This is a genomic window from Kribbella sp. NPDC048915 (assembly GCF_040649595.1).
Taxonomy (GTDB): domain Bacteria; phylum Actinomycetota; class Actinomycetes; order Propionibacteriales; family Kribbellaceae; genus Kribbella.
This window is the reverse complement of the sequence record NZ_JBEZFT010000005.1, coordinates 115344-171975: the sequence shown is the minus strand read 5'-3', so window position 1 is coordinate 171975 and position 56632 is coordinate 115344. Positions and strand designations below refer to the sequence as shown.

Here is a 56632-nt window from a genome sequence, read left to right as displayed (position 1 = left end):
TGCTCGCAGCAGTCGGTGGTGAATCTGTCGTCGTCAGGCAATCCCCGCGGTTTGGTGCGATCCAAGGGACCATCGGCGCCACGGCACGACACCACCAGTCCACGGAGCAACCCACCACATGACGGCCAGCATCGAGGCTCCCCTCGACCCCGCAGTGCGCAACACCCCGCAGGTAGCGGTCAATGACATCGGGTCGGAGGAAGACTTCCTCGCGGCGATCGATCAGACCATCAAGTACTTCAACGACGGCGACATCGTCGAGGGCACCATCGTCAAGGTCGACCGGGACGAGGTCCTGCTCGACATCGGTTACAAGACCGAAGGCGTGATTCCCTCCCGCGAGCTGTCGATCAAGCACGACGTCGACCCGAACGAGGTCGTCAACGTCGGCGATCACGTCGAGGCCCTGGTTCTCCAGAAGGAGGACAAGGAAGGCCGCCTGATCCTCTCGAAGAAGCGTGCCCAGTACGAGAAGGCCTGGGGCACGATCGAGAAGATCAAGGAAGAGGACGGCGTCGTCACCGGTACCGTCATCGAGGTCGTCAAGGGTGGTCTCATCCTGGACATCGGCCTGCGCGGCTTCCTGCCCGCGTCGCTCGTCGAGATGCGCCGGGTCCGCGACCTCCAGCCGTACGTCGGCCAGGAGATCGAGGCCAAGATCATCGAGCTGGACAAGAACCGCAACAACGTGGTCCTGTCCCGCCGGGCGTGGCTGGAGCAGACGCAGTCCGAGGTGCGGATGAACTTCCTCACCCAGCTGCAGAAGGGCCAGATCCGCAAGGGTGTCGTCTCCTCGATCGTCAACTTCGGTGCGTTCGTGGACCTCGGCGGCGTCGACGGTCTGGTGCACGTGTCGGAGCTGTCCTGGAAGCACATCGACCACCCGACCGAGGTCGTCGAGGTCGGCCAGGAGGTCACCGTCGAGGTGCTGGACGTCGACATGGACCGCGAGCGCGTCTCGCTGTCGCTGAAGGCGACCCAGGAAGACCCGTGGCAGCAGTTCGCCCGGACCCACCAGATGGGCCAGATCGTGCCCGGCAAGGTCACCAAGCTGGTTCCGTTCGGTGCGTTCGTCCGCGTGGAGGAGGGCATCGAGGGTCTGGTGCACATCTCCGAGCTGGCCGAGCGGCACGTCGAGATCCCGGAGCAGGTCGTCCAGGTCAACGACGACGTCCTGGTCAAGATCATCGACATCGATCTGGAGCGGCGCCGGATCTCGCTGTCGCTCAAGCAGGCCAACGAGGGTGTCGACCCGGTCTCGGACGACTTCGACCCGACGCTCTACGGCATGACGGCGACGTACGACGACCAGGGCAACTACATCTACCCGGAGGGCTTCGACCCGGAGACGGGCGAGTGGCTCGAGGGCTTCGAGAAGCAGCGTGAGGAGTGGGAGCGGCAGTACGCCGAGGCCCACGCGCGCTGGGAGGCCCACAAGAAGCAGATCGAGGAGTCCCGCTCCGCGGACGTCGAGGCCGGCGAGGCGTCGTCGTACTCCTCGGCCGCTGCCCCGAAGGACGACGCGCCCGTCGAGGGTGCGCTCGCTTCCGACGAGGCCCTGCAGGCGCTCCGCGAGAAGCTGACCGGCCAGGGCTGATCACCCTGACCCGGTAGCCATCCGGTAGTACTCCGAGGCCCCCGCACCCAGTTCAGGGTGCGGGGGCCTCGCTTGTCCTCAGTCTGTGAGCAGCCTCTGCAGCGTCCCTGGGTTGACGCGCTCCGAGCCCGGCATTCCGGTCTGCTCGAGGATGTCGAGCGCCTGTCGCCAGCGCGTGCGGGCGGTCGCGACGTCGCCGCGGGCCTGCAATGCCTGGCCGAGGTTGGTCAGGGCGCAGACCTCCGACCAGCGGTCGTCCAGGTCCCGGCTGAGTTCCAGTGCTTCACCGGCGATCCTGGTCGCCGCGTCGTGGTCGCCGCACCCCGCCAGCGCGACGGCGAGCGTGTTGAGGTCGAACGCCTCCGCCCGCCGCTCACCGGTGACCCGGATCAGCGAGAGCGCTGCGCGGGCCGCCTCGACGGCTTCGGGGTAGCGCTCGGCCAGCAGGTACGCATCGGCAAGGTTCGAGTGGTTCCGAGCGATCTCGACCGTGTCGTCCAGGCGGCCCAGCACCTCGATGGCCGCCCGGTGGTGGCGGACGGCCGCCTCGATGTCGCCCCAGCGCCGGTGCAGGCGGCCCAGGTCCGTCAGCGCCGAGCCGCGGCCGCGGTCGTCGCCGAGCAACTCGAACATCCGCAGGGCCTCGTCCAGGTGTTTGCAGGCCCGGTCGAGGTCGTGCCGGAACAGGTACGCGCGCCCGACGGCGTGGGTCGTCACTGCCTCGGCGCCGTCGTGCCCGGTACGGCGCGCCGCGTCCAGCGCGAGGCACTGGATCTCGAACAGCTCATCGAGGGCGCGCACGTACATGAAGTACGGCCAGAGCGCATGTCCGAGCCGGTACGCCGCCCTGTCGTGCCCGTGTGCCACAGCGGACCGCATCGCGGCCACCAGGGCCTGTCGCTCCGCACCGAACCAGTCGACCGCCTCCCGCGCACTGGGGAACGACAGTGGCTCCACGCCGGCGGCCGGTTCTCCGAAATCGAGCAGTGGCTGCGACTTCTCCAGGGCCACCTTGCCCGCGAGCGCTGTGTGCGCGTACCAGTCCAGCAGGCGCGTCCGGGCCGCAGCGCGTTCAGTGTCGTCCTCCACCTCCTGGACGAGCCGGGCGGCGTACTCGGCCAGCAGATCGTGCAGCTGGTACCGCTGCCCGGGCTGCTCGAGCAGATGCGCACCCACTAGCTGTCCGAGCGCGTGGCCGGCTTGACTCGGTGGTGCCGCGAGCAGTGCTCCGACGGCCTCCTGGCTCACGTCCGGCCCGGCATGCAGTCCGAGCAGCCGGAACGCGCGGGCCGGTTGCGCGTCGAGGACGTCGTACGACCAGCTGAAGACAGCGCGCAGCGCTCCGTCCTCGTCCTCGCCGACGTCCAGCAACGCGAGCCTGTCCGGGTGGCGTGCCAGCTCGACCGACAGCGCGCGTACGTCGGCTGCCGGCTCCCGGGTGAGACGCTCCGCGGCGATGGCCAGCGCGAGCGGCAGCTGACCGCACAGCCGCGTCAGCTCGGTCAACGCGATGGTGTCCTGCCGCCCGCTGAGTGAATGGGAGAGGTACGCCGTCGCGTCGTCGAGGCTGAAGGGCTCGACCGGCACCCGCTGCGCGCCTTCCCGGGCGGCGAGCGACCGGAGCTGGCTGCGACTCGTGACCAGCACCAGGCCGCCCGCCCCCGGCATCAGTGGACGTACCTGCTCGGCGTCGCGGGCGTTGTCGAGCACGATCAGCACCTCGCGGCAGGCGAGGAGGCTGCGGAACAGAGCAGTTCGCGCCTGCCGACCCTGGGGGATCTGCGCGCCGGACACACCGAGGCCGCGCAGCAGCAGGTCCAGCGCGGTGTCGGGCACCAACGGCCTGTCCGGCCCGTAGCCTTGCAGGTTCAGGTACAGCTGGCCGCCGGGGAAGCGGTCCGCCCTCCGTTGCGCCCAGTAGAGGGCCACGGCCGTCTTGCCGACGCCGCCTGGTCCGTGCAACGCGATGATCGTCGGTGTGCCGGACTGGGACGCCGTACTGAGCCGGTCGAGCTCCTTCAGCGTGGCCGCGCGTCCGGTGAACCGGGCCGGAGCTGGAGGGAGCTGCCGAGGGACGACGCCGGGCTGGGCGGGTGCCGCGGGCTGCGGCTGGGTCGCCCTGAGTAACTCGGCGTGCAGTGCACGCAGCTGCGCATCCGGGTCGGCTCCCAGCCCGTCGGCCAGCCGAGCCCGCAGCTGCTCGTAGAGCGTCAGGGCCTCCGCCGGGCGGCCGCACCTGTTCAGTACCGTCAGCAGGCGCAGCCACAGCGACTCCCGGAGCGGGTGGGCCGCTGCGAGTGCACGTAGCTCCGGCAGCGCATCGTCGTACCGACCCGCGGCCAGGTCCAAGTCGGTCCGGCGTTCCACCGCGGAAAGGTACGTCTCGACCAGCGCGGGTGCTTGGAAGTGCTCGAGCCACTCGGAGTCCACGCCGCCGAACGGCTCACCGCGCCAGAGGGCGAGCGCACTACTGAGCCGGTCCCGCTGGGCGGTGGGGTCGTCAAGGTTCGTGGCGGTGTCGATGAGCTGCCGGAACCGGAGGACGTCCACCCGATCGGGGGCGATCCGCAAGGCGTAACTGCTGCTGATGTAGTCGACGGCCGCGTCCGGGCCGAGCAGCCGGCGGAGGCGGAACACCAGCGACTGCACACTCGGCCGGAGGTTGTCCGGCGGATCGTCACCCCAGATCCGGCGGCCGATGGTCTCCACCGGGACGGGATCCGGCGCGGCCAGCGCGAGCACGGCCAGCAGGCTGCGAAGGCGACCACTCAGCCCGGAGACGGGCGCGCCGTCCCTGCTCACGTCGACCGGGCCCAGCAACCGGATCTCCACGCAGTGCTCCCTTTGTCGCCTGCCTCTCATTGTCCGATCCAGTGGGCTCACCGGCCTGTCCGAGCCACTCGGTAGGCTGCTCCGGTGCTGAGAGTGGGACTGACCGGTGGAATCGGGGCCGGCAAGAGCGCGGTGTCGTCGCGGCTGGCCGCGCGCGGCGCCGTCGTGATCGACTCCGACGTCCTCGCCCGCGAAGTGGTCGCTCGGGGGACCGAGGGTCTCGCGGAAGTCGTCGCGGCGTTCGGATCCGACGTACTGACCGCCGACGGCGAGCTGGACCGCCCGGCGCTCGGGAAGATCGTGTTCGGCGACGAGGCGGCCCGGCGGAAGCTGGAGTCGATCATCCACCCGCGGGTCCGGGCCCGAGCCGCCGAGATCGAGGCCGCTGCGGCGGCGGACGCGATCGTGGTGCACGACATCCCGCTGCTGGTCGAGACCGGTCAGGCGGGCGGGTTCGACGTCGTGCTCGTAGTCGACGTACCGGTTGAGGTGCAGGTGGAGCGGCTCACCACCCAGCGCGGCATGCCTGACGAGGAAGCGAAACGGCGGATCGCCAGCCAGGCGTCGCGGGACGACCGGCTGGCGGTCGCGGACGTTGTCGTCGGCAACGCCGGTACGCTCGCGGACCTGGATCGCCGCGTGGACGAGGTGTGGTCCGAGCTCGAGCAGCGGGCCCGCGCACGGTGATGTCCAGCCCGGCGCACCCGGTCGTGAGCGCCAGGAAGGGCACGGTCCGGACACGAAAAGGTGACCCCTGCGCGGGAAATGATGCTTCCGGGACCGGCTGTACAAGAATCTGTCCCGGTTCGGCCCGGGTAGGTTCGGGGCCGGCCACCGACGGGCGCGCCCCGCGCCGGTCCGGACGTCCGAGGTAGGGAGGATGGCGTGGTTTGTCCGCGCTGCAGCTCTGACGTCCCCGAGGTGTCGCACTTCTGCCACCACTGTGGCAACGACGTGCGAACCGGGGATGCCGAGCGCAAGAAGGCGTACGCCGCCAGGCCGGATGAGCCGGTGGCGTCGTTCAAATTGGTCTCGACGATCATGCCGCAGGGATCCGGCAAGCAGCCGTACACCTACAAGGTGGCGCTCGGCATCGCTCTGCTGCTGACCGTGGTCACGGCCGCGCTCGGCGCGCTGCCGGTGGCGATCATGATCGCGGCTTTCGCCATCCCGATCGTCTACATCATCTACCTGTACGACGTGAACCTCTGGGAGGACGAGCCGATCCCGGTGGTCGCCGCGGCCTTCGTGCTGACCGGTGTCCTGGCGGCCGTCTTCACCTGGCTGTGGAAGGACCAGATCGGGCTCACGCTGGACACGATCGGCGCCAACAGCGCCGGGCCGTCGCTGCGCGACCTGCTGATCCTCCTGCTGCTGGTGCCGGTGGTGTCGGAGCTGATCCGTCAGATCGGCCCGCTCTACCTCGCCTCGCGGCCACGGTACGACGACCTCATGGACGGCTTCACCTTCGGTGTGGTCGCCGGTGTCGGGTACGCCTGCTTCGAGACCCTGGTGCTGCACTGGGGCTGGATCAGCGGCGGTTTCGCCGGCCCGGGCAGCAGCGCCGGTACCTGGATCTCGATCGTGCTGCTACACGGCTTCATCAAGCCGCTCGTGTACGGTTCGGCGACCGGTCTGGCCGGTGCGGAGTTCTCCGGCCTCGGCGAGGGGTACGACGGGTTCACGCCGCGCTGGGCGGCCGCGCTGCTGCAGGCGATGGTGGTGAACGCGCTGTTCCACGGCGGTGTCTACCTGCTCGGTTTCGTCGGCGGTCAGGGCTCGACGATCGGCGCCGTCCTCGGCGTGCTCTGGGGCCTGGTGCTGCTCGGCGCGCTGATCATCCGGGTCCGCACCGTGCTGCACAAGGGTCTGCTCGAGGCGGCGCTGGAGTCGGCCGCCCGCGGCGGATCGAACCACGCGTCGGGCGACCTGGCGTTCTGCTCGCGCTGTGAGATGCCGCTGCTGCCGCACTCGGACTTCTGTTCGGCCTGCGGTACGTCGGTGCGGTCCGTACCGAAGTCCGCGCGTGGAGTCGCAGCACCGATCGGCGCCAGTGGGCACGAAGCGACGACTGGGGAGACGCAGGCATGAGCAACCAGCAGCCGCCCTACGGCGGCGGACAGCAGCCCTGGGGTGGCCAGCCGGGTCAGCCGGGTCAGCCGGGTCAGCCGGGTCAGCAGCCCGGGTACGGACAGCAGCCCGGTCAGCCCGGTCAGCCCGGTCAGCCCGGTCAGCAGCCGGGGTACGGCCAGCAGGCGCCGTACCAGCAGCCGCCTCAGCAGGGCTACCCCGGTCAGCAGCCGGGTCAGCCGGGTCAGCAGCCGGGTCAGGCGCCGTACCAGCAGCCGCCGCAGGGCTATCCGGGCCAGCAGTACGGCGGTCCGCCGCAGCAGGGGTACCCGGGCCAGCCGCAGTACGGCGGCGGTCAGCCGGGGTACCAGCACAGCCAGCCGCCGCGGAAGGGTGGCGGTGGCAACAAGACGCTGCTGATCGCCGGTGGTGCGTTCGCGCTGGTGGCCGTCATCGGTGTAGTGCTGGCGCTCATCTTCAACGGCGGCGACGAGACGGCCGGGCCCGACCCGACACCGACCACGTCGGAGCCGACCAACGAGCCCACCACGGAGCCGACGAACGAGCCCACCACCGAGCCGACGGGCGAGCCGACCAGCGAGCCGACGAAGGAACCGACCAAGGAGCCGTCGAACGGCGACGAGGGCATCGCGGTCGCCGAAGGCGTCTACGTCAAGCCGGCGCCGGGTTACATCCGCAAGAGCGTCGACGGCTTCAGCGGCGTGTACCTGCTCAAGCAGGGCGAGGCGTACTTCATGGTGAACGCCTGGAAGGCGGGCGCCGGCGAGAACACCGGGAGCATCCTGCCGAAGCTGCTCGCCGCGGAGACCAAGTCACTGTCGTCGGTGCAGAAGAACGCCCCGAAGGCCGCCCGGCCGGGGGCCAACGACAACACCCCGATCAAGGTCGTCACCACACAGACCTTCCAGGGCGTCGCGAGCACCCAGAGCGGCAGCCTGCCGGTGATCGGATTCGTCGGCGTGGTCGAGCGCAACGACGGCGTGATCACGATCATTCGCGTGTACGGCCGCAAGGACAAGCTGTCCTCGATCGACACCGACTCGACGGCCATGCTGCGGTCGGTGGTCAAGAGTCAGTGAGCGGGAAGCGTGACAAGGGTTCCGGCAACCCTTGGGTGAACGAGCCGGCGCCGGAGGTGCCCGACGAGCAGGAGCAGCAGCTCCCGCCGTCGCCGTGGGACCTCCCGGTGCCGCCCCCGCCGTCGCCGTGGGGCGACGCCGGGGCGCCCGGAGCGGGTCCGGGACCGGGGGAGCACTCCGGTCCCGGAGCCGGTGCTGGACCTGGTGCTGGTCCGGCGACGCACTCGTCGTCGGCGTGGGGCGACAAGGTCGGTCCGCCGTCCTTGCGCCGTCCGCCGCCGCCGAAGAAGCGGTTCTCGGTGCCGCCGCTGCTGATCCCAATCGGTGCCGGCCTGCTCGTGGTCGCGCTGGTCGCGGTCGTGCTCGTCGCGCTGTCAGGGGGTGCCGACAAGGCCGGCCAGGAGCCGTCGCCGACTCCGCCGCCCACCACGCCGACGGGCACGCAGTCGTCGTACCAGCCCCCGGCGAACGCCCTTCCGGTCGGCTTCGGCGTCTCGCTCGTCCCGGTCCCGGGGTGGGTCGTGGTCACCAAGGAGACGGCCGGCAAGCAGGTCGCGACGTACCCGCCGAACGACGCCGAGAACGCGCGCGCGTTCTTCTGGGTCCGGCAGAAGCAGAACGTGACCGCGAATGCGTACCTGCTCGGCATCGTCGAAGGTGAGACCGAGCACGACGTCGCGCAGCTGGGCAACGTACGGAACCTGCCGTGCCCGAAGGACGTCTTGGTGGAGTGCGTCGCGATCGACTACACCTCCACCGTCAAGATGGGCGGCGAGGACGTCCAGGTGAAGGGTTCCGTCGAGGTGTACCGGCGCAAGGACAACGTGGTCACGGCGCTGGACTTCCGGACCCGGGCCGACTTCGCCGTGAAGGCGGAGGCGGACGCCGCGACGATGAAGAAGTCCGTGATCGACAGCCTGTGACGGATCCGCAGCCCGTGCCGGATCCGCAGAACTACCGCGAGGAACAACCATGAGTCAGCAGTACGGACCGCCGCCCGGCCCGCCGCCGGCCCCTGCTCCGGGCGGCTGGGGTCCCGGGCCCGCGCGGCCGACCCGTCCGGCGAAGCAGAGCAAGACGCCGTGGATCATCATGTCCGGCGCGATCGTGGCGGTGCTGCTGGTCGCGTTCGGCGTCGTGCTGCTGGTGAACGGCGGCGACGACGAGCAGCCGCCGGTTGCGGAGCCGTCCTCCGGGATCGGCCGGACGATGTACACCCCGTCGCCGACGCCCACCCCGGACGACTCCAAGGGCCCGAACGACGTCGGCGTCGAGGTCGGCTGGGGGATCTGGTTCACGCCGTCCAAGGGCTGGCTGCCGGACTGGGACAAGTCCAAGTCCGGAAAGAACTACATCCTGCAGCAGTTCAGCGCGCGCGGCCTGATCGACGGGTACTACTGGGTCCGGCAGACCGAGCTGTTCGACGCGAAGGGGTTCGCCGAGCACCTGGTCGACGTCGAGTCCAACGGCATGGAGGGGGTCCGGATCAGCAAGGGCACCGAGTGCAAGCCGAACAACCCGAACATCAAGGCGTGCTACGCGGTCACGTACACCGGGATGTGGGTCGCGAAGAACGGCAAGAAGATCCCGTTCCAGGGCTTCGTCACCGCGTACCAGGACAAGTTCGACCGGGTCACCGCCAGCGACGCGGGCCTCGAGACCCGGGTGTACGCGCGCCGGGTGAACGAGCTCGTGTACATGAACAACACCCTGATCAAGAGCTTCTGAGCCGCGCTGCCGAGGGTGCGGCCAGGGCCTGATCCCGGCCCTGACCTGCGGTTTTTAGAAACTGTCGGCGGGCGGTCGTACGGTGGAGGGCATGAGACAGGTGTCTGAACTCCAGCGGATGGTCGCCCCGCTGAAGGTGGTGTCGGATTTCGAGCCGGCGGGTGACCAGCCCGAGGCGATCGACGATCTGGAGCGGCGCATCAACGCCGGCGAGCAGGACGTCGTCCTGCTCGGTGCCACCGGTACCGGTAAGACCGCCACCATCGCCTGGCTGGCCGAGCGGGTGCAGCGCCCGATGCTGATCCTGCAGCCGAACAAGACCCTCGCCGCCCAGTTCGCGAACGAGTTGCGCCACTTCTTCCCGGACAACGCCGTCGAGTACTTCGTCTCGTACTACGACTACTACCAGCCCGAGGCGTATGTCCCGCAGACCGACACCTACATCGAGAAGGACTCCTCGATCAACGAGGAGGTCGAGCGGCTGCGGCACTCCGCGACCTGGTCGCTGCTGACCCGCCGGGACGTGATCGTGGTCGCGACCGTGTCCTGCATCTACGGACTGGGCTCCGCCGACGAGTACCTGAACCGCATGATCCACGTGAAGGTCGGCACCGAGATGGACCGCGACGGGCTGCTCCGCAAGCTCGTCGGCGTGCAGTACGCGCGCAACGACCTGGCCGGCACCCGCGGTACGTTCCGGGTCCGCGGCGACACGCTCGAGGTGTTCCCGGTCTACCAGGAACTCGCCGTCCGGGTGGAGTTCTTCGGTGACGAGATCGAGCGCGTGATGACGCTGCACCCGATCACCGGCGAGGTGCTGAGCGAGGAGGACGAGGTCTACATCGGCGCCGCCACGCACTACGTGACCGCGCCGGAGAAGATGGAGCGGGCGATCGCCTCGATCGAGGCCGAGCTCGAGGAGCGGCTGGCCGAGCTGGAGCGCAACGGGCAGTTGCTCGAGGCGCAACGGTTGCGGATGCGCACGACGTACGACATCGAGATGATGCGCCAGATCGGCACCTGCTCCGGTATCGAGAACTACTCGCGGCACACCGACGGTCGCGAGCCCGGCTCCGCGCCGCACTGTCTGCTGGACTACTTCCCCGAGGACTTCCTGCTGGTCATCGACGAGTCGCACGTGACCGTCCCGCAGATCGGCGGGATGTACGAGGGCGACATGTCCCGCAAGCGGACCCTGGTCGAGCACGGCTTCCGGCTGCCGTCGGCGATGGACAACCGGCCGCTGCGCTGGGAGGAGTTCCTGGAGCGGATCGGGCAGACCGTCTACCTGTCCGCGACCCCGGGACAGTACGAGCAGGACAAGTCCGACGGGTTCGTCGAGCAGATCATCCGGCCGACCGGTCTGGTCGACCCCGAGGTGATCGTGAAGCCGACCAAGGGCCAGATCGACGACCTGATCCACGAGATCCGGCTCCGGGTCGAGCGCGACGAGCGGGTCCTGGTCACCACCCTGACCAAGAAGATGTCCGAGGACCTCACCGACTATCTGCTCGAGATGGGTATCCGGACCAGGTATCTGCACAGCGAGGTCGACACGCTCCGCCGGGTCGAGCTGCTGCGCGAGCTGCGGATGGGGGAGTACGATGTCCTCGTCGGCATCAACCTGCTCCGCGAGGGCCTCGACCTGCCGGAGGTGTCGCTGGTCGCGATCCTGGACGCCGACAAGGAAGGCTTCCTGCGGTCCGGACGGTCGCTGATCCAGACCATCGGCCGTGCCGCGCGTAACGTGTCCGGTCAGGTGTTCATGTACGCCGACAAGATCACGCCGTCGATGGAGCAGGCCATCGACGAGACCAACCGGCGCCGCGCGAAGCAGATCGCGTACAACACCGAGCACGGCGTCGACCCGCAGCCGCTGCGCAAGCGGATCGCCGACATCACCGACATGCTGGCCCGCGAGGACGCGGACACCGCCGAGCTGCTCGGCTCCGGCCGCACCCAGTCCCGTGGCAAGGCCCCGGTCCCCGGTGGCGGCAAGAAGGCCGGCGAGAAGGCGAAGGAACTGGCCGGCGGCCTCCCGTCCTCCGACCTCGCCGACCTGATCCAGCAGCTCACCGACCAGATGCACAACGCTGCCGCCGAACTCCAGTTCGAAGTCGCCGCCCGCTACCGAGACGAAATCTCCGAACTCAAGAAGGAACTCCGCCAAATGACCAACGCCGGCGCCAAGTAGCCCCATCCACCCGGCTGTTCGCGCCCCCACACCACCAGGTCACCTTCCACAGACACGGTCGACCTCCCCCAAACCAAGGCGACCTCCCACAGGCAATGCCCTGTGCAAGGTCACCCCCGCCTGCGCAAGGTCACCGCCGCGGGTGCGAAGTCACCGTTGTCTGCGCAAGGTCACCGCCGCGTGTGCAAGGTCATCGTTGTCCGTGCAAGGTCACCTTTCACACCGCGGGTCGCCCCTCCACACCACCTGGTCACCTTCCACCGGCGCGGTCGACCTGCACCAGGCCGAGGTGACCTTCCACAGGCAATGCCCTGTGCAGGGTCAACCCCGCCTGTGCAAGCTCACCGGCGCGGGTGCGAAGTCACCGTTGTCTGCGCAAGGTCACCGCCGCGTGTGCAAGGTCACCGCCGCGTGTGCAAGGTCACCGCCGCGTGTGCAAGGTCACCGCTGTCCGTGCAAGGTCACCTTTCACACCGCGGGTCGCCCCTCCACACCACCTGGTCACCTTCCACAGACACGGTCGACCTGCACCAGGCCGAGGTGACCTTCCACAGGCAATGCCCTGTGCAAGGTCACCCCCGCCGGTGCAAGGTCACCGCCGCGTGTGCGAAGTCACCGTTGTCTGCGCAAGGTCACCGCCGCGTGTGCAAGGTCACCGCCGCGGCCGCGGCGGCGCGCGCCCTGACCTTCCTGCGCCACGTCGGCGGGCTGGCGTGTCCTGAGCTCCTGCACTGCACAGGCCGGACGTCCATCACTCAGTAACTGCCCGATTGCGCCGGTTGGCCGGGTCGGCTGAGCGTGGAGCCGGCGTGGACGGCCCGCTTGGTGAGTGACGCAGGTCCGCTCCCGCGTGCACAGGCCGGTGAGCGTGGCGGCGTTCGCGGGCGGAACTGGCGCCCGGCGGTCGTGTGTCAGGGGTGGCGGGTGACGGTCTGGCGGGGAGACTCGTCGACCGTGAGTGTGAAGATGTCGGGGCGGGCGTAGTGGCCGACGGAGTCGAAGTCGAAGTAGCCGCGGTCCAGGTCGTCAAGGTCGAGTTCCGCGAGCAGGATGCCCTCGGTTCCGCGCAGAGGTCCGGCGAGGATTTCACCTAGGGGCGAGATGATCGTGCTCCCGCCGTTGATCAACACCTTCCCGCCGCTCGTCTCCGGGTCGCCGGCTGCGTCGGCTGCGTCGGCTGTCGTGAAGTACTGGTTGGCGCTGATGACGAAGCAGCGGCCTTCGAGGGCGATGTGGCGCATGGTGGACTGCCACTGGTCGCGGTCGTCGACGGTGGGAGCGCACCAGAGCTGAACGCCCTTGGCGTACATCGTCTGGCGGAAGAGGGGCATGTAGTTCTCCCAGCAGATCGCGGCGCCCAAGACCCCGAAGTTCGTTCGTACGGCGGGCATCGTGGAGCCGTCACCTTGACCCCAGAGGTACCGCTCGGCGGCGGTCGGCATGAGCTTGCGGTGGCGTGCGATCAGTCCGTCGAGGGGGTCGAGGAAGACGGCAGTGCAATACAGGGTGCCACCGTCGCGTTCGATGACGCCTGCGACCAGGTGTACGTCGAGTTCGGCGGCGAGTGTGGCCAGACGCGCGATCTCTGGTCCGTTCAGTTCGACGGCGGCGGCTCGGTAGCGGCGGAAGAGTTCGCGGCCCTCGGGTGAGCGCGAGCCGACGGTGATGCCGAAGTCGAAGCCCTTCGGATAGCCCCCGAGGAACGCCTCCGGAAGCACCACCAGCCGCGCCCCACTCGAGGCCGCCTCCCGGATCAAGCGCTCTGCCTTCTCCAACGTCGCCGGCGTGTCGAACAGGACGGACCCGGCCTGAACAGCAGCCACCATCACAGAACCCATGCCGAGCAGCGTAATTCGCCCGACCGCGCCGACACCCGGACCACGGCAGGTCGCGGGAAAGCACGGCGGGTGGGAGACACTGGGTGAGATGGGGGTGGGTTGCCCGGGGTGGGATTAGGGTCGTCGGTATGGCGCGGTTGAGTGCGGACGATTTGCTCGAGTACTGCCTGGGCAAGCCGGGGGCTTGGCAGGACGAGCCTTGGGACGGGGACGTGGTGGCCAAGGTGGGGGCGAAGATCTTCGCGTTTCTCGGCAGCGACGCGGTGGGGCTGAAGTGCGGTGCCAATCGGGAAGAGGCCGACGAGCTCGTCGAGACGTATCCCGACGACGTCAGCAAGATGGCGTACATCGGTCGGGCCGGCTGGAACACGGTGCGGCTCCAGGGGGCGATGCCGGACGACGAGATTCTGGAGCTCGTCGACGCCTCCTACGACACCATCGTCGCCAAACTTCCCAAGCGCGACCGCCCCCACCACAACAGGCTGACAGCCGACCGAAGCAGCAATCATCGGACGCCAATAGATTACGGAGTGCAACTATTCCCTGGGCATAGTGTGACGATGCCGACATGCGGGACGCGGCGGGTGGGATTTGGTGTCTTGGGTGCGCAGCCGCCACAATGGATCCGGAGAAGGGGAGTATTCCTTTCGCGGCGGCATCGTCATCACGGTCAAGGTTCGTCCCCGACCCGGTGCCTCCGGCGTCACACGCAGTACGGCGGGCATCCCGCAGCGTGACGCGGAAGAGACCTTCGGAGTCATTTTTCGTCTGACCTCCGGAGGACTCTGTGCACGTTGCTGACTATGTCTGGTACATCACCGTCGGGGTGCTGCTGGCTTTGCTGGCGTTCGACGTCTTCATCATCGGCCGCCGGCCGCACGAGCCAACGACGAAGGAATCGGCGACCGCGATCGCGTTCTACGTCGGCCTGGCGGTGATCTTCGGCCTCGGCGTGTGGGTGTTCTCCGGCGGGCAGTACGCCGGGGAGTTCTTCGCCGGCTGGCTCACCGAGTACAGCCTGAGCGTCGACAACCTGTTCATCTTCTTGATCATCATGGCCAGGTTCGGCGTCCCGAGGAAGTACCAGCAAACCGCCCTGCTGATCGGCATCATCCTCGCGCTGGTGTTCCGCGGCGTCTTCATCGCCGTCGGCGCCGCCGCGATCAACCAGTTCTCGTGGATCTTTTACCTGTTCGGCGCGTTCCTGGTGTACACCGCGATCCACCTGGCCCGGGAGGGCGAGAACGACGACGACGACTTCAAGGAGAACGCGGTCATCCGGTTCGCGAAGCGCCGGCTGAACGCGACCGACGAGTACAACGGCGTCAAGCTGACCGTGAAGAAGAACGGCAAGCGCTTCGTCACGCCGATGATGATCGTGATCATCGCGCTCGGGACCACCGACCTGCTGTTCGCGCTCGACTCGATCCCCGCGATCTACGGCCTGACCCAGGAGCCGTTCCTGGTCTTCACCGCGAACGTGTTCGCGCTGATGGGTCTGCGGCAGCTGTACTTCCTGCTCGGCGACCTGCTGCGTCGCCTGGTGTACCTGTCGATCGGGCTGTCCGTGGTGCTTGCGTTCATCGGCGTGAAGCTGGTGCTGCACGCGATGCACGTCAACGAGTTGCCGTTCATCAACGGCGGTCACCACATCGAGTGGGCGCCGGAGATCCCGATCTGGTTCTCGCTCGGGTTCATCATCATCACGCTCGGCATCACGACGGTCCTCAGCCTGCGCAAGTCCCGCACGCTGAAGGCGGAGGAGCCGGCGCAGGCGGTCGAGGACGGCCTGGAGCGTCCTCAGGACGCCGTCCGCGACGAGCAGACCGAAGACGCGGCACCCCCGGTGCACCGCAACTCCTGACCCGCCCAGCACGACCCGCCCAGCACGACCCGCCCAGCACGACCCGCCCAGCACGACCCAGACAGCACGATCGCCCCAGGCCCGCCGATAGGTACGACGGGCCCGGGGCGATCGTCAGCCCAGCGACATCTCAGAACCGCACACCTCAGAACCGTGCGGCCCGGACCAGGGTCGCGCGCCGTTCGTCGGTCAGTGCCTCGTTCTCGAGCCGCTTCCCGGTCTCCGATGCATGCAGCATCCCGGCCGCGGACACGAAGCCCACGTGATGCACCGGCTTCTGGTCGCGGGCGAAGAAGTACAGGTCGCCCGGCCGCGCCTCGTCGATCGGGATGTTCGGCAGCGTGTCGGCCTGGTCGTGCGCGTCCCGCGGCGTCCGCAGACCGAGCACCCGGCTGACGGTGTGGATCAGGCCGGAGCAGTCCAGCCCGTGCGCCGACGTACCGCCCCACAGGTACTCGAGACCCAGGAAGAGCGAGCCCAGCCGCAGCCGGTCGCCCGGACTCGACGGCTCGGAGACGGACCGCAGTACGGCGTCCGCCAGCCAGCCGTTGCCGCCGTCGGGCGTCGCCACTCGCGTGTGCCCGTCCGAGCGCTCGTCGGAGGCCAGAACGGTGCCGAACGACAGCGTGGCGACGGGCTGCCCACCGGGCGCGTCGAGCAGCGCGGCGGTCGGTACGGCGACCGCGACCGGGTTCTCGGCGCTCCGCGGCAGCTCGCCCAGGTGGCTCGACGGGATCCAGCCCGGGTACCCGAGCTCGTCTTGTGACGAGGGCTGCCATGGCGCGACGATCTCGGACCAGCCGTCGCGTTCGGAGCGCACCAGGACGGGCTCGGCGAACAGCAGTTGGGTCAGGGTCCGGCCGTGCAGGCCGAGCCGGGTCTCGGTGTCCATCGACTGCGCCCAGGCGGCGACGTCGGGTCGGGCGGCGGTGGCCGGGGCGTCGATGTCGCGGGGCGCATCCGGCGCGGTCCAGACCGTGCTGATCGGGACCTTGGTAGCGGCTAACTTCATGCGCTCAAGCCTGTCACGCCGAGTCCAGGAGCAGAAGGCAGGTGGATCTGGGAGCCCTCGTACCGGATTCCGCCGGTGACCGGTGCCGCGCGCAACCACCAGGCCGCGTCGAGATCGTTGACCGCCGTCGTCGGGTACGCCGAGACCAATGCGGCCGCCGCGCCGACGCCGACGTGGCTCTCCATCATGCAGCCGACGATCGCGCCGAGTCCGTGCGCGCGGGCCAGTTCGAGCAGGGTCCGCGCCGGCGCCAGGCCGCCGCATTTGGCCAGCTTCACGTTCACCAGGTCGGCCGCGCCGCGGCGGATCACGTCGACCAGGTCGCGGACGCCGTACACGGACTCGTCGGCGAGGATCGGCGTACTGACCCGGTCGGTCACCCAGGCCATACCGTCCAGGTCGGCCGCGGCGACGGGTTGCTCGACGAGCTCGATCGCGCAGCCGGCGTCCTCGAGCGCGCGGATCACGGTGACGGCGTCGCGGCGCGTCCAGCCCTGGTTGGCGTCCAGCCGCAGTCGCGGGTCCGGGCCGATGGCGGACCGGACCCGGCGGACGCGTTCGATGTCGCCGGCGGCATCGGTGCCGACCTTGATCTTGAGCACGTCGAATCCGTCTGCGACCCGGGCCGCGCCGGCCTCGGCCAGCGCGTCCGCATCGCCGACGGACAGCGTCACGTCGGTGCGGACCACGTCTGTCGTCGACCCGAGGAACCCGTGCAGCGTCTGACCGTGCCGCCGCGCCGCCAGGTCGTGCAGCGCGACGTCGACGGCGTCCTTGGCCCCGAAGTTGCCGACCGCCGCACCCTGTACGCGCCGCAGCGCCTCGGTGAGGTCGTCCGGGCTCAGCCCGTCCAACGCGGCGCTCAAAGGACCTTCGATGAAGGCCTGGGACCCGGCGAGCGAGTCGCCCGTCACCTTCCAGACCTGCGGCGCCTCGCCCCAGCCGCTGTGCGAACCGTCGCTGATCTCGACCAGCAGCGACTCGACATGGGTCGCGGTCCGTAGCGCGGTGACGAACGGGGTGTGCAGCGGCGCCGACACCAGATGCGTCGTGATCTTCACCGCACGGCCTCCAGGTCGTGCCGGTGGTTCCAGGCCTCGAGCGCGATCGAGGCGATCAGCTGCTGCGCGTCGGTGTCCGGCAGGTCGGACGTCGTACACACCGCCAGGACGAACGGGTCCGCGTCCGGGGGGCGGACGATGCCACCGTCGTGCCGGATCCGGGTGTCCCAGCCGTTCTTGTGCTCGACGCGGGTGCCCGTCGGCAGCAACGCGGGGATCTCGCCGTTCCACTGGTTGCCGGCCAGCAGCTCGCGCAGGTACGTGCCGGATTCGCCCTGCTGGTTGCCGACCGCAACCAGCACACCGGCCAGACCGGCCGGACTCATCAGGTTGCTGATCCCGGCCCGGGCGGCCGGCCCGTCGTCGATTCCGCGCTGGATCCTGGACTGCGGTTCTGGCGAGCTGGGCAGCGTGGCCGCGACCAGCAGTTCGTGCGCGGCGGCGATCCCGACCTGCTCGAGGACCAGGTTGGTTGCGAGATTGCTGGACAGCGTGATCATCTCGGTGGCCAGCCAGTTCAGGGGCACCTTCTTGCCGAGCCGTTCCCAGGTCTTGGGCGCCTCGTCCTCGTCCGGGTTGACGCCGAACCGGCCGCCGGCCGCGGACTCGAAGTCGTTGTGCACGGCGATCGGCTCGAACAGCGACAGGTCACCGGCGTCGACCTTGTGCATCATCGCCATCGCGACCGGCAGCTTCATCGTGCTCGCCGCGTAGTGCGGCCGCTCCGCCTCGTGCACGAACACCGGCGTGCCGTCCAACCGGCCCAGCCAGACCCCGAAGTCCCCGCTCCCGTCCACCTGCTCGAGCAGTTGCGCGATTCCCATGCCGCTCACCCAATCACAGCGCCGGACCTGGCAGACTGCCGAGGGTGTCCCGGGCAATCGGCATCCTCCTCGGCTTCGCGGCCGACCGCCTGATCGGCGATCCCCGCCGCTTCCACCCGGTCGCCGGCTTCGGCCGTACGGCGGCCAAGGTCGAGCAGCAGCTGTACGCCGATACGCGCCCGGCCGGGGCCGCCTACGCCGCAGTCCTCGTCGGCGCACCGACCCTCCTGGGCATCGCGGCCGAACGGCTGACGCGCAACCACCCGATCCTGCACACCGCCGTCACCGCCGCGGCGACCTGGACCGTGCTCGGCGCCCGGAGCCTCGACCGCGAGGCCGAGGCGATGGCCGAGCTCCTGGAGGACAAGGACATCGACGGTGCGCGCGCCCGGCTCAGCCACCTGTGCGCACGCGACGCCAGCGACCTCGAGGCCGACGAGCTGGCCCGCGCCACGGTCGAGTCGGTCGCCGAGAACACGTCGGACGCCTGCGTCGCGCCGCTGCTGTGGGGCGGCGTCCTCGGTGTGCCCGGTCTGCTCGGCTACCGCGCGGCGAACACCCTCGACGCGATGGTCGGCTACAAGTCGCCGAAGTACCGCCGCTTCGGGTGGGCGTCGGCGCGGCTGGACGACGTCGCCAACCTGCTACCGGCCCGGGCATGCGCGGTCCTCGCCGCGGTCACGAGCGGCCGGTTCCAGGAGACCGTCCGGGTCTGGCGGCGCGATGCCGCGAAGCACCCGAGCCCGAACGCCGGTCCGGTCGAAGCCGCGTTCGCCGGTGCACTCGAGCTGACCCTCGGCGGTACGAACAGCTACGGCAGCTACCAGGAGGACCGCGGCACACTGGGCGACGGTCCGGCGCCGACGGTCGCCGACGTTCGGCGTACGGCCGGCCTCGCCCGCCGAGTAGGCCTGGCGGCGGCGGTCCTCGGAGCGGTCGTCGCACTCGGGAAGGGGAAGCGATGGACCTGAGCCACCGGCCGTTGCGGATCGCACTGATCCGGCACGGTGAGTCCGAGGCCAACCTGGACAAGACCGTCTACGAGCGCACCCCGGACCACGCCGTCCCGTTGACCCCGCACGGGCACGAGCAGGCCGCCAAGGCGGGACGTGGGCTGCGCGAGCTGTTCGACAACCAGCCGGTCCGCGTGTACGTGTCGCCGTACCTGCGGACCCGGCAGACGCTGGACTCGCTCGGGCTGGACGACCTGATCGAGACGGCGCGGGAGGAGCCGCGGCTGCGCGAACAGGACTGGGCCAACCTGCAGGACACCGAGGACATCGAGCGGCAGGAGCAACTCCGGAACTCCTACGGGCACTTCTTCTACCGGTTCACGCACGGCGAGTCGGGGTCGGACGTGTACGACCGGGTGTCGACGTTCCTGGAGACGATGCACCGCGACTTCTCGAACCCGGAGGCGCCGCGCAACGTGCTGCTGGTCTCCCATGGACTGACGATGCGGTTGTTCTGCATGCGGTGGTTCCATTGGTCTGTCCGCTTCTTCGAGTCGCTGCGCAACCCGGGGAACGGCGAAACACGCGTCCTGCTGCGGCAGCCGGACTTCCGGTACAAGCTGGATCGGCCGTTCGAGCAGTGGACGCCCTACCAACCGACCCCGCGGGAGCGCTCAGCATGGTTGTAGCCCAGACGCAGGACGCCGTCCTCGACCTGCTGGCGAGTTTGTCGCCCGAGCAGCTCGAGAAGGTCAAGGCTCCGTTCGGTACGCCGGACCACCAGGCGTGGACGTACCTGCCGGGAGACCGCCCCGGACTGCCGCTGGCCGAGCTGACGCCCGCGCAGCAGCAGCTCGCGCAGCGGATCGTCGAGCTCGGCTGCAGCCAACGCGGCGCGGCCGACGCGTGGGCGGTGCTGGACGCGGAGGTGATCCTGCGCGGCATCCCGGCGCTGCCGGAGTCCGGTGACTGGGAGGGCTCGGTGCTCGGCGGCCGGTACTTCCTCCGGGTGCTCGGCGATCCGGCCGGACCGGAACCGTGGGCGTGGCGGTTGAACGGGCATCACCTCGCGCTGCACGTGACGGTGGTGGCCGGCGCGGTCGCGTTCACACCGCAGTTCATCGGGTCGAACCCGGCCCAGGTGCTGAGCGGGCCGGAGACCGGACGACGCTTCCTCGCCGCGGAGCAGGACCTGGGCTTCGAGTTGCTGCACGCGCTTGAGCCGGGACAGCTGGAGGTGGCGCTGGTCTCACCGGAGGCGCCCGACGACATCCTGACCCGCCACGACCCGGTTGCCGACCCGTCGCTCCTCCACCGCGGCCTCGCCTACGGCGACATGACCGAGGCACAGCGCCAGATTTTGAGCCTGCTGATCGGACAGTACGTCGGACGCGCCGCCGGCCCGATCGGTCTGCAGACGTGGAACGACATCACCGAGCAAGGCATCGAGCGCTTGACGTTCGCGTGGGCGGGCGAGACCCAGCCGGGCGTCGGCAACCGGCACTACTACTCGATCGCCGGGCCCACGTTCCTCGCCGAGTACGACAACACGCAGGACAACGCCAACCACATCCACTCGGTGTGGCGGGACATCCGCAACGACTGGGGTACCGACCTGCTGGCCAACCACTACGCCGCGCACCGCTAGAGTCGGCGCGTCAACTCGACGGCATCAGCAGGAACCCGGTGTGAATCCGGGACGGTCCCGCCACTGTGACCCGACCAGGGAAGTCAGGAACTGCCGCCGTCGTCCCTGGATTCGGGGCGCGGACACCCCGGGAAGGACCACCTGCGCATGCCTGCGAAGCTGTTGTTGCTGTCCACTGCCGACACCGATCTGCTGGCGGCCGCCGCAGCTGATGCGGGGTGGAACGTCGCGAATCCGGCCCGGCTCGAGTTGTCCGCGCTGGGCGCGTTGCTCGACGACGCGGAGGTGGTCGTCGTCCGGTTGCTCGGCGGCCGCCGCGCGTGGGAGGACGGTCTGGACGCGGTCCTGGCGTCGGGCAAGCCGACGGTCGTCGTCAGCGGTGAGGCTGCCCCGGACGCCGAGCTGATGTCGCTGTCGACCGTCCCAGCCGGCGCGGTCACCGAGGCGCTGTCGTACCTGCGTGATGGCGGCGCGGACAACCTGCGGAACCTGGCCGGCTTCCTGCGCGACACGCTGCTGCTGACCGGTGACGCATTCGATCCGCCCCGCGCGCTCCCGACGTACGGCGTCCGCGGGACGTACGTCGAGGACGGACGTCCGGTCGTGGGCATCGTGTACTACCGCGCGCACGAGATCTCCGGGAACACCGCCTTCGTCGACGCACTGGCGACCGCGGTCGAGGCGGCCGGTGCGCAGGCCTTGCCGGTGTACTGCGGGACGCTGCGTGGACTCGACCCGGGCAGCGAGGAGAACGCCGGGCTGTTCGAACTGCTGCGCAAATGCGACGTACTGGTCACGACGCTACTGGCTGCGGGCGGCTCGGTGGCGGCGAATGCGAGTGCAGGTGGCGCGGACGACGCCTGGGACGCGGGCGCGCTGGCCGCTCTCGACATCCCGTTGATCCAGGGCCTCGCGCTGACGTCGACCCGCGAGCAGTGGGTCGCCAGCGACGCGGCCATCAGCCCGCTGGACGCGGCGACGCAGGTGGCGATCCCGGAGTTCGACGGGCGGCTGATCACGGTGCCGTTCTCGTTCAAGTCGTACGACGCCGACGGGCTGGCGCGGTACATGCCGGACCCGGAGCGGTGCGCCCGGCTGGCCGGCATCGCGGTCGCTCACGCGCGGCTGCGGCACACCGCGCCGGCCGAGAAGCGGATCGCGCTGGTGCTGTCGTCGTACCCGACCAAGCACGCGCGGATCGGGAACGCCGTCGGACTCGACACACCGGCGTCCGCGGTCGTGCTGCTGCGGCGGCTGAAGGACGCCGGGTACGACCTCGGCGACCTGGACGTCGACGCGCTGGACGGCGACGGGCTGATCCACCGGCTGATCGCGGCCGGCGGTCACGACACCGACTGGCTGAGCGACGAGCAGCTGGCGAACGCGGTCGCCAAGGTCCCGCTGTCCATGTACACCACCTGGTTCCAGCAGCTCCCGGAGTCGTTGCGGATGGCAATGACCGAGGCGTGGGGCGAGGCGCCGGGCGAGCTGTACGTCGACACGTCCGCCGACGAGCCCGCGATCGCGCTGGCCGCCTTGCGGTTCGGGAACGTGGTGCTGATGATCCAGCCGCCGCGCGGATTCGGCGAGAACCCGGTGGCGATCTACCACGACCCGGACATGGCGCCGTCGCACCACTACCTCGCGGCGTACCGCTGGCTGGAGGCCGCGCCCGACGCAGGTGGGTTCGGCGCGCAGGCCGTCGTACACCTGGGCAAGCACGGGACGCTGGAATGGCTGCCGGGCAAGGGGATCGGACTCGCGGCGGACTGTGCGCCCGACGCCGTCCTCGGGAACCTGCCGATGATTTACCCGTTCATCGTCAACGACCCCGGTGAGGGTACGCAGGCGAAGCGCCGGGCGCACGCGACGATCGTCGACCACCTGGTGCCGCCGATGGCGCGGGCCGAGACGTACGGCGACATGGCCAAGCTGGAGTACCTCCTCGACGAGTACGCGACGGTGCAGGCGCTCGACCCCGAGAAGGTGCCGACGCTGCGCACCCAGATCTGGACGCTGATCCAGGCGGCGCAGTTGCACCACGACCTGCACACGTCCGAGAAGCCGGACGACGAGGAGTTCGACGAGTTCGTCCTGCACCTGGACGGGTATCTGTGCGAGATCAAGGACGTGCAGATTCGCGACGGGCTGCATGTGCTGGGCGGTGTGCCGGCCGGTGCGGCGCGGGTGAACCTGGTGCTCGCCGTCCTGCGGGCGCGCCAACTGTGGGGCGGTTCGTACTCGATCCCGGGGTTGCGGGCGGCGCTCGGCGAGGCGTTCGGGGTCGACGAGGCCGCGATGCTTGCCGACCCGGGTCGTGCGGTGCCGGAGCTGGCCGACCTGGCGACGCTCGCCGACCTTCCCGCGGTCACCGGTGCGGACGGCGTCGATCTGCTGGAGGCCCTGGCGCGCAGGCTCGTCGACGGCATGGAGACCGCCGGCTGGGACGCGGCCAAGGTCCCGGTGGTGGTCGGTGAGGTGCTCGGCCGGGAGGCTTGCGGTGTCGTGGAGTCGTTGACGTTCGCGGCCCAGGAGGTGGTCCCGAGGCTGGAGCGGACCGGTGACGAGATCACCAGCGTGCTGCGGGCCCTGGACGGACGGTTCGTCGCGGCCGGTCCGTCCGGGTCGCCGACGCGCGGCCTGGTCAACGTACTGCCGACCGGCCGCAACTTCTACGCGGTGGACCCGAAGGCGATCCCGAGCCGCAACGCGTGGGACGTGGGCGTCGCGCTGGCCGACTCGCTGCTGACGCGGCACCAGACCGAGACAGGGGAGTGGCCGCGTTCCGTCGGCCTCACGGTCTGGGGTACGTCGGCGATGCGCACGCAGGGCGACGACCTCGCCGAGGTGCTCTGGCTGCTGGGCTGCCGGCCGGTCTGGGACGACGCGTCGCGACGGGTCACCGGGTTCGAGGTGGTCGACGTCGCGGAGCTGGGGCGGCCGCGGATCGACGTGACGATCCGTATCTCCGGGTTCTTCCGGGACGCGTTCCCGCACGTGGTCGCGTTGCTCGACGAGGCGGTCCGCACGGTGGCCGAGCTGGACGAGCCGGCGGAGGACAATTACCTGCGCGCGCACGTGCAGCAGGACGTTGCGGCAGGCAACGACGTACGGCAGGCGACGGCGCGCGTGTTCGGGTCCAAGCCCGGTTCGTACGGCGCCGGTCTGCTGCCGCTCGTCGATGCGCGGAACTGGCGCACCGACGCGGAGCTCGCCGAGGTGTACGCGGTGTGGGGCGGGTACGCGTACGGCAAGGACCTGGACGGCGCCGAGGCACGGGCGTCGATGGAGCGTGCGTATGCGCGGATCCAGGTGGCGGCCAAGAACGCGGACACCCGTGAGCACGACATCATGGACTCCGACGACTACTTCCAGTACCACGGCGGCATGATCGCGATGGTGCGCCACCTGACCGGATCCAATCCGAAGGCGTACGTCGGCGATTCCGCGGTGCCCGCGCAGGTGAAGACGCGCACGCTCGAGGAGGAGGCGAAGCGGGTCTTCCGGGCGCGCGTGGTGAACCCGCGGTGGATGGCCGCGATGCGGCGGCACGGGTACAAAGGCGCGTTCGAGATGGCCGCGACCGTGGACTACCTGTTCGGGTACGACGCGACGGCGGGCGTGGTCGACGACTGGATGTACGAGTCGCTGACCGAGCAGTACGTCGCGGACCCGGAGACGGCCGAGTTCTTCCGCCGGTCGAACCCGTGGGCGCGGCACGGGATCGCGGAGCGGTTGCTCGAGGCCGCGCAGCGCGGGCTGTGGGCAGAGCCGTCGGCCGCGGCGCTGCAGACGTTGCGGGACGCAGTCCTTGAGACGGAGGGTGACATCGAGGATCGCGGCTGATTGGGTAGACGCATGCCCTCGAGACAGCCGCGCGTCCTGATCACCAACGACGACGGGTACCGGGCGCCGGGGATCCGGGCGCTCGCGCCGGTCATCGCAGCCCTTGGGTACGACGTGCTCGTGGTGGCACCGTTGGTGGACGAGAGCGGCGTCGGCTCCGCACGGGCGGGGATGGTCGGGCGGCCGATCCGGACCGTGTCCGACGTCGAGCAGGGCGTGACGTTCATCGGCATCGACGGCACGCCGGCCCAGGCGGTGACGATGGCGCAGGCCGGTGCGTTCGGTCCGGTGCCGGACCTGGTGCTGTCGGGGATCAACCGCGGCCTGAACATCGGGGTGCCGATCTTCCACTCCGGCACCGTCGCGGCGGCGCTCACCGCGGCCGAGACCGGGATCTCGGCGGTTGCGGTCAGCCTCGACTCCGACGACCCGGACCACTGGCCGACCGCGGCGCGGGTGGCCGGCGAAGCCCTCGGCTGGATCGCCGCCGAACCGGGCGGGACGGTGCTCACGATCAACGTTCCGGACCGCCCCCTGGACCAGTTGGCCGGCGTCCGGCACGCGGCGCTGTCCGTACCCCGCCGTACCCGCCTGATCGCCGTGACGGCTCCGACGGGCGAGCCGATGATCACCGTCGAACGCCTCCAGGCCACCGCCGTTCCCGGCACCGACGAAGCCCTCCTCGCCGAAGGCTTCGTCACCGTCACGCCCATCGTCGGCATCCGCGAAGTACCCGACGACACCGCTGCCACAGCCCTGGCCAAGCGCCTGACGCAATAGGCCCTCCGGACCGGACGTGGTGACGGACACGGAGGTTCGGTGGGTTGCCGGGTGGGTGGGTGTGCCATGATCTGGCGGACGGTTGTGGAGGAACACCGGTGACCAGCGGATGCTGGGAGTCCGGGGCGGTCCCGCCACTGTGACCGGGTGCAGGCCCGGAAGCCAGGACATCTGCTCCCGTCCGCCGCCGCGGTCTCGCGGACGGCGTACCAGTGCCGTCGCGGGCGTGGACACCCGCACGACGAAAGGGACACCGCCGATGCGGGCTGCGCCGACCAGGGCCGCTGCGCCTTCGTTCCCGTTCACCGCGATCGTCGGGATGGACGATCTGCAGCTCGCGCTGATCCTGGCCGCGATCTCGCCGGGCATCGGTGGAGTGTTGATCCGCGGCGAGAAGGGGACGGCGAAGTCGACCGCGGTCCGTGCACTCACCGAGATCCTGCCGGCGGTGGACGTGGTCTCCGGTTGCCGGTTCTCGTGCGACCCCGACCGCCCGGATCCCGCCTGTCCGGACGGGCCGCATGTGAGCGAGCGGGCGGTGCGCCCGGCGCGGCTGGTCGAGTTGCCGGTCGGTGCCACCGAGGACCGGGTGCTCGGATCACTGCACCTGGAGAAGGCACTGGCCGAAGGCGTCACGGCGTACGAACCCGGGCTGCTCGCCGCAGCGCACCGCGGGCTGCTGTACGTCGACGAGGTCAACCTGCTGCACGACCACCTGGTCGACGTCCTGCTCGACGCGGCCGCGATGGGACGGGCGACCGTGGAGCGCGACGGCGTCTCGGTCACGCATCCGGCGCGGTTCGTGCTCGTCGGCACGATGAACCCGGAGGAGGGCGAGCTCCGGCCGCAACTCCTCGACCGGTTCGGCCTGACCGTCGACGTGGTCGCCAGCCGCGATCCCGCCGTCCGCGTGGAGGTGCTGCGCGCGCGGCTCGGGTACGAGGCGGATCCGGCCGGGTTCACGGCCCGGTACGGCGGTTCGCAACGCGAACTCGCCGAACGCATCGTGAAGGCGCGCGACCTGCTGTCCGAGGTGGTCCTGACCGACGCCGCGCTCCGCCAGATCGCCGAGATCTGCGCGTCCTTCGACGTCGACGGGATGCGCGCCGACCTGGTCACCGCGCGCACCGCTGTCGCTCATGCCGCCTGGTCGGGCCGCACGGTCGTCGAGGTCGAGGACATTCGCGCGGCCGCCAAACTGGCGCTTCCGCATCGCCGCCGCCGCAACCCCTTCGACGCGCCCGGGCTGGACGAGCAGCAGCTTGAGGACGCGATCAACAACAGCACGCCGCCAGAAGACGACTCAGAAGACGACCCGGACGACGACCCGCCCAGCCCCGATGGCCGCGGCGGATCGGACGGCACTCCGGACCAGGGCAGCGAGAGCGACCCGATGGACGCGCGCCGATCCGCCGAATCAGCCGGCGAAGAATCAGCCGGCGAAGAAGCAGCCGGTCAAGAAGCAGCCGGTCGAGCAACAGCCGGTCCGGCGCCGACAGGCGAGGTCGCCGGGAGCGCAGCGCCGTACAAAGCCCGCCTGCTCAGTGTGCAGGCGCCGGGAGCGGGCGTCGCAGGCCGCCGGTCCCGGGCGATCACCGAGGTCGGGCGCGTCGTGGGGGAACGCGCCCGCCTCGGCCGCGAGAACGGTCGCCCACATCTCCTCGGCACGCTGCGCACCGCCGCGCCGCACCAGCAGACGCGCGGCCGCACCGGACCCGGGCTGGTCGTCCGTCCGGCCGACGTCCGCCTCGCCGTCCGCGAAGGCCGCGAGGGCAACCTCGTCCTGTTCTGTGTCGACGCGTCCGGCTCGATGGGGACGAAGAAGCGGATGAGTGAAGTGAAGACGGCGATCGTCTCGCTGCTGCTCGACGCGTACCAGCGTCGCGACACGGTCGGTCTGGTCACGTTCGCAGGCGCCGCGTCGACGGTCGCGTTGCCGCCCACGGGCAGTGTCGAGACCGCCGTACGACGCCTCGAATCGCTGCCCACCGGCGGCCGCACGCCGCTCGCCGAAGGCCTGCTGCAAGCGGCCGAAGTACTGCGGATCGCCGCGATCCGCGACCCGCGCCGCCGTCCGCTCCTCGTCCTCGTCACCGACGGCCGCGCCACCCACGGCGACCAGGCCTTCGCCCGCGCCCGCCGCGCCGCCGGACTGCTCGCACAGCGCGGTGTCGCCACCGTCGTGGTCGATTGCGAACCGCGCCGCGGTCTCCGCCTCGGACTCGCCGCGGAGCTCGCGGCCGATCTCCGCGCCGAGTACCTCGACCTCGGAGACGTTGCCGCGGGCAACCTCGTCCGCGCGGTCACCGAGCGGAAGGCGGCCTGAGATGCCGAAGGGACAGCCGGTCGCCGTACCGAACGACGGCCTGACCACCAGGCAGCGCCGCAACCGCCCGCTGCTGATGGTGCACACGGGTGCGATGAAGGGGAAGTCGACGGCCGCGTTCGGGATGGCGCTGCGGGCCTGGAACCAGGGCTGGAACATCGGGGTCTTCCAGTTCGTGAAGAGCGCGAAGTGGAAGGTCGGCGAGGAGAGCGCGTTCAAGGCGCTCGGCCGGCTGCACGCGTCGACCGGCGAAGGCGGACCGGTCGAGTGGCACAAGATGGGTGAGGGCTGGAGCTGGGCCCGCAAGTCCGGCACCGAGGAGGATCACGCCGCCGACGCGGTCGAGGGCTGGCGGGAGATCCAGCGCCGGCTCGCCGCCGAGGCGCACGACCTGTACGTGCTCGACGAGTTCACCTATCTGATGAAGTGGGGCTGGATCGACGTGGACGAGGTCGTCGACACCCTCGTCCACCGCCCCGGTCATCAGTACGTCGTGATCACCGGCCGCGACGCCCACCCGAAGCTGCTCGCGGCAGCCGACCTGGCCGCGGAGATGACCAAGCTCAAGCACCCGATGGACGCCGGGCAGAAGGGCCAGAGGGGGATCGAGTGGTGAGCCCCCGACACGGAGGAGCCGGGGCATCATGATCCCGCGGATCGTGATCGCGGCGCCGTCGTCGGGCTCGGGCAAGACCACCGTGGCAGTCGGGCTGATGGCGGCGCTCCGCCGGGCCGGGCACGCGGTGGCCGGTTTCAAGGTCGGCCCGGACTACATCGACCCCGGCTTCCACGCGGTCGCGACCGGTCGCCCCGGCCGGAATCTCGACCCGATGCTGTCGGGGGAGGACCTGGTCGCTCCGCTCTTCGAGCACGGCTCCGCAGGCGCGGACCTGGCCGTGGTCGAGGGCGTGATGGGCCTGTACGACGGCGCGCTCGGGACGGAAGGTTTCTCGTCCACGGCGCATGTCGCGAAGGTGCTGAAGGCACCCGTTGTGCTGGTCGTCGACGCGTCGGCGGCGGGCCGGAGCGTCGGTGCCGTCGTGCAGGGATTCGTTGCCTTTGACACCGAAATACGCATCGTCGGCGTCATCCTGAACAAGGTCGGCTCGGATCGCCACGAGGCCGAGGTGCGCGCGGGCGTGGCGCCGACCGGTGTGCCGGTGCTCGGGGTGCTTCGAAGGGACAAGCGGCTGACGGTCCCGAGCCGGCACCTCGGTCTGGTCCCGGCCGACGAGCAGCGTGCGCAGGCCGAGCTGGCCGTGGACGCCGCGGCCGAGTTGGTCCGCGCCGGAGTCGACCTGGAAGCATTTGTTGCCGCGGCCAACACTGCGCCGCCACACCACGCAACCCCCTGGAGCCCTGCGGGCGAGGTCGCGCCACCGGAGCCGGTGCTCCCGGTGGTTGCCGTTGCCGGTGGACCCGTGTTCTCGTTTCGCTACACCGAAACGACGGAGCTGCTGGCTGCCGCCGGTGCCGACGTCGTGACCTTCGACCCACTGATCGACCCGTTGCCGCAAGCAACCGCAGCGCTCTACCTCGGCGGCGGCTTTCCGGAGCTGCACGCCGAGGCGCTGTCGGACAACGTCGAACTCCGGAAAAGCGTCGCGGCGGCGGTCGAGGACGGCCTACCCGTGATCGCCGAATGCGCCGGCCTGCTGTATCTGTGCCGCGAGCTCGACGGTCACCCGATGGCCGGCGTACTCCCGGCCACCGGCCGCATGACCGACCGCCTCACGCTCGGCTACCGGACGGCGGTCGCGGCCACGACGACCCGGTTCTTCGACGAGGGGCGGCGGGTGCGCGGTCACGAGTTTCACCGCACGACGATCGAGGCCGATGCCGACGTACACCCGGCCTGGCACCTGCCCGGTGGTACGGAAGGCCTCACGCGCCCCCACGTCCACGCGTCGTACTTGCACCTCCACTGGACCGCTACCCCCGATGTGCCCGCCCGCTTGGTCGCCGCCGCCCGCGAGCGGGTGCGATGAACGTCGTCATCGGCGTCGGCCTCCGCAGCGGTACGCCGTACACCGAGCTGATCGAGCTGGTACGCCGCCATTGCTCTGGCGATGTCCGTGTGATTGCCACCCGGACCGGTCGAGAGTCCGAGCCGGCCCTGCAGCAGTTGGTCGACGAACTGGGTGCCGACCTCCGTACCTTCAGCGCCGCCGAGCTGGCCGGTTGCGAAACCCCGACGCCCAGCGACCGGGTCCTGCACCTCACCGGCTCGCCGAGCGTCGCGGAGGCAGCCGTCTTGGCTACGGGAGCCCACCTGCTGATCCCGAAACAGCAATCCCCGAACGCCACCCTCGCCGTCGGCCGCCTGCCGGCGCCCGGGTATCCGGCGGACGAGCGGGAGGTGGTGCAGCGGGTGATCGCCGAGCGGCGCGACGTACGGCGTGGGTTCCTGGACGTGCCTGTTGCCGACGCGGTGTTGATGCCGGTGCTGGAGGCGGCACATCGGGCGCCGAGTGTCGGGCTCAGCCAGCCGTGGGACTTCCTGCTGATCCGCGACGCCGGGACCCGGCGCAAGGTGCACGATCTCGCGGTGGCGCAGCGGGACGTGTTCGCAGTGTCGCTTCCCGACGACCGGCGGGCCGCGTTCGACGGGCTGAAGGTGGAGGCGATCCTCGACGCTCCGCTGAACATCGCGGTGACCTGCGACCCCGGCCGCGGTGGGCGGCATGTCCTCGGGCGGCACGCGGATCCGCGCACGACCAGGTTCTCCGCCGCGATCGCGATCCAGAATTTCTGGCTCGCCGCCCGCGCCGAGGGCCTGGGTGTCGGTTGGGTCTCGTTCTTCGAGCCCGGCGAAATCGCAGCGGTCCTCGGGCTGCCTGCGCACCTCGAGCTGATCGGGTACCTGTGCGTCGGTTACGTGGACGAGTTCGCTCCGGCGCCTGAGTTGGTGCGCTCGGGCTGGGCCAGGCGCAGACCTGTCTCGTGGGCGATTCACCAGGAGCAGTGGGGTCACCGCGACGCCTCGATCGTCACCGACGCACTCTCGGCCGCGCAGACCGCCGTACCGGCAGCCGGGCACCGGATTCAGGTGCTGGTCGGCGGCGAGACCAGCAGGTTGCGCGAGCCCGACGTACTGGTGGTGGACCTGCGCGCCGAGCAACCGCCGCCGGACTTCGGTGTGCTGTGGCGGCCGGCCCGGACGCCGGAGGAGGCGCTCGAGTACGGCGTGGAGATCGCTCGCGACCTCGCGCTGCAGAACGCCGGCCACCTCGTCGTCCAGGTGGCCGAGCGGTCGGAGCACGCCGAGGCGCTGGCGCGCGGTCTGACCATCGGAGCGTCGGCCTGTGGTCTGACACACTCCTCGGCATGAGTGCATCCATGTACGTGCCCTCCTTCACCATGAAGCAGCGGGTGACGCTGATGGTGAACAAGTACGAGCTGATCGCCACCAACCCCGACGGCAGCGACGGACCGCTGCTCGCGCTGGCGCAGCAGAAGCGGATGGCGTTCAAGGAGCAGGTGACGTTCTACCGCGACGACACCAAGGCCCAGGTGGTGTTCTCGTTCAAGGCCCGCAAGGCGATCGACCTCGGATCGGGGTACGACGTGCTCGACGCCGATGGGCAGCCGATCGGGTGGTTCAAGAAGGAGTTCGGCAAGAGCCTGCTCCGGTCCAGCTGGCAGCTCAGCGCACCGGGCATCGACACCGACGGCACGGAGCGCAACCCGACGATCGCCATCGTCCGGCGGGTGTGGGACTTCGTGCCGTTCATCGGCGAGATCCCGCTGCCGTTCATCTTCCACTTCGACTTCGCCGAGCGCGGGACCGGGAAGCCGGTGCTGTCGGTCGAGCGCAAGCTCTCGGTGCGGGACCGATACCACATCACCGTGCAGGACGAACGCCTGGACTTCCGGGTGGCCGCCGCGATGACCGTGGCGCTCGACGCGTTGCAGTCCCGCTGACCGTCGGTCACAGCCGGTGAGCTGTCTTTCGTCCGGTTCGGCGTACTACCACGGTCGTACGCCGGGTCACTCTTTCGGGTGAACTGACCCTGAGTGGCCTTGGATCCGGGCCGGGGCAGTGCGACGCTGTAGTCATGGGTGTAGCGCAGCGCAGTCGACGGTGGTTGGTTCCGGTCACGGCCGTTGCCGTGGTGGCGGGGGTGGGAACGCTCGGTCCGGTGGTCGCGGACGCGTCGCCGAAGCTGCCCGGGATCACCGCGCAGGACCTGCTCACGAAGGTGCAGACGGCGAAGGTCGACGGGCTCAGTGGCACGGTCCGCTCCGAGGCCGACCTCGGTCTGCCGGTCCTTCCGGGCGCGTCGGAGGGGGCCGCGCAGCTGACCGAGCTGCTCAGCGGCAAGCACACCGCGCGGGTCGCGTTCGCGAGCCCCGACAAGGCGCGGGTCTCGGTGCTCGACAACCAGGCCGAGCGGGTCTGGACGACCGACGGCACCTCCGCCTGGGCGTACGACTCGTCCCGGCGGGAGGCCGTGAAGCTGGCCGTCCCGGCGCACCGCCCGGCCAAGCCCGAGAAGCCGACCGTCCCGTCGTACGACCCGCAGACCGTCGCCAAGCAGTTCCTGGACGCGATCGACCCGACCACCAAGGTCGAGGTCAGCGGCACCGAGAAGGTGGCCGGCCGCGATGCGTACAAGCTCCGGCTGGTGCCGAAGTCGGACCGGACGACCGTCGGATCCGTGACGGTGGCGATCGACTCCAAGACCTGGGTTCCGCTGGACGTGACCGTGATGCCGCGCACCGGTGACGACCCCGCCGTCGAGCTGGGCTTCAGCTCGGTGTCGTTCGAGGTACCCGCCGCGAGCACGTTCACCTTCACCCCGCCGGAGGGTGTGAAGGTCACCGAGAAGGCGCTGCCGAGCGAGCCGAAGCGCGCGACCCCGAACCAGACCGAGCCGAACCAGACCGAGCCGAACCAGACCGAGCCCAAGAAGGTTGCGCCGAAGCAGGACGGCGACAAGCCGACCGTGATCGGCACCGGCTGGGAGAGCGTCGCGATGATCAAGGGCGCTCCGACCGCCGAGCTGACCGGTGACGGCCCGCTGGCGCAGCTGCTCGCGAAGGCGCCGACGGTGAAGGGCTCATGGGGCAGCGGCAAGGTGTTGACCAGCAAGATGGTGAGCGCGCTGATCACCGACGACGGCCGGGTCTTCGTCGGCCTGGTCACGCCGGACACCCTGCAGGCCGCCGCCGCGAAGGCCCCGCGCTGAACAGCATGACGGCGGGGGCGCCGGTCGTCACCCGCGGGCTGACCAAGCGGTTCCGCGGCGGTCAGGTTGCCGTGGACGCGGTCGACCTGGAGGTGCCGGCCGGTAGCGTGTACGGCTTTCTCGGCCCGAACGGGTCGGGCAAGACCACCACGATCCGGATGCTGCTGGGCCTGATCGCGCCGACGTCCGGCGCGGTCGAGCTGCTCGGCGAGCCGATGCCGAAGGCGCACCTGCAGGTGCTGCCGCGGGTCGGCGCGCTGGTCGAAGGCCCGGCGTTCTACCCGTTCTGGACCGGGCGGGCGAACCTGCTCCGGTTCGACGCCGCGGACCGAACCGCCGACCCGACGACCCGCAAAGCTCGCGCCGGCGAGGCCCTCGAGCGCGTCGGCCTGTCGAACGCCGCCAACAAGAAGGTGCGCGCGTACTCACTCGGTATGCGCCAGCGGCTCGCGATCGCCGTCGCGCTGATGCAGCGCCGCGAACTGCTCGTCCTGGACGAGCCGACCAACGGCCTCGACCCACAGGGCACCCGCGAGGTGCGCCATCTGATCCGCGACCTGGCCAGTGACGGTACGACGATCTTCACCTCGACCCACCTGCTCGCCGAGGTGGAGCAGGTCTGTACGCACGCGGCCGTGATGAGCCGCGGCAAGCTGTTGCGCCAGTCGACGGTCGCCGAGTTGCGCTCCGAGCTCCGGCCGCGGCTGGTGGTCCGGACGCCAGATCTCGTGCAGGCGGCCGAGACGCTGCAGGGGTTGGGCGTGACCGATCTCAAGAGCACACCGGAGACGGTCGAGGGCGATCCCGGCGAGTTGCCGATCGAGAAGTTCGCCGCGGCCTTGGTCGCAGCCGATGTCCGCATCCACGGCTTCGGCCTCGAACGCCCCAGCCTCGAGGACGCGTTCGTGGCACTCACCGGGGAGGGCTTCGATGTCGCCGAGTGACGTGAGCGTCTCCGAAGCGCCGGCGCGGGCGCCGGGCGCGGGACGCCATACCTTGGCCTTGTTCGGGTCCGAGTTGCGCCTGGTGTTCGCGCGGGCGCGGACGCAAGTGGGGCTCGGCGTGCTCGCCGCGGTGCCGTTGCTGATCGGGATCGCGGTCAAGATCTCCGGCGACGACTCCGGCGCCGGCGGGTTCATCGGGCAGATCGCCGGGAACGGCCTGTTCCTGATCGTCGCCAGCCTGGGCCTGTCGCTGCCGTTCTTCCTGCCGACCGCGGTGACGGTGATCTCGGGGGAGTCGCTCGCCGGCGAGACCAGTCTCGGCACGCTGCGCAACCTGCTGACCGCGCCGGCCGGTCGCTCCCGGCTGCTCGCGGCGAAGATGGTCGCGCTGGCGATCTTCTGCCTGGCCGCGACGATGACGATCTGGCTGTCCGGCCTGATCGTCGGGTTCGTGCTGTTCCCGGTCGGCGACGTCCTGCTGCTGTCCGGGACAACGGTCTCGCTCGCCGAGGGCCTGCTGCGTGCGCTCGGGATCGCGGTCGTGATCGCCGGCTCGATGCTCGGGCTCGCGGGGATCGGCCTGTTCATCTCGTCGCTGACATCGACACCGCTGGCCGCGATGGCGGCGACGTTCGGCTCGTTCATCGTGCTCGGGATCCTGATGGCGATTCCGCAGCTGGACGCGATCCACCCGTGGCTGCTGATGTACCGCTGGCAGTCGTTCGCCGACCTGCTCCGCGACCCGCCGTACTGGCCCGAGATCGGCCGCAACCTGCTCGTGCAACTCGGCTACCTGGCGGTCTTCTACGCCGCCGCGTGGGCGCGGATCACGAGCCGCGACATAACCTAGGCGCGTGGAGAGCGACCTGGTCAACGTGCTGCGCTGCCCGGTCTGTGCGGATCGGCTCGCGCTGGACGGGCGGACGGCGCGTTGCCCGCGCGGGCACGCGTTCGACATCGCCAAGCAGGGTTACCTGAACCTGTTGCCCTCGGCGTCGAACGGAATCGAGGGCGATTCGGCCGCGATGATCGGCGCCCGGACGGTCTTTCTCGGCACCGGTCACTACGCGCCGATCCGGGACGCGCTGATCCTGCAGGCCGATCTCGGCGAGGACGACCTGGTCGTCGAAGTCGGAGCCGGCACCGCGTACTACCTGTCCGGCGTCCTCGGTACGTCGCCCTCGCGGCGCGGGATCGCGCTGGACGTGTCGAAGTACGCCGCCCGCCGAGCGGCCCGGGTGGATCCGCGGATCGCCTCCGTGGTGTGCGACGCCTGGCGTGAGTTGCCACTGCTGGACGACTCGGTGCAGCTGCTGCTGAACGTGTTCGCCCCGCGCAACGCCGCCGAGATGGCGCGCATCCTGGCGCCCGGCGGCCGGCTGCTCGTGGTCACGCCGAACCAGCCGCACCTCGCCGAGCTGATCGACGTGCTCGGCATGGTGAGCGTGGACGAGCAGAAGGAGCGCCGCCTGGAGGAATCCCTGGCGGGCGAGTTCGAGCGTGCCGGTGACGAGCTGATCGAGGACACGATGCGGCTCGACCGGTCGGCCGTGGAGCAGTTGGTACTGATGACACCGAGCGCGCGGCACCTGAACTACCGCGAGCTGCTGCAGCGGATCGCCGTACTGCCCGAACCGGCGATCGTGACGCTGTCGGTGACGCTGTCGGTCTGGCGGGCCCGGTGAGAGGTGGCCCGTTGATGCCGGCTCGAGCTCGGCACCACTGAGACCTCACTGACCAAGGTCAGCCGCTGGATCAGGCGGGGGTCAGGCCACCCGGCCGATCAGCTCCTGGGCGACGACGACGCCGTGCTTCTCGGCGTGCTCGTGGGCCTCGGTCTCCGACTCCTTGGAGGCGTCGATCAGTTCCTCCATGCCCGGGGTGACAGGGGCGAGGGTGAGTTCGGCGGCAGCGGTCCGGATGTTCATCCCGAAGACGTCGCCGAAGATCCGCTCCAGGTACGGCGTGGCGTGGTCCCAGCCGTGCTTCGGGGACTCCGGGCCGTAACCGCCACCGCGGGCGATCGCGAAGATGGCCGGGCGGCCGGCCAGCGGACGGGAGCCGAACCCGAGTTCGCGGTCCAGCAGCAGCGTGTCGATCCAGGTCTTCACGTTCTGGGCGATGCCGTAGTTGTACAGCGGTACGGCGAGCAGGACGGCGTCGGCTGCCGTGATCTCGGCCGACAGGCCCTTGGCGATCGCCTCGGCGTCGGCCAGCGGCATCCGGTCGGCTTCCGCGACCGGCTGCTGACCCACCTGGGCGGCGGCCAGCGTCGGCCACACCGTCGCGGGCAGCGGGTGCTGCCCGAGGTCACGCCGTACCACGGCACCGTCGGGGTGCTCCGCCTTCCAGGCGGCCTCCGCGCTGTCCGCCAGGGCGCGGGACACCGAGCCGTCCAGCCGGATGCTGGCGTCGACGCGTAGCAGGGTGCTCATTCGTTGTGTCTCCATCATGTGTGAGGGCGAGCTCGTATTGAGCTGTACCGAAGATAGTCTGTCTCACAGAACATCTTCAAGTCAGATCGTATTCCGGGTGGCGTACACCACGTACGATGGGGACATGTCGAGTACGTCGCCCGAGGTCGCAGCCCGCACTGCGCGAGGTCTGGAGCCGTCCACCGCCAGTGGTGCACCGGTGGAGGCCGACCTGGGCTGGGCGCTCGGCGTCGTCTTCCGGCGGTACGTGAAGGCGTCCGCCGAGGCGCTGGACGGGCTGCCCGGCGGGCCGCGTGGTTACCAGGTGCTCGCCACGACGAGCGCCGAGGGGCCGAAGCGCCAGCTCGACCTGGCTGCCCAGCTCGGCGTGGACCGGACCGTGATGACGTACCTGCTGGACGACCTGGAGCAGGCGGACCTGGTGCAGCGCCGGCCCGATCCGGCCGACCGCCGAGCGCGGCTGATCGTGCCGACCGAGAAGGCCACCGAGGTGCTGTGCGACTACGAGCGCCGGCTGCGCGCCACCGAGGAGGAGGTCCTCGGCATTCTCGACGAGTCCGAGCGCGAGAGCTTCCGGCTGTTGCTGCAGCGCGTGGCGCTCAAGGCGAACGCCGTCGACCCGCTGCACAACGCGTGCGAGCTGGCCGAGGCCGAGAATCCGACCGGCCGCTAGCGACCGCAGCTCTCACCCCCGTCGGCTCAGCCTCAGTGCAGCGGCACGAAGCCGGATTCGTAGGCGCGGATCACGGCCTGGGTGCGGTCCCGCGCGTTCAGCTTGGCCAGCACGTTCGCCACGTGTGTCTTCACGGTCTGCAGGCCGAGGAAGAGCTCCGCGGCGATCTCCGCGTTGGACAGCCCCCGCGCCATCAGCCGCAGCACCTCCTGCTCGCGCTCGGTGAGCTGATAGCGGTCGAGTCCGTCGGATGCCGGCGTACCGGCGTGGGCGAGCGCGAGGTTACGGATCGCCTCGGGGAAGAGCAGCGACTCGCTCTTCGCGACCGTCCGGATCGCCGCGACGATGTCGTCCGGCGGCGTCCGCTTCAGCAGGAACCCGGACGCGCCGGCGCGCAACGCGTCGTACACGTAGTCGTCGTTCTCGAACGTGGTGACGACCAGGACGCGCGGCGCCGGATCGATGCCCTCGAGCAGCAGGCGGGTCGCCTGGATGCCGTCCACCGCGGGCATCCGGACGTCCATCAGGATCACGTCCGCGCCGGTCCGGCGGACCAGTGGCAGCACCTCGGCGCCATCGCCTGCCTCGCCGACGACGGTCAGGTCCGGCTCGGCGTTGATGATGGCGCGCAGCCCGCTGCGGATCAGCGGCTCGTCGTCGACCACGACCACCGACAGGTTCATGTCATCCCTTCGTCACGCCGACCGGCAACCGTACGGCGAGCTGCCAGGCCGGCTGGTCGACACCGTTCACGCTCTCGCCGACCGGCCCCGCGGCAACGGTTCCCTGCAGTACGGCGACTCTTTCACGGATCCCGGCCAGCCCGCGGCCGCCGCCGGGATGGTCGGACGTACCGCTGACCGGATTGGTCACCGCCAGCCGCAGTCCGGACTCGTCCAAGCGGATCGAGAGGTGCACGGCCAGTTCGCCGGCCGGGCGGCCCGCGTGGCGGATCGCGTTGGTCAGGCCTTCCTGCACGATCCGGTACGCCTCGCGGGACACCGCCGCGGGCAGTCGGTCCAGCTCGCCGGCCTGTTCGACCTCGACCGCGATCCCGCCCGCGCGGGTCGCCTCGACCAACCGGTCGAGCCCGCTCAGCGTCGCCTGCGGCGCGGTCCGGGACCCCTCCCGCCGGTCGTCGCGCAGCAGCCCGAGAACGTGGTCCAGGTCGGCCAGGGCCGCCCGGGCGGAGGTCTCCATCGCGGCGAGCGCGGTCTCGGCGAACTCCGGATCGGTCGCCAGCACACGCCGCGCGGCGGCCGCCTGGAGGGTGACCAGGCTCAGTGCGTGGCCGACGCTGTCGTGCAGTTCGCGGGCCAGACGGTTGCGCTCGGCAAGGGTCGCGGTCTGCTTCTCGAGCAGCTCGATGCGTTCCGCCGCGGTCGGGCCGAGGATGCGCGGGGCGACGTACGCCAGCAGGGCGCCGACCGCTGCCGACAGCATGAACAGCCCGATCACGCCGCCGATGGCGGCGGCCGGCATCCACAGGTCCGTCCAGTTGCCGCGGATCTGGTACGACCAGCCCGGCACGATGTCGTGGGTGCCGGGGGAGCGGAACGGAGCGGCCAGCCAGATCGCGGCGACGGCGAAGACGATCGCGCTGAGGATGCCGACCACGCCGCCGGCCAGCAGGTGCAGGCAGAACCAGACGCTGGTACGGCGCCGTTGGGCCCAGGTCCGCGCCGGGCCGAGCGGCCGCTCGTCGAACCGCACCGCGAGCAGCGACTCGACCGCGATGCCCTGGACCTCACGGACTGCGGGCAGCAGGCCGAGCACGATCGGCGGACCGAGCGCGAGCAGCGCCCAGAGGATGCCCTTGGCAAGCTTCGGCGGGTCGAGTTCGGAGATCACCGCGCCGAGTGCGGAGTCGACCAGGATGAACGCCAGCACCAGCGCCGCGCCGAGCAGCAGGTAGACCCAGCGCAGGTAGGTCGACGGGCGCCACAGGCACCCGATCGCCCACCAGATCCGTCGCGCCGCCGTACCCACGGTGACATCCTGTCAAACCCCGGGTCCGGCCACCTCCCTCCCGGGAGTGACGGTGGGGAATCCGGCGCCTTCGGGCGGGTGGACGTGGGCTGAGTCACGAAGAAGTTGAGGGTTTACGTAAATTTGACGGAGTGCGGCCGGGTTCGTCCGCCGTGGGCGTCGCGATCTGCTGCTCAGGCAGGTACGGTCTGTGGTCGGGGCGGGTGCCCGTCCGGTGACAGGAAGTGTTCGGACAGGTATGGGGAACGGCTCCAGGACGGGTGGCCGGCAGTGCTGCGAGGACAGCTCGACGGGACGTTAAGACCCGGTGAAGAGACCCCACGCGGATTGACCACCCTTCCATATTTGATGTTTGATCAAATATCGGGACGAGAGAGGTCGATATGAGGTTGAGGCGTTCCGTCATCGCCCTGATGGCGGTCCTGGGGCTCGCCCTGGTGAGTGCGTGCAACAGCGGTGACGACGGCGGGAACGAGGCCGGCGACGGGTTGCAGAAAGTCAGCTACCTGACGTCGTTCAACACCTTCGGGCGCGAGGCGTACGCCTACGTCGCGCTGGAGAAGGGGTACTTCAAGGACGCCGGTTTCGACGTCAAGATCACCCCGGGCAGCGGCACCGTCGACGTGATGAAGCTGGTGGCCGGCGGCCAGGCCGACTACGGCATCGGCGACTTCACCGCCACCGCGATCACCCTCGCCAACCAGAAGCTCCCGGTCACCACGGTCGGCATGATCCACCAGCGGTCGATGGCCGCGATCATGTCGCTGGAGGGACTGGGGATCACCAAGCCGGAGGATCTGCCCGGCAAGACCATCGGCGACCAGCCGGGCTCGACCAACACGGTCATGTTCCCGGTCTACGCCAAGGCGGTCGGCATCGACCCGAAGACGGTCACCTTCCTCCCGTCCCCGCCGCCTGGGCTGCCGGCCCTGCTGGCGTCGGGCAAGGTGCAGGGCATCGGCCAGTTCGTCGTCGGTCAGCCGCTGATCGAGAAGGCCGACAGCAAGCACCGCAAGGCGGTCACGCTGCCGTACGGCGACAAGCTGCCGGACCTGTACGGCAACGCGATCATCACCCGGACGGATCTGGCCAAGGACCACCCGGACCAGGTGAAGAAGTTCACCACCGCGCTGCTCAAGGGTCTGCAGGACACCTACGACGACCCGGCCGCGGCCGCCGAGACGCTGAAGAAGTACGTCCCGGACACCGACGTCGCGGTCGCCACCAAGGAACTGCAGATCATGAGGAACTACATCAAGCCGCAGGGCTTCACCGGCCCGCTGGGTGACGTCACCCAGGAGCGGGTGCAGAAGGTCATCTCGCTGCTGCAGGAGTCGAACGCGATCAAGACCCCGCTCAAGCCCGAGGACGTCGTGACGTTGAGTCTCGCGCCGAAGAGCTGACGGGGCGAGAACCGACGGCACGAGCGGACAGCTAGGAGTACTGGAACCGGATGATTCGCCTGGACGGCGTGGGTCAGGTCTTCGACGGACGCGAGGGCCAGGTGACCGCCCTGGAGAGGATCGACCTGCACGTCCGAGCCGGCGAATTCGTCACGCTGATCGGCCGGTCCGGCTGCGGCAAGTCCACACTGCTCCGGCTGATTGCGGGACTGCTCCGGCCGACGTCCGGCGCGGTCCGGGTCGCGGGTGATCCCGTGACCGGCCCGCGCCGGGACGTGTCGTTCATGTTCCAGCGCCCGGCACTGCTGCCGTGGCGTTCGGTGCTGTCGAACGTCATGCTCCCGGTCGAGATCGACAAGGGCACCCGGAACAAGGCGGCGTACCGGGACCGCGCCCACGAGCTGCTCGAGCTGGTCGGACTGCACGGATTCGAGCGGCGGCTGCCGCACGAGCTGTCCGGCGGCATGCAGCAGCGGGTGTCGCTGTGCCGGTCGCTGATCCGCGACCCGCAGGTGATGCTGATGGACGAGCCGTTCTCCGCGCTCGACGCACTCACCCGGACCGAGCTGTCCGAGGAGCTGCAGCGGATCAAGATGGAGCTGTCCACCACGATCGTGTTCGTCACGCACTCGATCGAGGAGGCCGTCGTCCTGGCCGACCGGGTGGTCGTGCTGACGCCGCGGCCGGGCCGGATGCGGGAGGTCGTCGAGATCGACATCCCGCGGCCGCGCAGCCTCGGCCAGAACGCGCACGTCACCGAGGTGGCCACGATCAGTGCCCGGTTGCACGCGCTGCTCGCCGAGAAGGAGCCGGGCGTCGGCACCGCCCGGCCGGTGGACGAGGTGCGGTCGCGATGAGCGGGCGCACACTGCCGAAGCGCAGCTGGCTGACCGATTCCCCGACGGCCGCCGTCGTGCTGCCGATCATCGGCCTGGCGATCGCGATCGGGGTCTGGTGGGGCGCGACGATCGTGTTCGCGATCGAGCCGTACCTGCTGCCGAGTCCGTGGGACGTGGTGGTGAAGTTCTTCGAGCAGCCGGCCCAACTGCTCCGCGAGACCGGGACGTCGATGGCCGAGACCGTCGAGGGCTTCCTGCTCGCAATCGTGATCGGCGTACCGATCGCGCTGGTCATCGTCCGCTCGGTGATCCTCGAGCGGCTGGTGTACCCGCTGCTGCTGATGGTCAACTCGATCCCGAAGGTGGCGATCGCGCCGCTGCTGGTGATCTGGATGGGGTTCGGGCAGCTGCCGAAGGTCGTGATGGTGCTGCTGATGTGTTTCTTCCCGATCGTGATCTCGACCGCGCAGGGGATGAAGTCGACGCCGGCCGAGCTGGTCGAGCTGATGCGGTCGCTGAACGCCGGCCGCGCGCAGGAGTTCTTCAAGCTGCGGCTGCGGTACGCGATGCCGCAGATCTTCACCGGCTTCAAGGTGGCGATCTCGCTGGCCGTGATCGGCTCGGTGATCGCCGAGTTCGTGGGTGCCACCAAGGGCCTCGGGTACGTCATCCAGCAGTCCGGCGCGAGCGCCGACACCACGCTGGCGTTCGCCGCGATCATGCTGCTCAGCGTGATGAGCATCGTGCTGTTCTACGGGCTCGTACTGCTCGAGCACCTGCTGCTGCCCTGGGCGCGGGAATCCCGATGAGTGCGCAGGCCTCTGCTGCCGATCCGCGGGTGCTGGTTCGTCCGGAGTGGCTCGAGGCGACGGTGGCCGAGGTGTTCCGGGCGCTCGGCTTCGGGGCGGAGGACGCGGCCGAGATCGCCGCGGCGCTCGTCGAGGCGGACCTGCGCGGCGTCAGCTCGCACGGCGTGATGCTGGTTCCGATGTACGTCGAGCGGCTGAACGCCGGCGGCGTGACCCGGGAACGCGAACTCGACATCCTGTACGACGCAGGCGCCGCGATGGTGGCCGACGCGCGCGGCGGGATGGGTCAGCTGACCAGCCCGCAGGCGATGCGGTACGCGATCGAACGCGCGGGGCGGTACGGGATCGGCATCGTCTCGGTGCGCAACGCCCACCACTTCGGCGCCGCCAGCCGCTGGGCGATGCAAGCCGGCGAAGCCGGGTGTATCGGTATCGCAATGTCGAACACCACGCCGCTGATGCCCGCCCCGGGCGGCGCGGAGCGGCTGGTCGGCAACAACCCGCTGGCGATCGCGGTCCCGACCACCGCCGGTGTGGAGATCGTGCTGGACATGGCGTTGTCGGCCGTTGCCCTCGGCAAGATCAGGCTGGCGGCCGCGGCCGGCCGGCCGATCCCGGACTCCTGGGCGACCGATGCGTCCGGGACGCCGACCACGGACCCGGACGAGGCGGTGCTCGGCATGCTGCTGCCGGCCGCGGGCCACAAGGGGTTCGGGCTCGCGCTGATGATCGACATCCTCACCGGCGTGCTGAGCGGCGGCGGCTGGGGTGACCAGGTCCGCCCGCTGTACCGGGAGCCGGACCGGCCGAACGACTGCGCGCACCTGTTCCTGGCGATCGACCCGGAGTTGATGGGCGGTGTCGAGGAGTTCAAGAAGCGCTCCTCCGGGCTGGCCGCCCGGGTGCGGGGGAGCGCGACGGCGCCGGGGATCAGCCGGTTGTACCTGCCCGGCGAGATCGAGGCCGAGCGCGCGGCGCACCAGCGGCGTCACGGCGTACTGATCGAGAGGTCGGGACTGGACGGGCTGCTCGCGGCCGCACGCGCGGTCGGCGCCGTCGTCCCGGCGGGAGGGGTGTTGGGCTGATGCCGAAGACACAGGTGACCACGGACGCGCTGCGGAACCCGAACGGGGTGTTCGCGCAGGCGACCACCGTGGAGGCGACCGGTCGGCTCGTGTTCGTCTCCGGGATGACCGCGCGGCGCCCGGACGGCAGCATCGCCGGGGTCGGCGACGTCCGCGAACAGACCCGGCAGGTGTGCGAGAACGTGAAAGCGGCGGTCGAGGCCGCCGGCGGGACGCTCGAGGACATCTGCCGCGTGGACGTGTATGTGCGCAACATGGAGGACTTCGCCAAGATCCACGAGGTCCGGGCGCAGTACTTCAGCGAGCCGCTGCCGGCCTCGACGATGGTCGAGGTCAGCAAACTCGCCGATCCGGACTACCTGATCGAGATCAATGCGATCGCCGTGGTCGCGTGAAGGGGGTGATTCCGGTGCGTGGCGTCGAGTGGACCTGACATGCGGTACGTGACGGTCGAGCACGACGGGCGGGAGCGTCCGGGCGTTCTCGAGAACGACACGGTCCTGTTGCTGGGGGCAACGGACCTGACCGGCGACCTGCTGCTCACCGGTACGCCCGCCCGGGTGGCCCGGCGATGAGCGGGCCGCTGGAGTTGCTGCCGGGTGGTGGCAAGGGCGGTCGGCGGACGCTGGCCGAGCATGCTGCTGCCGAGCTGCACCAGCTGATCCTGTCCGGTGAGCTGCCGAGCGGTACGCCGCTGCGCCTGGTGGAACTGGCGAACCGGCTCGAGATGAGTCAGATGCCGGTGCGTGAGGGGCTGCGCCGGCTGGAGGCACTGGGACTGGTCGAGATCATCCCGCACCGCGGCGCGTGGGTCCGTGACCTGTCGCTGGCGGATCTGCGCGACACGCACGAGACCCGGCTGGCGCTGGAGAGTCTCGCCGTACGGGCCGCGGCGGTGCGGTTCTCCGAGGAGGACCTGACCAAGGCCGCGGCCGCGTTGGCCGAACATCTCCGGCTGTCGCGCGCGGAGGACTCCGCAGGTGCCCGCCAGGCCCATGCGGACTTCCACTTCGCGATCTACCGGGCCAGTGGCTCCCAGTGGTTGCCGCGCGCGATCGAGCCGGTGTGGCAGAACAGCGAGCGCTACCGCTTCGGCGGGCGGCAGACCGCGTTCCTGATCGAGCGGAGCCGGAAGGAACACCAGGCGATCCTGGACGCGTGCGTGGCCAAGGACCCGGACGCGGCGGAGCAGGCGCTGCGCAGCCATCTGGCGGGGGCGTTCCAGCGGATCACGGAGACCATGACGTCGAAGCAGAAGGGGACGTCGACGTGAAGGTGACGTTCAACGCGACCGGTGAGGTCGTGGTGATCACCGGTGGCGCGCAGGGCATCGGGGCCGCGCTGGCCGTCGCGGTCAACGCCGCCGGCGGTACGGCAGTCGTCTTCGACGTGGCGTCCCCGCCCGCCGGTGTCGAGCACCTGAAGGTGGACGTGGCGGACCGCTCAGTGGTCGAAGACGCTGTGGCCGACGTCATCGAGCAGTACGGCCGGATCGACGGTCTGGTCGCCGGTGCGGCCGTCCAGCCGCGCTCGCCGGTGCTGGAGCTGGACGCTGCCTCCTGGACCCGGACGCTGCAGGTCAACCTCGACGGCGTGGTCTGGGCGTGTCAGGCCGTCGTGCCGCACATGGTGGCGCGGCGCTCCGGTTCGGTGGTCGTGTTCACCTCCGGCATGGCGTCGACGGGGTTCCCGGGCGCTGCGGCGTACGCGGCGAGCAAGGCGGCGCTGGTGGCGTTCGCCAAGACGCTGGCGGCCGAGGTGGCCGGGGAACGGGTACGGGTCAACGTGGTCGCGCCCGGCGTGATCGACACCGAGCAGTTCCGAGGTGCGAACGCCGGTACGGACCGGGCGCACTGGGAGGACACCATAGGTATCGGCGACCCCGAGGACGTGGTCGGCCCGTTGCTGTTCCTGTTGTCCGACGCGGCCGCGATGACCGGGTCGACGCTGACCCGGGAACGTGCCTTTGCCAAGCTCACCAGCTTCGTGGAGTGATTCAGTGCCTGACCAGTTGCCTGAACAGTTGCCTGACCAGTTGCCTGTTGCCGTCGTCGGAGCCGGCCCGATCGGTCTGACGACCGCACTCGGTCTGGCGCACTACGGCATCCCGTACGTGCTGCTGGAGGAGGACGCCGTACTGTCGTCCGACACCAAGGCCGGTACGACGCTGAGCCGCACGCTGGAGATCTGGAACCGGTACGGCGCGGTCGACCGCATCCTCGGCGCCGCACTGCGGATCGACGAGATCGGTGACATCGACCGGGCCACCAACACGCCGCGGGCCTCGGTGCAGCTGGCCGAGCTGGCCAACGACACCCAGTTCCCGTTCGTCATCAACCTGCCGCAGCAGAAGATGGAGCCACTGCTGGCTGCGGCATTGCCGGAGCCGGTGCGGACGCAGCATCGGCTGACGTCGTTCGAGGTGCTCGACGACCGGGTGGTGCTGCAGGTCGAGACGCCGGACGGCCCGCAGGAAATCCACGCGTCGCACCTGCTCGCCTGCGACGGCGGACGCAGCCGGATCCGGGACGCGCTCGGTGTCAAGGTGGTGGGGGAGACCCTGCCCGAGCGGTACATGCTGATCGACGTGGTGGTGGACCTGGACGTCGACAACGCCCGCGACTACCCGTACCTGGCCTACTTCGCGGACCGCTCCGAATGGATGGTGCTGATCCGGCAGCCGGACAACTGGCGGTTCCTGTTCCCGCTGGCGCCGGGCGCCGACGCGCCGGACGACGAAGACCTGCTGGTGAAGGTGAAGCAGTTCATCGGCGAGGTGGACCGGATCGAGCTGCTCGGCTCGGTCGTCTACAACGTGCACCACCGGGTCGCCGAGCAGTGGACCAAGGACCGCCGGGTGTTCCTGATGGGCGACGCGGCCCACCTGATCACACCGATGTGGGCGCTCGGCCTGAACACGGGAGCGTTGGACGCGTCGAACCTGCCGTGGCGGCTGGCCTGGGTACTGCGCGGCTGGGCGTCGGAGGAACTGCTGGACGGGTACGAGCAGGAGCAGCGTCCGGTCGCGATCGAGGGTTCCGGCGAGATGGCCGAGGCGGCCCGCAGGTACATGTCCTTCCAGAAGGGTGCCGTCACCGAGGCGACGGGTCCGTGGGCCACGGCGTACAACCGGACGCTGCTGAGCGTGCGGCTGGACGTCGAGGGTGTCGGCGACTGGTCGATGGTGGCGACGTCGGCCACACCGCCTCCGGTACGCGCGGGCGACCGAGCGCCGGACCTCGTCCTGCAGAGCCCGACCGGCCGGACGACGATCCACGACCTGTGCCGCGACTCGTTCGTCGCGCTGTACTTCACCGACGTCCGGCGGCGCCCGGAGATCCCGGCGAACACCTCACCGGCGCTACAGCACTACGCGGTGTCCCGCTGGGACGCGCCGCACGACTCCGGTCTGCGCGACCGGTCGCTGTTCGACCCGGGCAGCGTCACCACCAAGCGGTACGGCGTACCGCCCGAGAGCGTCGTACTGATCCGCCCGGACGGCCACATCGCCGCAGTCGCCCCGATGGGCCCTGGCGTGGCCGAGGAGCTCTACCAGCACGTGACAGGTCGGGAGGTGCCATGAGTTTCAACGAACCGCTGCAGGAGATCCTGCTGCAGACGGACGACCTGGAGTGGGTGGACAAGTCGCTGGCCGGCCTGTCGCACAAGATGCTGTGGCGTGATCCGGTGACCGAGGCGTCGATCGCACTGGTGCGGTTCGAGAAGGGCTCCGGCATCCCGTCGGAGCACCGGCACGCGTCGAACCAGTTCATGTTCTGCCTGTCCGGCCGGTACGTGTACCTGCCGACCGGCACCACACTGACCAAGGGCAGCTTCTACTGGAACCCCAAGGGCGTGGTCCACGGGCCGACGCGTGCGGAGGAGACCTCGGTGCTGCTCGAGGTGTACGACGGCCCGCACTACCCGGAGCGCCCGGACTTCTACGACAACGACGAGGACGCCCGCTGACATGCCCGGTTGGGACGTCCACACCCACCTGATACCGCCGACCGTGCTGGCCGCGGCGGATCGAGGGGACTTCGGCCTGTCCGTCGACGACGGCTCACTGGTCGTCGACGGCGAGCGGCTGCCGCTGCGGCGGCTGGCCGATCCGGCCGCACTGCTGGACTGGATCTCCACACAGGTCCTGGACGGCGCCGTGGTCTCGGTGCCGCCCGCCCTCTTCCGCTACGACGCCGGCGTCGAGTGGGCCGAGCTGGTGAACCAGGGCCTCCGTGAACTGGCCACGCCGCAGCTGCGCGTGCTGGGCCACCTGCCGCTACTCGACCCGGCCGCACCGGCTGTCGCGGCCGCGCTGGCCGGCGAGGGCGTCTTCAGCGGCTTCGCACTGGGTACGCCGAGCTACGCCGGGCTGGATGCGGTGTGGCGCGTGCTGCACGCGCTGGAGGCGTTCACGCTGATTCATCCCGGACACAGTGACGACCAGCGGCTCGACTCGTTTTACTTGTCGAACCTGTTGGGGAATCCGTACGAGACCGCCCTGGCGGCCGCGTCGCTGGTCTTCGCGGACGTGCCGGGACGGTTCCCGGGGATCCGGTTCTGTTTGTGTCATGGGGGTGGTGTGACGGCGGCCGTCGCCGGACGGTGGCAGCGGGGGATCGACCAGGCGCGGCCGGGCATCGAGCCGGTGTCGCTGCCGGTGGCCGAGGCGATGCGCCGCTTCTACGTCGACGATCTGGTCCACGACGACGCCGTACTGGAGTTGCTGACGAAGACGTTCGGGCCCGAGCGGGTGCTGGCCGGCAGCGACTGGCCGTTCCCGATGGGCAGCGACTCGGTGTCCGCCGAGCGCGCTGCCGACCGGTCCATTGCAGTCGAGGCCTTGACCAGGCCGCTGGCCCGGGAGGTCGTCGAGTGGTGAGACCGGTGCTTTTTCGGGGCCAGGTCGTGATCAGATATCAAATGGAGGGGAACGGGGGAGAGCCGTGAATCGACGGGGGATCGTCTTGCGGTGCCACGGAGCGGGACAGCCGCTGAAGGCCGAAGAGGCCGAGCTGTCCGCCGGGCCGGGCGAGACGTTGGTGGAAATGCGGCTGGCGTCGGTCACGACGCTGGACCGGTCAACGGTGGCCGGCGGTCAGCCGTCGGAGCCGCTCATTCCTGGTTCCGAAGGAGCAGGTGTCGTGGTCAGCTCCGGTGTCGCCGAGGCCGGTACACCGGTGGTCGTCCGCGGTGACGGTGTCGGCGTCACCCGCGCCGGTGTCTGGGGACGGTACGCCGTCGTGCCGGACACCGCCGTACATCGGCTGCCGCCGTCACTCGACGCCGCGACGGCGCTGGCGTTGATGACGCCGCTGTTGACCGCGCATACCGCAGTACGGCGCGTGGCCGACGTACAGGCCGGTGAGACCGTCGTCGTCACCGGAGTGAACGGTCAGCTCGGACGGCTGTGTGCAGCCATCGCCCGGTCGGCCGGCGCGGCTCGGGTGGTCGGCGTGGTCTCTCAGGACGAGCGGGCCGACGACGCGGGCGGTCTGGTCGATCAACTCGTGCAGGTGGACGGTCTGGGGCAGGTGGGCCGGGAGCTGCCGTGGTGCGATGCGGTGATCGACACGATGGGCGGTCCGGTCACCGGTGGCGTGCTCGGACACATCTCACCGGGCGGGCGGATCGCCGTACTGGGTTACCGCTTCGGTGAGTTCAGCACGATCAACCTGCATCAGCTGATCGGCCGGGACATGCGCCTGCTGCCGGTGAATCTGCAGCGGACCGTACTGGCCCCGAACGCCGTCGGTCAGGCGCTCGCCGACATCGCCGGATCGTCCTGGCGGACGGAGTACGACCTGGTGCCGGCGGCCCGGATCGGTGAGCTGCTGGAGCGCCCGTCGGGACGCGTCCTGATCGACCTGACCGCCTTCTGAACGATCGCGGCCTAGACCACAGAGCGTTCGAAGCGGTTCGGAGGAGTCCGAAATGAGCAATCCGCCGAGGAAGCGCCCAGGAAGCCCGGCAGGCGGCTACGGTACCTCCAGAGTCGAAGAGGAGAGAGGCTGCCAGCGACCGATGATCCGACGTCTCGAGCTCACGCCCGGAGGGCCGACCGGGCGTCGTACGCTCGCCGAGGAAGCCGCCGCCGAACTGCACGAACTCATCCTGTCCGGAGAACTCCCCAGCGGTACGGCGCTGCGCCTCGAAGAGCTCGCGAAGCGGCTCGACATGAGCCAGATGCCGATCCGGGAAGGGCTGCGGCGGATGGCGGCGCTCGGGCTGGTCGAGATCGTCCCGCACAAGGGCGCCTGGGTCCGGGAACTCTCGATGGAGGACCTCCGCGACACCCACCAGACCCGGCTCGCGCTGGAGTCGCTGGCCGTGCGGGCTGCGGCCACGCAGTTCTCCGACACCGACGAGAAGGCGGCCCGGGAGTCGCTGGCCGAGCACGTCCGGCTGTCGAAGCTGGGTGACAACATCGCCTCCCGCCAGGCGCACACCGAGTTCCACTTCTCGATCTACCGGGCCGGCGGGTCCCGCTGGTTGCCACGCGCGATCGAGCCGGTCTGGCAGAACAGTGAGCGGTACCGATTCGGCTCGCGTCAGACCAAGGCCCGCATCGAGCAGACCCGCCGCGAACACCAGGCGATCCTCGACGCCTGCATCGCCCACGACGAAGCCGGCGCGGAAGCAGCACTGCGCGAACACCTGGAGAGCGCCATGCATCGCATCACCCAAACAATGGAACGCCGCACAAAGCACTGACCGGCCGACGACCGGAGCTCTGGGGTTCCACCCACGACATGCGGTGTGGACCTGGGACATGCGGTGTGGAGCTGGGGCAGGGCGGCAGCCGGGACGGGGCTGATTTTGTCCATGGGCGTGGACGGGACGAGTTGGAGTGGGGAGTCCTGCCGGTCATTTCAGGTGTGCTGCGCTCCCCAGTCGCAACTTTGTCGCCGCTGCGCGGCCCGCGGGGCGTTGATAACTGGGGTGGTGCGACAGGTAGCGGGGGGTTTCGACAGGCAATATCAGGTCCGGGCCCACCCACCACAGCCTGTCCGCACCCACCACAGCCTGTCCGCACCCACCGCAGCCTGTCCGCACCCACCACAGCCTGTTCGTACCCGCGGCAGCCTGTCCGTACCTGCCGCGTTTTGTTTGCACCCACGCGCGGCCGGTCCACCGGGCGCGGGGCGTTGACGACTGGGGTGGTGCGACACGTAGCGGGGGTTTCGACAGGCAATATCAGGTCCCCACCCACCACAGCCTGTCCGCACCCACCGCAGCCTGTCCGCACTCACCACAAGCCTGTCCGCACCCACCGCAGCCTGTCCGTACCTGCCGCGTTTTGTTTGCACCCACGCGCGGCCGGTCCACCGGGCGCGGGGCGTTGACGACTGGGGTGGTGCGATACGTAGCGGGGGTTTCGACAGGCAATATCAGGTCCCCACCCACCACAGCCTGTCTGCACCCACCACAGCCTGTCTGCACCCACCACAGCCTGTCTGCACCCACCACAGCCTGTCCGCACCCACCACAGTTGGCCTATGGATGGCGCGGGAGGGCTTCAGGTGGTGAGGTGCTCGAAGTGGTCCTGGGTCCAGGTGGTTGCGTCGAACACGGCACGCAGCAGTAGGCCGTCGCTGCTGGGGCGGTGTACTTCGAGGAGTTCGGCGAGTGGCTTGGTGCCGAGGCCCTTGTAGTACTCGTCGAGCGCTTGCCGGCGTCGCTGCTCGGACGCGCCGCCCAGTTGCTCCAGCGGCGTAGCGCATCCGGTGACGCGACCGGAGCCGATCTGCTGACCCGGCGCGAGTTGCTGGATCAGTTGCTCGCCCGCACGGACGTCCTGGGCTCTGAGTCGCGAGCCCAGGACACGACAGTCGGCGTGCTGCGTTGCTGTCTCGACGGCACGGGAGATGGCGATGTGGTCCGGGTGGCCTGTCAGCCCGTCTCTTCCTACGGTCAGCACCAGCTCTGGCCGCAGTGCCTCGACGGCCAGGGCGATGGGCTCGGCCACGGCTTGCGGCGGGGCGGACGCCAGGGTGTGTGGGCCGGCGTGACCACCGTCGTCAGTCCACTGGTCCTTGGTGCCCAACCAGTTCCACTCGTCGATGCCCAGCAGCGCGCACGACGCGGGCAGGTGATCGAACGCTCCGTGCAGGCCGGCGGTAGCAACCCGCAGTACGACGTCCCAGCCCTGCCCACTCAGCATTGACGTGGCCGCGCCGGTCGCGAAGACCTCGTCGTCCGGGTGTGCGTGCACGACCAAGGCGGTCGGCATCAGCCGGATCAGTCGTCGGCGAGGCGGGCGGGGAAGCCGCCGGTGGCGATCGGGCTCCAGCGGTCCGGGGTGATCCGGATGAGGCACTTGCCCTGCTTCACCATCGCCTCGCGGTACTCGTCCCAGTTCGGGTGCTCACCGGAGATCGAGCGGTAGTAGTCGACCAGCGGCTCCACGGCGTCTGGCAGCTCGATCACTTCGCCGCGGCCGTCCACCTGGACCCACGCGCCGTTCCACTCGTCCGACAGTACGACGACGCTCGCCTTGCCGGCCCGCTTCACGTTCGTGCTCTTGGCACGCTCCGGGTACGACGAGATGACGATCCGTCCCTCGGTGTCCACCCCACCCGACACCGGCGACGCCTGCACCGAGCCGTCGGCCCGCGTGGTCATCAGCAGCATGTGGTGCCGCGGCCGTACGAACTCGAGCAGACCATCCAGGTCGACCTTGGTGTTGGTGGCAATAGTCCTTGGCATGCACTCACCCTATGTCGGCAACACCTCTGCTCGCGCCGATGTCCGCTGGGGTGATCAGCTGCTCCAGCTCTTCGTCACTGTGCTGATTGATGAGGTGCTTCATTCGCTGCGCCTCGGGCGTGCTGGGAAGCAGTCCGGCGAGCAGGTCGGGCAGGAGCAACTCGTAACCGGCTCGTGCTCGCGGCGAGTACCGGTGGCGCGTGCGGGCGACGGCCGAGGAGACGCGGATGGCGTGTTCGTTCCCCGGCGGTACGCCGGGCCGGTCGGTCTCTCGAGCGGCGAACCGGAAGCCGTTCGCCCGGTCGCAGGTCGGGCAGCCGGTGGCGCCGGCGCCGAGCGTGGCGCCGCAGTCGGGGCACGTCAGCTGGTTCAGTGCGCCGTCCACGATCCGCCAGTCGAACTCCGACGGGTCCTGCAGTACGACCTCGGCCAGGGCGCGCGCTTCCGCGGTACCGGGGTGGACGCCGCTGTCCGCGCAGAAACTGTCCCAGGCGGCGGCGATACTGTCCTCTACCTGGCGCAGGGCGGTGACGAAGCGTGGATGGTCGACGCGCCGCATGGGCCGGACTCTAGCCAGTTCAGGGGCTGTGGACGACCGGATTGACTTGTTCGAACAGGTGTTCGAACATGGGAGTATGACGGGGAGCGAGACGGAAGGTCGAGTGGCGGCGCTCGATCATGCCCGGCTGCTTCTCGCGCGGGCCACGGCTCAGAAGAAGGCCCAAAAGGGGCATTCGGCGGCCCGGGTGCAGCAGGCGCTGGACACGGCCGGGGTGTCCAGGGAGTTGCCGACCCATCCGGCGGTGGGTGAGTTGCTCGGCGGGGCGAGCCTGCGCGGTGGCTCGGTGTATTCGGTGCGGGGCAGCGCCGCGTTGGTGATGGCGCTGATGGCGGGGCCGTCCACGGAGGGCGCCTGGTGCGGTGTGGTGGGCGTGCCGTCGTTCGGAGCGGAGGCTGCGCGCGGGCTCGGGGTGGATCTGGAGCGGCTGGTGCTCGTCCCGGATCCGGGGCCGGAGTGGCTGAGCGTCGTCGCCGCGCTGGTCGACGCGCTGACCGTGGTCGTCGTCCGTCCCCCGGGTGACGTGACGTCGGGGGAGGCGTCCCGGCTCGCCGCGCGACTGCGGACCCGCGGCGCGATGCTGATCGCGTACGGGTCCTGGCCGGGCAGCGAGGCCCGGTTCGAGATCGAGAGCAACGCCTGGACCGGATTCGGCGACGGCGAGGGTCTGCTCACCGCCCGCCGGGCGACCGTGGCGGTGACCGGTCGGCGCGCCGCCGTCCGTGCCCGCCACGACCTCTGGCTGCCCGGTCCCGACGGCGCGATCCGGTCTGCCGAGCCGGCCGAGCTCGTCCGCCCGGAGGAGTGGCCGGACCGGATCGAGGCGGTGGGCTAGTGGCCGGCCTCACGCGGACGATGGTGATCTGGGTGCCGGACTGGCCGGTGGCTGCGGCCGCCGCGGCGACCGGGCTGTCACCGGACGAGCCGATCGCCGTCCTGGAGAAGGGCAAGGTGCTCGCCACCTCTGCCGCCGCCCGGGCCGAGGGGGTACGGCGCGGTCAGCGCGCGCGGGACGCGCAGTCGCGGTGCCCGGAGCTGGTCGTGCTGAAGTACGACCCGGTGATCGACGCGCGGGCGTACGATCCGGTGGTCTCGTGCCTGGAGGCGATCACCCCGGGCGTGCAGGTGATCCGGCCGGGGATGTGCGCGTTGAAGGCGCGCGGTCCGGCCCGGTTCTACGGCGGTGAGGAGGCCGCCGCGGCGAAGCTGCTCGACCGCCTGGAGACGTACGACGTGCCCGGCAGCCGGATCGGGATCGCCGACGGCCCGTTCGCCGCGGAGCAGGCAGCCCGGACGAGTTCACCGCGGACCCGGATGCACGTGGTGCCGCCGGGCGGTTCGCCGGAATTCCTCGCGCCGCTGCGGATCGACGTCCTCGAGCAGCCGGAGCTCACGGATCTGCTGCGCCGGCTGGGACTGCGGTCGCTGGGCGCGTTCGCGCGGCTGCCCGCGACCGAGGTGCTGACCCGGTTCGGCCCGGGCGGCGCTTTCGCGCATCGGCTCGCCCGGGGGTACGACGACCGGCCCGTGACCGGCCGGGAGGTTCCGCCGGAGCTGACCCGCACTCTCGATTTCGAGCCGTCGGTGGACCGCGTCGACCAGGTCGCGTTCGCGGTCCGGGCGGTCGCCGACGAGTTGATCGTCCGGCTGACCGAGCTCGGTCTGGTGTGTACGACGCTGCGGGTCGAGGTCGGCACCGAGTCCGGGCGGATCCATGAGCGGGAGTGGCTGCATCCGCGCTGGTTCACCGCGGCCGACGTGGTGGACCGGGTGCGCTGGCAGCTGCAGGGGAGCGGGACGGCGACCAGTGAGCTGATGTCACCGGTCGTCCGGGTGCGGCTGATCCCCGACCAGGTGGATCCGGTCGGCGCGCATGCGGATGGCTTGTGGGGCGGCGGTCCGGACGAGCGGATCCACCGGGCGCTGTCCCGGGTGCAGAGCATGCTCGGTCACGGGGCGGTCGTGTCGGTGGTGGTCGGCGGTGGACGTGGCGTCGCGGAGCGGCAGACGCTGATCCCGTGGGGCGACCCGCCGGTGCCCGCCCGCCCTCCGGACCAGCCGTGGCCCGGGGCGATCACCGGCACCGCGCGCTGGCCGGTCCTGGCGCCGACCACGATCTTCCCCGAGCCGATCCCCGCGAAGGTGTTCGCCGCGGACGGCTCCCTGGTCTCGGTCACCGCCCGCGGTGACCTGAGCGGTGTGCCCGCCGCGTTCTCCCTGCTGCCCGTCGGCACCACCACCCGCGGTCCGGGCGTCCAGGTTGCCGACAGCAACAAGCTGTACCCGATCACCGGCTGGGCCGGCCCCTGGCTCACCGCCGAGCGCTGGTGGGACCCGGCCACCGAGAATCGCCAGGCCCGCTTCCAGTTCCAGACCGCCGACACCCGCGCCTGGCTCTTCGCTCTCAGCCGCACCACCTGGCAGGCCCAGGCCACCTATGACTGAGCTACTCGAAGTCGACGCGCATCACCGTGCGCCGGAGGGTGGGGTGGCTGACCTGGCGGAAGCCTGCCTCGTCGAAGGCCTGGTGCGGGCCGACGTGGAGTTCGCCCCAGGTGACGGTCTTCCCGGGCTGGGTGAGCATCGGGTACGCCTCGAGGGCGCGGGCCCCACGGGAGCGGGCGTGCGGGATCGTGGCGCGCGCCAGGTGATAGGTGAGACCGCGGCCACGGAAGCCCTTGCGGACCAGCAGACACGTGACCGCCCAGACGCTGTCGTCGTCCTTGTCCTCGTGGCGATCGGCCCACGGGATCCGCGACGTCCGCAGCTTCGGGTACGCCGTCCTCGGCTCGACCGCCGCCCACCCAGCCGGCTCACCGTCGACGTAGGCCACCACCCCTGCCGTCGCCCGCGCATCCGGCGTACCGCATGCGGTCTGCTCCTGGAGCCGGGTGGTCCGCTCGTCCAGGGTCGAGTCACGCCAGATCCACCCGCGGACCTTGAAACGCTGACATTGGCACTGTCCCGCGTCCGCCGTACCGAGGATCGCCTGCAGGTCTTCCCACGGCGCCTCGTTCGCCGGGACCACGTGCACCTGAGCGTCCTCGATGAGTGCCGCTGCGTTCTTCATGGGTCGCAGGCTAATCCCGGTTCCGGACGACATCCTTCCGGATGCAGAAATTCCGTGCCGCAGAACCCTGCTGTGCACAGGACCAGAGCTCAGGCGGCCGGTACGGCGGCACGCTCGACCCGAGCGAAGAGCCGATCGAACACGGCGACCCGGTCGAACTGCAACGCGTACGCCCGCGCGTCCTGCTCGGCCATGGCACGCTGCTCGGGCGTCCAGTCGCAGACGACGTCGTCCAGTACGGCGCGCAGCGCGGCCGGGTCGTGCTGCGGCACGAGCAGTGCCGTGTCGCCGACCGCTTCGGGGACGCCGCCGGTCGCGCAGGTGATGACCGGTCCGCCGCCGGCCAGCGCCTTCTCCACCAGCGCGATCCCGAAGGTCTCCACGAATTGTGCCTCCTCGCGGGTCGGTAGCACGAACGCCGCGCTCCCGGCCATCAGCGCGGGCTTCTCGGCGTCGTCCACGTCGGTCAGCACCGGCACCCGCTCGCCCAGCCCGGCGGCTGCCACCCGCGCGACGACCTCGTCCTCCTGCGGGCCGCGCCCGGCCAGCACCAGTTGCACACGCTCGGCCGACCGCGATCCGGCGTACGCGTCGATCAGGTCGTCGATCCCTTTCGCCGAAGCGATCCGGGACAGGAACAGCACGTACCCGTCCCGCGAAAGGCCGCGCCGGGTCAGCGTCGCGCCGATCGCGTCGTCGGTGAGCGACAGGTACGGCCAGGAGTCGACGGCCGGGTAGGAGATGGCGATCCGTTCGGCGCACTGCCGCGCGAACGTCGTACCGTGCAGGCTGTCGAGTGTCGCCGCCGAGGCCACGATCAGATCCTTGGTGTACTGCGACACCGCGACGCAGTGGTCGGCCGCCAGGTAGCCGGACAGGAGCTGCGCGGCCGCCCCGAACCGGCCGGTGCGCACACAGTCGCGGACCACATTGGTGATGTCCGAGCCCACCGCCTCGGCCACGGTGACGACCTGCGGGGACCCGATCCGGCGTGCCACCTGGACGGCTTCCTGGACGGCAAGTGCGTGCGGGCTCAGGTACAGCGACATCGCCACCGTCGGTACGCCGTCGAGGAACAGCTCGACCAGCCGCCCGACGAGCCCTGCCAGGTACCGTCCGTCCGGCACCCGGTAGTCGCCGACCGGATCGGGCCGCTCCACCGTGATGCCAGGGCTGTACGGCAGCACGCGATCGAGTGGCTTCAGCGGCAACCGCGCCGCCTCCAGCGCGTCCAGCGGCCAGGTCACGATCC

52 protein-coding genes and 2 riboswitches (1 of these 54 running past the window's edge) are annotated in these 56632 nt (G+C 70.1%); of the genes, 39 read left to right on the top strand and 13 right to left on the bottom strand.

Going from position 1 to position 56632, the window contains the following annotated elements; all coding sequences use genetic code 11:
* The first annotated feature begins 118 nt into the window (after positions 1-118).
* Positions 119-1597: a 30S ribosomal protein S1 gene (gene rpsA, locus AB0B82_RS05035; RefSeq protein ID WP_360162618.1), complete on the top strand. Its 1479-nt coding sequence runs from the start codon at positions 119-121 to the stop codon at positions 1595-1597.
* A gap of 78 nt (positions 1598-1675) precedes the next feature.
* Here rpsA and AB0B82_RS05030 read toward each other — a convergent pair whose 3' ends face one another.
* Positions 1676-4429, bottom strand: a complete 2754-nt coding sequence (locus AB0B82_RS05030) for a BTAD domain-containing putative transcriptional regulator (protein WP_360162616.1) — start codon at positions 4427-4429, stop codon at positions 1676-1678.
* An 84-nt stretch (positions 4430-4513) separates the two neighbouring features.
* Between AB0B82_RS05030 and coaE the strand changes: the two genes are divergently transcribed.
* The 6 genes from coaE to uvrB all read left to right on the top strand — a co-directional run bounded on the left by coaE (position 4514) and on the right by uvrB (position 11521).
* Entirely contained in the window at positions 4514-5116 is a 603-nt protein-coding gene (gene coaE, locus AB0B82_RS05025) for a dephospho-CoA kinase (protein ID WP_360162614.1), read from the top strand.
* 267 nt (positions 5117-5383) lie between these two features.
* Positions 5384-6520: a zinc ribbon domain-containing protein gene (locus tag AB0B82_RS05020; protein WP_360162612.1), complete on the top strand. Its 1137-nt coding sequence runs from the start codon at positions 5384-5386 to the stop codon at positions 6518-6520.
* Entirely contained in the window at positions 6517-7599 is a 1083-nt protein-coding gene (locus AB0B82_RS05015; protein WP_360162610.1) for a PT domain-containing protein, read from the top strand. Before AB0B82_RS05020 ends, AB0B82_RS05015 begins: the two co-directional genes overlap by 4 nt.
* On the top strand, positions 7596-8522 hold the full coding sequence (locus tag AB0B82_RS05010; RefSeq protein ID WP_360162608.1) for a hypothetical protein: 927 nt from the start codon (positions 7596-7598) through the stop codon (positions 8520-8522). Before AB0B82_RS05015 ends, AB0B82_RS05010 begins: the two co-directional genes overlap by 4 nt.
* A gap of 49 nt (positions 8523-8571) precedes the next feature.
* On the top strand, positions 8572-9327 hold the full coding sequence (locus AB0B82_RS05005; RefSeq protein ID WP_360162606.1) for a hypothetical protein: 756 nt from the start codon (positions 8572-8574) through the stop codon (positions 9325-9327).
* Positions 9328-9418: 91 nt separating this feature from the next.
* On the top strand, positions 9419-11521 hold the full coding sequence (gene uvrB, locus AB0B82_RS05000) for an excinuclease ABC subunit UvrB (RefSeq protein WP_360162604.1): 2103 nt from the start codon (positions 9419-9421) through the stop codon (positions 11519-11521).
* Between the two features lie 911 nt (positions 11522-12432).
* On the opposite strand, the gene AB0B82_RS04995 is transcribed toward uvrB, so the two are convergent.
* Positions 12433-13359, bottom strand: coding sequence for a nitrilase-related carbon-nitrogen hydrolase (locus AB0B82_RS04995; protein WP_360162602.1), 927 nt, complete (start codon positions 13357-13359; stop codon positions 12433-12435).
* A 128-nt stretch (positions 13360-13487) separates the two neighbouring features.
* Between AB0B82_RS04995 and AB0B82_RS04990 the strand changes: the two genes are divergently transcribed.
* The gene (locus tag AB0B82_RS04990) at positions 13488-14096 is read left to right on the top strand and encodes an MmcQ/YjbR family DNA-binding protein (RefSeq protein ID WP_360162600.1); all 609 of its coding nucleotides are present in this window, start codon (positions 13488-13490) and stop codon (positions 14094-14096) included.
* A 50-nt stretch (positions 14097-14146) separates the two neighbouring features.
* The gene (locus AB0B82_RS04985) at positions 14147-15223 is read left to right on the top strand and encodes a TerC family protein (protein ID WP_360162598.1); all 1077 of its coding nucleotides are present in this window, start codon (positions 14147-14149) and stop codon (positions 15221-15223) included.
* Positions 15224-15368: 145 nt separating this feature from the next.
* On the opposite strand, the gene AB0B82_RS04980 is transcribed toward AB0B82_RS04985, so the two are convergent.
* The 3 genes from AB0B82_RS04980 to AB0B82_RS04970 are packed head-to-tail and all read right to left on the bottom strand — an operon-like array spanning position 15369 to position 18120.
* Positions 15369-16235, bottom strand: a complete 867-nt coding sequence (locus AB0B82_RS04980) for an NlpC/P60 family protein (protein WP_360162596.1) — start codon at positions 16233-16235, stop codon at positions 15369-15371.
* The gene (locus AB0B82_RS04975) at positions 16232-17296 is read right to left on the bottom strand and encodes a dipeptide epimerase (RefSeq protein WP_360162594.1); all 1065 of its coding nucleotides are present in this window, start codon (positions 17294-17296) and stop codon (positions 16232-16234) included. The genes AB0B82_RS04980 and AB0B82_RS04975 overlap by 4 nt, the downstream gene beginning before the upstream one ends.
* Positions 17293-18120 (bottom strand): serine hydrolase, encoded by an 828-nt coding sequence (locus AB0B82_RS04970; protein ID WP_360162592.1) that lies wholly within the window; start codon positions 18118-18120, stop codon positions 17293-17295. Before AB0B82_RS04970 ends, AB0B82_RS04975 begins: the two co-directional genes overlap by 4 nt.
* 44 nt (positions 18121-18164) lie before the next feature.
* Between AB0B82_RS04970 and AB0B82_RS04965 the strand changes: the two genes are divergently transcribed.
* From AB0B82_RS04965 to AB0B82_RS04900, 14 genes are all read left to right on the top strand, one after another.
* Entirely contained in the window at positions 18165-19091 is a 927-nt protein-coding gene (locus AB0B82_RS04965; protein WP_360162590.1) for a cobalamin biosynthesis protein, read from the top strand.
* Positions 19082-19762 (top strand): phosphoglycerate mutase family protein, encoded by a 681-nt coding sequence (locus AB0B82_RS04960; RefSeq protein ID WP_360162588.1) that lies wholly within the window; start codon positions 19082-19084, stop codon positions 19760-19762. The genes AB0B82_RS04965 and AB0B82_RS04960 overlap by 10 nt, the downstream gene beginning before the upstream one ends.
* Positions 19753-20721, top strand: coding sequence for a DUF3500 domain-containing protein (locus tag AB0B82_RS04955; protein ID WP_360162586.1), 969 nt, complete (start codon positions 19753-19755; stop codon positions 20719-20721). The genes AB0B82_RS04960 and AB0B82_RS04955 overlap by 10 nt, the downstream gene beginning before the upstream one ends.
* A riboswitch (cobalamin riboswitch) is annotated at positions 20710-20835 on the top strand. Its footprint overlaps the gene before it by 12 nt.
* A gap of 33 nt (positions 20836-20868) precedes the next feature.
* On the top strand, positions 20869-24567 hold the full coding sequence (cobN, locus tag AB0B82_RS04950) for a cobaltochelatase subunit CobN (RefSeq protein WP_360162584.1): 3699 nt from the start codon (positions 20869-20871) through the stop codon (positions 24565-24567).
* A gap of 12 nt (positions 24568-24579) precedes the next feature.
* Positions 24580-25347, top strand: coding sequence for a 5'/3'-nucleotidase SurE (gene surE, locus AB0B82_RS04945; RefSeq protein WP_360162582.1), 768 nt, complete (start codon positions 24580-24582; stop codon positions 25345-25347).
* Between the two features lie 42 nt (positions 25348-25389).
* A riboswitch (cobalamin riboswitch) is annotated at positions 25390-25541 on the top strand.
* 65 nt (positions 25542-25606) lie between these two features.
* A complete protein-coding gene (locus tag AB0B82_RS04940; RefSeq protein WP_360162580.1) occupies positions 25607-27673 on the top strand; it encodes a putative cobaltochelatase in 2067 nt (688 codons plus the stop codon).
* 1 nt (position 27674) lies between these two features.
* Positions 27675-28289 (top strand): cob(I)yrinic acid a,c-diamide adenosyltransferase, encoded by a 615-nt coding sequence (gene cobO / locus AB0B82_RS04935; RefSeq protein WP_360162578.1) that lies wholly within the window; start codon positions 27675-27677, stop codon positions 28287-28289.
* A 28-nt stretch (positions 28290-28317) separates the two neighbouring features.
* Positions 28318-29661 carry a cobyrinate a,c-diamide synthase gene (locus tag AB0B82_RS04930; protein WP_360162576.1) on the top strand — a complete coding sequence of 448 codons (1344 nt, stop codon included), beginning with the start codon at positions 28318-28320 and terminating at the stop codon, positions 29659-29661.
* Complete coding sequence (gene bluB, locus AB0B82_RS04925; protein WP_360162574.1) at positions 29658-31004, top strand: 5,6-dimethylbenzimidazole synthase; 1347 nt, start codon at positions 29658-29660, stop codon at positions 31002-31004. Before AB0B82_RS04930 ends, bluB begins: the two co-directional genes overlap by 4 nt.
* Complete coding sequence (locus AB0B82_RS04920; protein WP_360162572.1) at positions 31001-31597, top strand: hypothetical protein; 597 nt, start codon at positions 31001-31003, stop codon at positions 31595-31597. The genes bluB and AB0B82_RS04920 overlap by 4 nt, the downstream gene beginning before the upstream one ends.
* Positions 31598-31731: 134 nt before the next feature.
* Complete coding sequence (locus AB0B82_RS04915; protein WP_360162570.1) at positions 31732-32865, top strand: hypothetical protein; 1134 nt, start codon at positions 31732-31734, stop codon at positions 32863-32865.
* Between the two features lie 5 nt (positions 32866-32870).
* The gene (locus AB0B82_RS04910) at positions 32871-33809 is read left to right on the top strand and encodes an ABC transporter ATP-binding protein (protein WP_360162568.1); all 939 of its coding nucleotides are present in this window, start codon (positions 32871-32873) and stop codon (positions 33807-33809) included.
* The gene (locus AB0B82_RS04905) at positions 33796-34659 is read left to right on the top strand and encodes an ABC transporter permease (RefSeq protein WP_360162566.1); all 864 of its coding nucleotides are present in this window, start codon (positions 33796-33798) and stop codon (positions 34657-34659) included. The genes AB0B82_RS04910 and AB0B82_RS04905 overlap by 14 nt, the downstream gene beginning before the upstream one ends.
* 4 nt (positions 34660-34663) lie before the next feature.
* Positions 34664-35494 (top strand): putative RNA methyltransferase, encoded by an 831-nt coding sequence (locus AB0B82_RS04900; protein WP_360162564.1) that lies wholly within the window; start codon positions 34664-34666, stop codon positions 35492-35494.
* 81 nt (positions 35495-35575) lie between these two features.
* On the opposite strand, the gene AB0B82_RS04895 is transcribed toward AB0B82_RS04900, so the two are convergent.
* Entirely contained in the window at positions 35576-36244 is a 669-nt protein-coding gene (locus AB0B82_RS04895) for an NAD(P)H-dependent oxidoreductase (protein ID WP_360162562.1), read from the bottom strand.
* Between the two features lie 124 nt (positions 36245-36368).
* On the opposite strand from AB0B82_RS04895, the gene AB0B82_RS04890 reads away from it, so the two are divergent.
* A complete protein-coding gene (locus tag AB0B82_RS04890) occupies positions 36369-36917 on the top strand; it encodes a MarR family winged helix-turn-helix transcriptional regulator (RefSeq protein WP_360162560.1) in 549 nt (182 codons plus the stop codon).
* A gap of 32 nt (positions 36918-36949) precedes the next feature.
* Here AB0B82_RS04890 and AB0B82_RS04885 read toward each other — a convergent pair whose 3' ends face one another.
* Entirely contained in the window at positions 36950-37600 is a 651-nt protein-coding gene (locus AB0B82_RS04885; RefSeq protein ID WP_360162558.1) for a response regulator transcription factor, read from the bottom strand.
* 1 nt (position 37601) lies between these two features.
* Positions 37602-38906 carry a histidine kinase gene (locus AB0B82_RS04880; protein WP_360162556.1) on the bottom strand — a complete coding sequence of 435 codons (1305 nt, stop codon included), beginning with the start codon at positions 38904-38906 and terminating at the stop codon, positions 37602-37604.
* A gap of 383 nt (positions 38907-39289) precedes the next feature.
* On the opposite strand from AB0B82_RS04880, the gene AB0B82_RS04875 reads away from it, so the two are divergent.
* From AB0B82_RS04875 to AB0B82_RS04815, 13 genes are all read left to right on the top strand, one after another.
* Positions 39290-40309, top strand: a complete 1020-nt coding sequence (locus AB0B82_RS04875) for an ABC transporter substrate-binding protein (protein ID WP_360162554.1) — start codon at positions 39290-39292, stop codon at positions 40307-40309.
* A 50-nt stretch (positions 40310-40359) separates the two neighbouring features.
* Complete coding sequence (locus tag AB0B82_RS04870; protein WP_360162552.1) at positions 40360-41166, top strand: ABC transporter ATP-binding protein; 807 nt, start codon at positions 40360-40362, stop codon at positions 41164-41166.
* Positions 41163-41957, top strand: coding sequence for an ABC transporter permease (locus tag AB0B82_RS04865; RefSeq protein WP_360162550.1), 795 nt, complete (start codon positions 41163-41165; stop codon positions 41955-41957). Before AB0B82_RS04870 ends, AB0B82_RS04865 begins: the two co-directional genes overlap by 4 nt.
* A complete protein-coding gene (locus tag AB0B82_RS04860; RefSeq protein ID WP_360162548.1) occupies positions 41954-43042 on the top strand; it encodes an Ldh family oxidoreductase in 1089 nt (362 codons plus the stop codon). The genes AB0B82_RS04865 and AB0B82_RS04860 overlap by 4 nt, the downstream gene beginning before the upstream one ends.
* A complete protein-coding gene (locus AB0B82_RS04855; protein ID WP_360162546.1) occupies positions 43042-43437 on the top strand; it encodes a RidA family protein in 396 nt (131 codons plus the stop codon). The genes AB0B82_RS04860 and AB0B82_RS04855 overlap by 1 nt, the downstream gene beginning before the upstream one ends.
* Positions 43438-43476: 39 nt before the next feature.
* On the top strand, positions 43477-43617 hold the full coding sequence (locus tag AB0B82_RS04850; protein WP_360162544.1) for an Rv2993c-like domain-containing protein: 141 nt from the start codon (positions 43477-43479) through the stop codon (positions 43615-43617).
* Positions 43614-44315 (top strand): GntR family transcriptional regulator, encoded by a 702-nt coding sequence (locus tag AB0B82_RS04845; RefSeq protein ID WP_360162542.1) that lies wholly within the window; start codon positions 43614-43616, stop codon positions 44313-44315. The genes AB0B82_RS04850 and AB0B82_RS04845 overlap by 4 nt, the downstream gene beginning before the upstream one ends.
* Entirely contained in the window at positions 44312-45037 is a 726-nt protein-coding gene (locus AB0B82_RS04840; protein WP_360162540.1) for an SDR family NAD(P)-dependent oxidoreductase, read from the top strand. Before AB0B82_RS04845 ends, AB0B82_RS04840 begins: the two co-directional genes overlap by 4 nt.
* Before the next feature lie 4 nt (positions 45038-45041).
* Positions 45042-46625 (top strand): FAD-dependent monooxygenase, encoded by a 1584-nt coding sequence (locus AB0B82_RS04835; RefSeq protein WP_360162538.1) that lies wholly within the window; start codon positions 45042-45044, stop codon positions 46623-46625.
* A complete protein-coding gene (locus AB0B82_RS04830) occupies positions 46622-47011 on the top strand; it encodes a cupin domain-containing protein (RefSeq protein WP_360162536.1) in 390 nt (129 codons plus the stop codon). The genes AB0B82_RS04835 and AB0B82_RS04830 overlap by 4 nt, the downstream gene beginning before the upstream one ends.
* A 1-nt stretch (position 47012) precedes the next feature.
* Positions 47013-47924, top strand: a complete 912-nt coding sequence (locus AB0B82_RS04825) for an amidohydrolase family protein (protein ID WP_360162534.1) — start codon at positions 47013-47015, stop codon at positions 47922-47924.
* 64 nt (positions 47925-47988) lie between these two features.
* Positions 47989-48924, top strand: a complete 936-nt coding sequence (locus AB0B82_RS04820; RefSeq protein WP_360162532.1) for a zinc-binding alcohol dehydrogenase family protein — start codon at positions 47989-47991, stop codon at positions 48922-48924.
* A gap of 142 nt (positions 48925-49066) precedes the next feature.
* Positions 49067-49756 carry a GntR family transcriptional regulator gene (locus AB0B82_RS04815; protein ID WP_360162530.1) on the top strand — a complete coding sequence of 230 codons (690 nt, stop codon included), beginning with the start codon at positions 49067-49069 and terminating at the stop codon, positions 49754-49756.
* 805 nt (positions 49757-50561) lie between these two features.
* Here AB0B82_RS04815 and AB0B82_RS04810 read toward each other — a convergent pair.
* Genes AB0B82_RS04810 through AB0B82_RS04800 form a run of 3 tightly spaced genes read right to left on the bottom strand, consistent with a single transcriptional unit; the run spans position 50562 to position 52310 of the window.
* A complete protein-coding gene (locus tag AB0B82_RS04810; RefSeq protein ID WP_360162528.1) occupies positions 50562-51275 on the bottom strand; it encodes a PIG-L family deacetylase in 714 nt (237 codons plus the stop codon).
* 8 nt (positions 51276-51283) lie between these two features.
* Positions 51284-51751, bottom strand: coding sequence for a PPOX class F420-dependent oxidoreductase (locus tag AB0B82_RS04805; RefSeq protein WP_360162526.1), 468 nt, complete (start codon positions 51749-51751; stop codon positions 51284-51286).
* Between the two features lie 4 nt (positions 51752-51755).
* Positions 51756-52310, bottom strand: a complete 555-nt coding sequence (locus AB0B82_RS04800) for a hypothetical protein (RefSeq protein WP_360162524.1) — start codon at positions 52308-52310, stop codon at positions 51756-51758.
* 76 nt (positions 52311-52386) lie between these two features.
* Here AB0B82_RS04800 and AB0B82_RS04795 point away from each other — a divergent pair, with 76 nt between their 5' ends.
* Together AB0B82_RS04795 and AB0B82_RS04790 are read left to right on the top strand one after the other, a co-directional pair.
* Positions 52387-53145: a hypothetical protein gene (locus tag AB0B82_RS04795; RefSeq protein WP_360162522.1), complete on the top strand. Its 759-nt coding sequence runs from the start codon at positions 52387-52389 to the stop codon at positions 53143-53145.
* On the top strand, positions 53145-54755 hold the full coding sequence (locus AB0B82_RS04790) for a DNA polymerase Y family protein (protein WP_360162520.1): 1611 nt from the start codon (positions 53145-53147) through the stop codon (positions 54753-54755). Before AB0B82_RS04795 ends, AB0B82_RS04790 begins: the two co-directional genes overlap by 1 nt.
* A gap of 1 nt (position 54756) precedes the next feature.
* Here AB0B82_RS04790 and AB0B82_RS04785 read toward each other — a convergent pair whose 3' ends face one another.
* Both AB0B82_RS04785 and AB0B82_RS04780 read right to left on the bottom strand, forming a co-directional pair.
* The gene (locus tag AB0B82_RS04785; RefSeq protein WP_360162518.1) at positions 54757-55380 is read right to left on the bottom strand and encodes a GNAT family N-acetyltransferase; all 624 of its coding nucleotides are present in this window, start codon (positions 55378-55380) and stop codon (positions 54757-54759) included.
* An 89-nt stretch (positions 55381-55469) separates the two neighbouring features.
* Positions 55470-56632, bottom strand: the 3' portion of a protein-coding gene (locus AB0B82_RS04780; protein WP_360162516.1) for a glycosyltransferase. 145 nt of this gene lie beyond the right edge of the window; only the last 1163 of its 1308 coding nucleotides appear in the window; the start codon falls outside the window, past its right edge; its stop codon occupies positions 55470-55472.

Coding starts and splice junctions, on each gene's coding strand:
- rpsA (WP_360162618.1), top strand. CDS start 119: ATGACGGCCAGCATCGAGGCTCCCCTCGACCCCGCAGTGCGCAACACC.
- AB0B82_RS05015 (WP_360162610.1), top strand. CDS start 6,517: ATGAGCAACCAGCAGCCGCCCTACGGCGGCGGACAGCAGCCCTGGGGT.
- AB0B82_RS05005 (WP_360162606.1), top strand. CDS start 8,572: ATGAGTCAGCAGTACGGACCGCCGCCCGGCCCGCCGCCGGCCCCTGCT.
- uvrB (WP_360162604.1), top strand. CDS start 9,419: ATGAGACAGGTGTCTGAACTCCAGCGGATGGTCGCCCCGCTGAAGGTG.
- AB0B82_RS04995 (WP_360162602.1), bottom strand. CDS start 13,359: ATGGGTTCTGTGATGGTGGCTGCTGTTCAGGCCGGGTCCGTCCTGTTC.
- AB0B82_RS04990 (WP_360162600.1), top strand. CDS start 13,488: ATGGCGCGGTTGAGTGCGGACGATTTGCTCGAGTACTGCCTGGGCAAG.
- AB0B82_RS04980 (WP_360162596.1), bottom strand. CDS start 16,235: ATGAAGTTAGCCGCTACCAAGGTCCCGATCAGCACGGTCTGGACCGCG.
- AB0B82_RS04970 (WP_360162592.1), bottom strand. CDS start 18,120: ATGGGAATCGCGCAACTGCTCGAGCAGGTGGACGGGAGCGGGGACTTC.
- AB0B82_RS04960 (WP_360162588.1), top strand. CDS start 19,082: ATGGACCTGAGCCACCGGCCGTTGCGGATCGCACTGATCCGGCACGGT.
- AB0B82_RS04955 (WP_360162586.1), top strand. CDS start 19,753: ATGGTTGTAGCCCAGACGCAGGACGCCGTCCTCGACCTGCTGGCGAGT.
- cobN (WP_360162584.1), top strand. CDS start 20,869: ATGCCTGCGAAGCTGTTGTTGCTGTCCACTGCCGACACCGATCTGCTG.
- surE (WP_360162582.1), top strand. CDS start 24,580: ATGCCCTCGAGACAGCCGCGCGTCCTGATCACCAACGACGACGGGTAC.
- AB0B82_RS04940 (WP_360162580.1), top strand. CDS start 25,607: ATGCGGGCTGCGCCGACCAGGGCCGCTGCGCCTTCGTTCCCGTTCACC.
- cobO (WP_360162578.1), top strand. CDS start 27,675: ATGCCGAAGGGACAGCCGGTCGCCGTACCGAACGACGGCCTGACCACC.
- AB0B82_RS04930 (WP_360162576.1), top strand. CDS start 28,318: ATGATCCCGCGGATCGTGATCGCGGCGCCGTCGTCGGGCTCGGGCAAG.
- bluB (WP_360162574.1), top strand. CDS start 29,658: ATGAACGTCGTCATCGGCGTCGGCCTCCGCAGCGGTACGCCGTACACC.
- AB0B82_RS04920 (WP_360162572.1), top strand. CDS start 31,001: ATGAGTGCATCCATGTACGTGCCCTCCTTCACCATGAAGCAGCGGGTG.
- AB0B82_RS04915 (WP_360162570.1), top strand. CDS start 31,732: ATGGGTGTAGCGCAGCGCAGTCGACGGTGGTTGGTTCCGGTCACGGCC.
- AB0B82_RS04910 (WP_360162568.1), top strand. CDS start 32,871: ATGACGGCGGGGGCGCCGGTCGTCACCCGCGGGCTGACCAAGCGGTTC.
- AB0B82_RS04905 (WP_360162566.1), top strand. CDS start 33,796: ATGTCGCCGAGTGACGTGAGCGTCTCCGAAGCGCCGGCGCGGGCGCCG.
- AB0B82_RS04895 (WP_360162562.1), bottom strand. CDS start 36,244: ATGAGCACCCTGCTACGCGTCGACGCCAGCATCCGGCTGGACGGCTCG.
- AB0B82_RS04890 (WP_360162560.1), top strand. CDS start 36,369: ATGTCGAGTACGTCGCCCGAGGTCGCAGCCCGCACTGCGCGAGGTCTG.
- AB0B82_RS04885 (WP_360162558.1), bottom strand. CDS start 37,600: ATGAACCTGTCGGTGGTCGTGGTCGACGACGAGCCGCTGATCCGCAGC.
- AB0B82_RS04875 (WP_360162554.1), top strand. CDS start 39,290: ATGAGGTTGAGGCGTTCCGTCATCGCCCTGATGGCGGTCCTGGGGCTC.
- AB0B82_RS04870 (WP_360162552.1), top strand. CDS start 40,360: ATGATTCGCCTGGACGGCGTGGGTCAGGTCTTCGACGGACGCGAGGGC.
- AB0B82_RS04865 (WP_360162550.1), top strand. CDS start 41,163: ATGAGCGGGCGCACACTGCCGAAGCGCAGCTGGCTGACCGATTCCCCG.
- AB0B82_RS04860 (WP_360162548.1), top strand. CDS start 41,954: ATGAGTGCGCAGGCCTCTGCTGCCGATCCGCGGGTGCTGGTTCGTCCG.
- AB0B82_RS04855 (WP_360162546.1), top strand. CDS start 43,042: ATGCCGAAGACACAGGTGACCACGGACGCGCTGCGGAACCCGAACGGG.
- AB0B82_RS04850 (WP_360162544.1), top strand. CDS start 43,477: ATGCGGTACGTGACGGTCGAGCACGACGGGCGGGAGCGTCCGGGCGTT.
- AB0B82_RS04845 (WP_360162542.1), top strand. CDS start 43,614: ATGAGCGGGCCGCTGGAGTTGCTGCCGGGTGGTGGCAAGGGCGGTCGG.
- AB0B82_RS04830 (WP_360162536.1), top strand. CDS start 46,622: ATGAGTTTCAACGAACCGCTGCAGGAGATCCTGCTGCAGACGGACGAC.
- AB0B82_RS04825 (WP_360162534.1), top strand. CDS start 47,013: ATGCCCGGTTGGGACGTCCACACCCACCTGATACCGCCGACCGTGCTG.
- AB0B82_RS04815 (WP_360162530.1), top strand. CDS start 49,067: ATGATCCGACGTCTCGAGCTCACGCCCGGAGGGCCGACCGGGCGTCGT.
- AB0B82_RS04810 (WP_360162528.1), bottom strand. CDS start 51,275: ATGCCGACCGCCTTGGTCGTGCACGCACACCCGGACGACGAGGTCTTC.
- AB0B82_RS04805 (WP_360162526.1), bottom strand. CDS start 51,751: ATGCCAAGGACTATTGCCACCAACACCAAGGTCGACCTGGATGGTCTG.
- AB0B82_RS04800 (WP_360162524.1), bottom strand. CDS start 52,310: ATGCGGCGCGTCGACCATCCACGCTTCGTCACCGCCCTGCGCCAGGTA.
- AB0B82_RS04795 (WP_360162522.1), top strand. CDS start 52,387: ATGACGGGGAGCGAGACGGAAGGTCGAGTGGCGGCGCTCGATCATGCC.
- AB0B82_RS04785 (WP_360162518.1), bottom strand. CDS start 55,380: ATGAAGAACGCAGCGGCACTCATCGAGGACGCTCAGGTGCACGTGGTC.